Here is a 55,744-nt window from a genome sequence, read left to right as displayed (position 1 = left end):
GCGCCAGGTCGACGACGGCGCCGCCAAGGCGCCGCAGCACCGGGTCATCCTCCCGCCGCGGCTCCTTCTGCAGGCTGTAGAGCTGCACGCCTGGTACGATGAGCTGCGGCAGCACCGCCTCGGCCTGCAATGAGCGCTGGCTGTCGCCCTTGTGCCGGGGATTGCCGGCCCAGACCACGCCGACCTTGAGCGCGGTGACCGCCTCAAGCGCCCGGCGCCACCGGGCAAGCTTCACCGGGTCGGCATGCAGGTAGGGAACGGATGCGGGGATCGTATCGACCGTGGTGCGGAAAATCCTCGGCAGGCTCATCAGCGGCAGCTGCAGATCGAACGGCGGCAGCGTCTCGCCGCGCGCAAGCACGGCGATATCGGGCAGCATCGCCCTTATCAGCGTGGCGACGGCGGGCTGCACCTGCAGCACGACCCGGCCGCCGCCCCTCGCGATCACCATTGGCACGTAGCGGACGAAGTTCAGGACGTCGCCGAGCCCGTACTCGGCGAACAGCAGCAGCGTGCGGCCCGCGAGCGGCTCGCCCTGCCATTCCGGCTCGCTGAACACGGGGTCGCCGTCAACGAGCTTCTTGCACTTGCGGCGCCACTGATACTCCTCGAAGCCGGCCTCGAACTCGCCGTTCATCAACAGGAAGTGCGCATGATTGTAATGTGCCAGCGGCTGCTCGGGATCGAGTGCGATGGCGCGGCGCGAGACCGCGATGGCCTCGTCGATCTCGCCCGCATTGCGCAGCGCGACGGCGAGATTGGCGTGACCCTTGGCGTAGTCGGGGTCGATGGCGACGGCGCGCCGATGCGCCGCAACCGCCGCCTCGACCTGGTTCTGCGCCTCGAAGACAATCCCGAGATTGGTGTGTGCGGGCGCATAGTCGGGTTTGACCGCCAGCGCCAGCTCGCAACAGCCGATCGCCTCGTCATGTTGTCCAAGCTCGAACAGGCAGGCGCCGAGATTGCTGAGGATGACGTGATCGGATGGATCGCGGGCCGAGACCTGACGGTAGAGGCGCACGGCCTCCTCGCGGTGACCGGCCTCGTGCAGCACCAGCGCGAGCAGGCGCGGCGCCGCGTCATTGTCGGGATCTAGCTTGATGGTACGGCGGAAGCAGCGGATCGCGTCCTCCAGCCGGTCCTGACGATAGAGCGCCGCGCCGAGCGCGCAATGCAGCCCGGCATGATCGGGTTCCGCGTCGAGCCCGCGCCGATACGCCGTCACGGCGGCGTCGAACCTCTTCTGATCGAACAGCGCATTGCCGAGATTGAGCCAGACGCCGCGATAGACCGGATCGCGCGCGATCACCTCGCGATAGGCCGCTTCCGCCTCCACCAGCCGATCCTGACCGGCCAGTGCCACGGCGAGGTTGAATCGTGCCCGGATCATGCCGCCGTCGAGCGCGATCGCGCGGCGGAAGGCCGCCTCGGCCTCGTCAAAGCGCGACGCGTCGCACAGGGCAACGCCGAGCTTGACGTGCAGGCCGGCATCCTGCGGCCGCAACGTCACGCCGCGGCGGAACGCCTCCACGGCGCCGTCGCGCTCACCCTTCACGACCAGCGCATCGCCGAGCGTGGCGAAGGCCGGCCCGTGCTGCGGATCGAGGCGGAACACCCGGTTCAGCAGCACCGCGCCCTCGGCGGCGCGATCGGTGACGAAGGCAATCACGGCGGACAGATGCAGCGCGGCAATGTGGTCGGGATGGGCCTTGAGGATATCGCCGCACAGCGCGTCGGCCTCTCTGGCCCGGCCCGCACCATAGTGCTCGACCGCATCCAGCATCATCCGGTCAACCGCCGTACCGACAACCATACCGCCCCCATCAATTACAACCCCGATGGCGGTTAAACGGGCGGCGGCGCCAATTCCGGCACCGAATTTCGCGCGCGGGCAATTCGAGGCGCCGGAAACCTCGATCACGCGCCGAAGCGCGTGCTGCCCTCCTCGTCCTTGGTCCGTCCGCCGTCGGCGGCTGGAGGCCGGGACTGTTGGCCCAACGGTCCAGATCGTCGATGATCCGCTGATGGCTCGGCCCGAGCGGAGTTGAGGCACCACGCTCCTGCGAGAGCGTCCGGGGCAGCTTGACCGGTTCTGCCATGCCGCAGTCTCCAGAGCCGGATCGCACGCAGGATCCCCCATCGATCGTCGCCGCTGCGCAGATGCGACAGCGGCAAATGCTCATATGCGGTGGGTCGGCTCGGCCGGGGCGACCGCCGGCGATGGAGCAAACGATAGGCAGCGCATCATGAGGACGGAAGATGACCTTCGTCGCTATTCGATGGGCGAGCAGCATGCTTGCAATTCCGCGGCATGGCGCGGCGACGATTCGAAGGCTCGCTGTGCAATCAATGCATTCGTCGCGCGCCCCACGCGTGATGAAGTCAGCCGCTCCGACCCGATTCGCCAGTCCCACGACGTCGGGGCGGCTGACACCAATAGATGAAGCGATCGAGCCATCTCCATCCGTCATTGCGACCCGTCGGGTCACAATGACAAGGAGAGATTCCGCCCTAGGATTGCCGGCGGCGAATGGTCCGGGCGAGCTCGGCAAAGCTCTCGGCGATGCCGGCGCCGGTCTTCGCGCTCACCGGTCTCACGCTCGACTTCGCAAGCTCGTCGATGCGGCCGGCGCTTCCGGCGGCTTCCGGAAGATCGATCTTGTTCAGCAACGCCTTGTAGGGCCTGCCGGGGAATCTGGTCTCGAACCCGCGGACCAGTTCGACCATGCGCGTCACCGTCTGCGGCCGCGTGACGTCAGCCACGATGATCGCGGCCGACGCACCGGTGACGTAGACCGTGTCGAAGATCTGCGTGCCGAAATCGCCGTCGGTGTCCCACAACACGAGCCGGATCGACTCGCTGCCGTCGGCGGGCGCCACGTCATGGCTCAGGATCTCGACGCCCAGCGTCGACTTGTACTGGCCCTCGAACCGGTTGTAGACGAGCCGGTACAGGATCGACGTCTTGCCGACCCCCATGTCGCCGAGCAGCATGACCTTTGCGGTGAGCATCAGCGAGCCACTTCGGATCGATAGACGGTTTCGAACGACACGCGACGATTGCCGCCGGCCGCCGTGTCGATGCGGTCGGTGATCGGTATGGTCGCCGCGCGCGACACCAGGATCAGCCGCGACGGATCGATGCCGAGCGCCGTCAACCGCCGCGACACCCGCTCGGCGCGCTTGCGCCCGAGCGTCCTGTTGGTGCCCTCGGTCCCGCTCTGGTCCGCGTAGCCAACGATGCGGACACGGAAGTCATTGTTGTCAAGCAATCCGGCGAGCTCGCGGATCTGCTGATCGGCCTGATCGCCGTCGAGGAAGTCGTCCGAATTGTTGGTGAAGAAGATCGCGGTCGAGACGATGAAACGGTCGAGCCGCGCGGCCGGACCATCGGCGACTGATTGCAGCCTGTCGTATTGCTCGCCGAGCTTTGTGGTCTGCTCGCCGAGCTTGCCGACCTCTTCGTTCAGTTTTGCATATTGCTGGTCGGTCGACGCCGATTGTTCCGATATCGCAGCGCGCATCCGGTCGATGCTCGCTTGTAGACGAGCCAGGGTGTCTTGCAGGCTCCTGATTCCGGCTTTCGACGCCGCCACCTCATCCGGCGCGGCCACACGGCCGATCCGGTCGACCACACGGTAGGGCGCCGCGGCCACGCCGAGCGCGTCGAGCAATGGAGCGGTCTCGACCTGGCCCGGCTCAACGCCCGAGACGGAGACGTTCCGGTTGCGGTGGTCGAAATCCAGCCGGATCGGAAACGAGGTGAGCAGCGGTTGCCTGGCGCCGAACTGTTCGAGCGCGGCATGGGTGCGCTGCTCCAGCAGACCGCGCATCACCGACACCACGGCAAACCAGACCAGCGTGGCGGTCGCGACGGCAAGCAGGCTGAACAGGATGACCTTGCCGCGCCGGGCGCCGGTCTTGCGCGGCGCGTCATCGGTTTCGATCGACCTCGAGAGCGTCGCCAGCATCGCGCGATCGCAGGTCGCGCCGCGATCGATGCGCTCGATCGAATCGAAGAATAGCGCGTTGATCCGCCCATTGTCGGCCGGGCGCAGCGGGCCGAGACACTCGGCCGCGAGGATGAAACGCGGCGAGGCGCGCAACGCGATCTCGCGCCCGCCGAAATCGAGCCGTTGCAGATTGCCTTCGCCCGCCAGTGCCTGGACCGAGAATTCGAGGATCGCCGCCACCATCGCACTGAGCAGGTCGGCGCGCTCGTCGCGGGTCTCGTCGCGCCTCCAGTCCGCGACGAGGCGGCCATTGCCGCGTTCGATCAGCAGCAGGCGCTTCAGGCGCGGCGGATTGTCCGCGAGCACGAACTCGCTGATCGGACGTCCCGTGAGGAGCGACTTGATACGCCCCATCCACAGCTCGGCCGATGTCAGCGCATTGATCCGCTGCTCGACGAACCCGATCGTCTCTCGGAAGGAATTCGCCACCGCGGCGCTGACCAGCCGGCCGACAATCGGATAGAGCGCCTCGACCATCATCTCGCGCGAGTTCCGGATCTCGCTGCGGATCGCGGAGACCACGGTCGGTGCAATGGCGTTGGCAAGTTCGCGCGGGCGATTGACTTCGGCACGCTCCAGCGCTGCGACCAGGATGTCGGCCGTAGCTGCCTCCAGCCGTTCGGCGGAACCGACATAGTGCTGAAGCGAGGCAAGGTCGGATTCCAGCGCCTCCAGCCTGTTGGCCTCAGGCTGAAACAGCAGTGTCTTGAGCTGCTCGATTTCGCGGTTCTGGCCGGCCGCAGCTGCCATGCTATTCGCCCGTGCGGCCGGATCCCAGTCCGCTGATGACCACGCCGAGCTGCGTGATGACTCCGCCGATGTCCTTCAGCGAAGCGAGGCGCTTCTGCTCGGTGTCGTGCTCCAGCTCCACGACCTTGGCCTGAAGCGCTGCCAGCTCGCCGGCGAAGTCGCTCTGGAGCTGCTTCAGCGACGCCTGCATCTCCGCGCGCAGGCCCGCCAGATTGCTTTCGATCGATCGCTGCGCTCCACCGAACAGCAGGTCACGGACCTGATCGATCGCGGCTGCGCCATGCGCCGCGTCAACGCCGTTTCCTGCGCTTGCGGAATTTGCCAGTCCATCGGTGCCGTTGGTCTGGCGCTCGGTACCCTTCATGTCGTTCCCTACTCGTATCCGAAGCTACGCAACCCATTGCGAGCAAAACTACAAACGCGCAACCACCTATAGCCAATTTCGGCGGCGCGGCCCAGCGAAAGGCTATCGGTGGCACGAAGACGAGCCCGGCATTGTGCAAGGCGCACAAGTTTGTTTCAGTAAGTTATTGCCTTTATTGCCAGTTCCGTACGGTTCTTGACCTGGCACTTTTCCAGGATTGCGCTGACGTAATTCTTCACCGTACCTTCCGCCAAATGCAGTTGCTCACCGATCTCGGTGTTGCTCTTGCCCTCGACGATCAGCGTGAGAATTTCATTCTCCCGCGCCGTCAGGCCGTCGCGAACCGGCAGCTTCGCTGACACGCGCGGGCCGCGCAGCCGCTTGAACTCGTCGAGGATGCGTGCGGCCACGCCGGGCGACAGGCCCGACTGGCCGTTCATGACCGCGCGAATCGTCGCCGCGATCACGTCGATCCTGGTGTCCTTCAACAGATACGCCTTGGCGCCGGCGCTCACCGCCTCGAAGATCAGGTCATTGGTCTCGAACGTCGTCAGCACGATGATATTGGTCTGCGGCAACTCGCGGAGGATCCGCCGCGTGGCCGCAATGCCGTCGACGCGCGGCATTTGCAGGTCCATCAGGATGATGTCGGGCCGATACCGCCGCGCAAACTCGATCGCCTGCTCGCCATCGGCGGCGCCCGGAACGATCTCGAAATCGTGGTTCTGTTGTGCGAGCAGCGTCGCGATCCCGTCCCGGATCAGTGCCTGATCCTCGGCGATCAGCACCCGCACCTTCTCGTCTCTGCTCACGGATTTTTCCATCGTCCTCTCGCCTGCCGTCCGCCGACGACCGGCAATTCAATCGGCCAGCACGCCTGGCGTGGCCGGCGGCACTGCCACGGGCAGCGAAATCCGGACCAGCGTGCCCTGTCCCGGCGCGCTCTCAACCGAGCAGTTGCCGCCGACGAGTTCAGCAAATTCAGCCATTCCAATCAATCCGAAATGTCCGGGCCTGGAAACCGACGGATCAAACCCGCTACCGTCATCGCGAAGCTCGACCACGAGCTTGCGGCCGACTGGCGCCGCTTCCTCGAGCGCACGGAACGAGACCCGGCGCGCGCCCGCGTGCGCCTGGACGTTGCGCAGCCCCTCGCTGACGATGCGCTGGACGGTCAGGGCACAATCGCGCAGTCCGTTGCGCGCCCGCTCCTCGATCTCGATAGAGACCTTGACGCCGCTGCGTTCGGCGAAGTCGTTCAGCAATCCCTCGACATCGGGATCGATCTCCAGATCGTCGGGCATGCGCAGCCGGCCGATCGCATCGCGCGCCCGCGAAAGGCCGCTGACTGCTGCGTCCTCCGCGGTTGCAAGGCTGTCCGCAAGGCGCGTCGGGTCGGTCGACAGATAATGCCGGATCAGCCGGATCTGCGTCAGCAGCGCCACGATCGAATGCACCAGCGTGTCGTGCAGGTCGCGCGCCAGGCGCAAGCGGGCCCGCGCCAGCGAGGCAAAGCGCACCTCCGCACTCGCCGCCTCGAGCTGCTGCTCCATCAGGCTCCGCGCCCGGCGCTCGCTTCTCAGCAGCAGTTCGACCTGGCCTGCCGCGAAATCCGGCATCGCGATCACGAAGTAGTGCGAGCGCTCGCGATTCCAGCGCACCACTGATGTCACCGGCTGCGTCAATCCCGGCGATGCGCCGCGCACGCCGGCAAGCGCGATCTTGTCGCGCCGTCCTTCCGCAAGCGCCTGGAATTCGGCTTCCATCCCGACCAGCAGCACGCATTGGCAGCAATCGACGCCGATCGCGGGAAGCCATTCGACCAGCCGTCCGATCTTCCGCACCATCGTTCTGTCGGCGCCGATGATGGCGAGACCGATGACCTCGGCCTCCGCGGCCGAAAGCAGATCCGCACTCGGGTCGATCATGCGTTGCCCAAACCAACTCCTAAAGTGCGATCGCGCTTTAGATTCTCATTTGAGCATGATCCTATCGAAAACCGCTGCACTCGTTTTCGGATCACGCTCCGGCGAGCGCCCTACTCTGGCGTAGGCCTGCGCCGCCCGCAAACGAATATGACTTTCGTCACGATCGGTCCTGACCTTCGTCAGATGCCGCCGCGGCGCGAGATGCGCTTCTGATGTCATGGACCAGCGAGATCGTGCGGGCCGCGGAGTGCCACGTCGCGTCGCACATGGCGATGCCGGGGACGGCGCCTCGGCGAGGCCGCATCAATGACCGGAGCTTGAGCCGAACAATGGGGGGCGCGCCACGAACATCGTCGCGCATGGAGCCGAGCACTCTGGCTGACGCGGCAAAACCCTTGAAACGCTTCCGCCTGAGCGGCACGCAGCGCCTGGCGCTATATGCCGCTTTCGCCGGCCGCCTGCAGCTCTACCCGCGCGGATATGCTGCGAGCAAGACGGGGCCGTTCCATTCACGGCGCGCCGTGCTCGGCCTGGCGCGCGCCGGCCTGATGAGCATCAGCGCGACTGCGCGCTATGCGGCCGCGACGAAGCGGGCGCGCGAGCTCTATTCAGATGCCGCGGCCGCTGCCGCGAGGGTGAGCACTGCCGCCCTTTCCGACGGACGCGGCGGTGACGGGGTCAGGGCCGATTAGAACGGAAAGGCAAATCCCCGAACCGGATACCGGCTGTAGAAGTCGACGCCCGTGGCCGGCCCCGAGCGGTAGTAACCATTGTAATAGCCGACGCGACCGGGCCGCGAGGTCGGACATGCGAGGTCGTCGTGGCCGGCCAGCAACGGGCGGCGCTCGTGATACCGCGTGTGCCAGCAGTTGCAGTTCTGATCGCAGACCAGCCGGATCTGCTGAACCGGGGGTCGCCATTGGCTCGCCGGCTCCGTGGGGCTGCCGGAGACCACGAGGGTGACGTGGGCGAGGCCGATAATCAGATTTGTCATGATCGCTCCGTGACAGTTGGGTTATCGCGTGACCTGCCAAGACACCGGCCAGCTATCACGCAGGCGATCGCAGTCGATCCGGAACGCCTGGCCACGGCGAAGCGTGACCTGCCACGGCACGTTCTTGAGGAAGGTCGACTCGACCACCTGGCCGTGCGGATCGGTGATCCGCACGGTCGCCTTGAGCAGCCAGGAGCCAATCGGGGCATAGGGAAGTTCCTCGGACCGGACAACTTCGGCCCGGCAGCGCGCCGGCGCCCTCGCCTGCGCCGCACCGCTCGCAACCACCCCGACCAGCCCGAGCAGGGCCGCCGAAACCTTTTCCCACCTCATCGCGCATTCCCCTTCCAGGACGTCATCGGACCGTCGCCGTACAAACTTGTGCAAATGCTTACTTTCTCGCCAAATCATGCTATATTGAGCCCAGATGATTGATGGATGGCACGGGCCATGCGGTTCTTCGGTCTCTTACTAAGGACGCTTTTTCTGCTCGTCGTGGTGGTAACAACGGCCAGAGTGGCCATGCCGCAGAATGAGAGCTTTGCGACTTTATACGATACCCCCTCCGACCTGGTCCGCATCCTCCTCGGCGCCGCCGTCTGCTTCTTCGTTGCCATCCAGATATTCCAATATTCGCGGAATCCCGCCGATATGCGCAAGTGGGTCCCGATCGGTCTGACCATCCTGCCGCTCGCCGTGATTTGCGCCATGGTCATCTGGTAGTTCGCGACCCTCGCTGGTTGCCGCGACGTTATCGCATCATCGCTGCACCGGTTTCTCCATCAACACGTTCACGTCGGTAGATCCGCGTCCGATTGTGGGCGCAGATTCCATTGCGTCGTGGCGCGAATCGACGCCGCTTCGGCAGACGCAGATAGACAGGTAATCTACAAAGTTTATCTTTACAGTTTATCTGTATATCTGCTATCCCTCTCGCCATGAGCAATCCGTCGGAATCCCGGCAGGCGGCGCGCACGTCGGCGCTGGCCGAAGAACTGCGTCTGTTGATCGGCAAGCTTAAGCGCCGACTGCGCGCGCAGGGCAATCATGGCGACCTGCCGCCGTCCCAGGCCTCCGTGCTGCTGCGGCTGGAAAAGGAAGGCCCCGCCACGGTGTCGAGCCTCGCGCGATCCGAAGGGATGCGCCCGCAGTCGATGAGTTCGGCGATCGCAGCGCTCGAGGCCGCGGGCCTTGTTCGCGGCGCGCCCGATCCGGACGACAGGCGGCAAACCATCATGTCGCTCACGGACACCTGCCGCGAATGGGTCCGCGCCGGCCGCGCCGCGCGGCAGGACTGGCTGTCGCGCACCATCACGGCACGCCTGTCGCCGCAGGAGCAAGAGGAACTGGCCGCCGCCGTCAGGCTGCTGAAACGGCTCACCGACGATTGATGCAGGCCGAAAGGCCTCCATCGGGATACGGCGGCCGGAAGAAGGAACACGGTCATGGCCCTCACGACACTGGATCCGATCACCGCGCTGATCATTGTCGACCTGCAGAAGGGCATTGTCGGCTTGCCCGTTGTCCATCCGATCGGCGATGTCGTAAACCGCTCATGTGCCCTCGCGGCTAGCTTCCGGCGGCGCCGCCTGCCGGTCGTGCTGGTCAATGTCGCCGGCGGCGCACCGGGCCGCACCGAGCAGCCGCCGCGCGTCAGGGCCTTTCCTGATGGCTGGACTGATCTGATCCCGGAGCTGGGTCGACAGGCCGACGACCTCGTGGTGACAAAGCGAACTTGGGGCGCCTTTGCGAGCACCGATCTCGAAAGCCGGCTGAAGGCGCGTGGGGTCACGCAGGTCGTGATCTCAGGCGTCGCGACCGGCACAGGTGTCGAATCGACCGCGCGGCAGGCCTATGAGGCCGGCTTCAACGTCACGCTCGCCATCGATGCGATGACCGACGCGCGGCCGGAGGCGCACGACTACAGCCTTGCCAACGTCTTCCCGCGGCTCGGCGAAACCGGTTCGACGCAGTCGATCATCGATCTCCTTGAAGGGACGTAACGCCATGAACTGGCTTGATCTCATCGCCTACTTCTTCGGCGGCGCCTTCCTCACCAACGCGATACCCCATGTCGTCGCCGGCATGATGGGCGAACCGTTCCAGAGCCCGTTTGCAAAGCCGCCGGGCGAGGGCCTGTCGTCCTCGACGGTCAACATCCTGTGGGGTTTCTTCAATCTCTTCGTCGGATATCTCCTGGTCTGCCGCGTCGGCGAATTCGGCCTGCGCACCACAAGCCATGTCGCAGCACTCGGAATTGGCGGCCTCATGCTCGGCGTCCTGCTTGCGCGGCGGTTCGGCCGGTTTCACGGCGGCAACGAACCCGAGCGGTCATGAGACGCACCTTTCGATCGCTGCGGAGTTTCAATTACCGGGTCTGGGCCGCGGGTGCTCTGGTGTCCAACATCGGCACCTGGATGCAGCGCGCCGCCCAGGACTGGCTCGTTCTCACCCAGCTCACCGATCACTCGGCGTCCGCGGTCGGCATCGTGATGGCGCTGCAATTCGGGCCGCAGCTACTTCTGATGCCGTGGTCCGGTCTTGCCGCCGATCGCTTCAACCAGCGCCGGCTCCTGATGGTGACGCAAGCGACCATGGGATCGCTGTCGCTGATCCTGGGACTCCTGACGGTCACTGGACTGGTGCAGCTCTGGCACGTCTACGTGTTCGCCTTCCTGTTCGGCTGTAGCGCCGCGCTCGACGCGCCCGTCCGCCAGACCTTCGTGGCCGAGCTGGTCGGCGATGCAGATTTGTCGAACGCGATCGCGCTGAACTCGACCTCGTTCAATGCCGCGCGCATGATCGGGCCGGCGGTAGCCGGCTTCGTCATCACCTCCGTCGGCACCGGTTGGGCATTCCTGTTCAACGGCGTGTCCTTCATGGCGGTGCTGACGTCGCTGTCCTTCCTGCGCAAATCCGAGCTGCGGCCGAATGCGCGTGCCCGCCGTACCAAGGGTGGCATCACGCAGGGATTTCGTTATGTCTGGTCCCGCTATGACCTCAGGGCCACCTTGGTCATGCTATTCCTGATCGGAACCTTCGGGCTGAACTTCCCGATCTTCATCTCAACCATGGCCGTCGGCGTCTTCCACACCGATGCGCGCGGCTTTGGCCTGCTGTCGTCGATGATGGCGGTCGGGACGATGTCGGGCGCGCTGATGGCCGCGCACCGCGAGCGGCCGCGCTTCGCCGCCCTGATGCTGGGCGCCGCAGTTTTTGGCGTCGGCTGCACGCTGGCCGCGCTGGCGCCGAGCTATTGGCTGTTCGGTGCCGCGCTCATCGTGATCGGCGTCGCCTCCCTAACCGTCCTGAACACCTCGAACGCGCTGATGCAACTGTCGACCGAGCCCGCGATGCGCGGGCGCGTGATGGCGCTCCGGCTGGGCGTTGCGCTCGGCGGCACGCCGATCGGCGCACCGATCGTCGGCTGGGTCGCCGATCATCTCGGCCCGCGCTGGGCACTGGGCGTCGGCGCTGCCGCAGGCTTTGCTGCGGCGATCGTCGCCATCATCGCGCTGTGGCAACGAAACGTCGATGCCGGGCATCGCGGCCTGCCGCGCGCGGCGGAGTGATCACACTACTGCTTCGGACCCATGGTTCCGGTTATCTTGAGCCGCGCCGACCTCACCCAGCCCGAGACGTCATTGCCCGTCCTTGGATTGACATACATCACCGACGACCAGCCATCGTCGGTTTGCGCATAAGCGACGAGCTCATCCTTCGGAATCACGAAGACACCTGCGATCGGGCAACGCAGGTTCGGCGCCGAATAGAATTGCAGCCGTCCGGTGCCCGTCACCACATTGGCGAGCGGAGGTGAGAAGATCGGCACGCTGTCGGTACCGGTCTGCGGCTCCCGGCAGCCTGACGGTGTCTCCGCACGGACGGACGCGCCGAGCAGGCCCAGCGCAGTGGCGCTGCAGATGATGGCGGTGAGCACGGTTCTCTCCGGCATTGTTTTCAACTCCCTTGATCCACCCTGGCGTGATCAATGCCTCACATTGACGGATATGTCGTCGAATGGGGGCAAGAGGTTCGGGGGGATGCGGTGGTGCCTGCACGTGGTCGCATGATAGGGCCGACCGCGAAGCAAATCGCGCTTCATGATGAAAACCCAGGGCAGATGGCGTCGCTGCCGCAGGCAGACTGCCGCGGTCAGCCAACCTCTATGTTCATCTCCGCAATCAACCGCTCGCGACCCGCCAAGGAGCTTAGCGCCTTGTCGCCCAATTCCCGGGCGACAAGGTTGAGCAGCGCTTCACAGAAGACGACGTAGGCGCCCATGCTGTTCGAATAGAAGCTGCTGGCGTGGGGAATGAAAAAAGCATGCTCGGCAGGAGGAACGAGCGGTGATGACCGGGAATCCGTAATCGCGATAACCGTCTGGCCGTTCGAAGCCGCGACCCGGCCCACCTCCGCAACACTGCGAGTGTAGGGCGCGCAGCTGGCGACGATGACGGCGTCGCCCGGGTCGAGTTGTGACAATGCCTCGGCGACGCCAAGGCGCGGCGCGTCCAGAAGCGCGACGTCGGAGCGCACCATTCCCAGGCAGTAGGTGAGAAAGCTCGCCAGCGAATGAAATTGGCGAACGCCATGAACACGAACACGGCGGGCGCTCGCCAGCAGCCTGGCAGCCCCTTGCAGTGAGGCTCCGTCCAACTGTCCGAGAAATCCGTCGACATTCGCTGCCGTTTCCCGCGCGAGCTGCTCGAAGACCTTGACTTCGGCATTGCCGACGGACGGCGCGGCCATAAGCCGACCGGCTTGGCGGCTATAAAAATAGTGCTGATCGTTAGCGATGGCCTTGCGGAAGACCGCCTGGAAATCGCTGAAGCCTTCAAAGCCGAGACGTTTCGCCAGTCTGGTCAGCGTCGACGGATTGATCCCGAACTGGTCGGCAAGCTCCGAGATCGACCGAACCGCCGATTGTTCCGGCGCTTCCACCAGCTTTGCGAAGACATCGTGCGCCTTTGAGCCGAGCGAAAAGCCTGCCTCGTCGCGGCTGATCGAGAGCACGAGTGCCCTGAGATCCTCGATGGTGCGCGGCGGCTTCGCGACCGCTTCCTCTGGCATCGCCCTGATCCTGTTCACGCCGCGAAGGGAACCAGCCCATCCCGCATATCGAAGCGAGCTGCCGCGTGCGGTCTATCGTAGACAGACCACTCGACCTTGTCAGCCCCGACCCGGAAGACGGCGCTTGCGAGGGTGTTCTCGACGTCGCCATCGGCCGGGTCGGTGCGATAGATCGGCAACTCCACGTCGGCCGCGTCCCACAATATGCCGAGCGCGCGGCCTTGTGGCTCCGACCGGGGCATTTGGCCGAGCAGCATCTCGCCGCGCCGTTGTCGCACGCCGGACGAGCCTGTGACGATCTGCGACATGCGCCCGGTGTCGGCATGTATCAGGTGATTCGAATGGACACGCGCCGCCTGGATCCGATCGACCGACAAGGCCTGGGCCGTGAACTCGACGCTGAGAAGCCGTTCGTCCCCAGCTTGCGCCAGAGTCAGGTGAAATGCGCCGGCGCGCGGCCCGGATTTGAGCACGGCTAGTGCCCCGTCGAGGTCCGGTGCGTCGAGTATCGCGCGGGCGAGTACCATGCGCGGTGTGCCGGCGCCGCCGGTCAGCGGCCTGATATTGTTGACGGTCTGGACCACGCCCTTGGATGTCGCCGCAAATGTGTGTCCCGGCAGCGAGCCCGGGTACACAAAGGCGGTGAACGGTGTGCCTCCCTCGGACACAATATGGGCAAGGGCGCAGTGGCCGGCAAAGTCGGGGTCGCCATCCTCGTTGTGGCCGATCACATGCGGAGAGCCAGGCAATTGCACGGTCGTGCAGCCATCCGGGGCCATTGCCCAGATATCGCCACGGCAATTCCACAGGAAGACGTCTTCGAAAGGCAGTGCGAGCCCGATGGCGAGGCCCTGCAGCTCAGCCCAGTATCTTGGACACCGCTCGCGGACGATGGTCGCCATCACGCCGATCAAAGGATCGTCACGGCGCGTGGTCAGTTCGCGCCACGCAGCGGAAGTGCGGAAATGGTCCTGCAGGGCTTCGCGGCCGAAGCGCCCAAGGGTAGCTCCGACATCATATGGTGAACCTGCAACATCGATGAAGGAAAGCCGGCGGCCGGCGTCATGCGACATGCTGCAGAAACTCTTTCAAGCGAGGGTTTTGCGGGTTTGCAAGCAGCTCCCGTGGCTCGCCGTCAGCTGCGATCTTGCCTCCTTCCATGAATATCAGCCTGGTGCCGACCTTGCGGGCAAAGGCCATCTCGTGGGTGACCACGATCATGGTCATACCTTCCTCGGCAAGCGCCTGCATGACGCGGAGCACTTCATGCCTGAGTTCCGGATCGAGTGCGGACGTGGGCTCGTCGAACAGCATCAGCTTCGGCTTGACGGCAAGCGCGCGGGCGATCGCGACGCGCTGCTGCTGGCCGCCGGAGAGCTCGCTCGGATAGTGATGAGCGCGCTCGGCAAGGCCGACCTTGGCGAGCATGTCCAGCGCCTGCTTTCGCGCACCCTGCCGCGACTCGCCGCGCACGCGGCGCGGGCCAAAGGCGACGTTTTCGAGCGCCGTCATTTGCGGAAACAGGTTGAACTGCTGGAAGACCATGCCGGCTTCCTGGCGGATCATGCGGACCATGCGGCCGCCGGCCTTGACGCTGATGCCATCGACGACGAGATCACCGCCATTGATCTCCTCCAGCGCGTTGATGCAACGGAGCAGCGTCGACTTGCCGGAACCGGAGGGGCCGATCAGCACGACCTTCTCGCCGGGCGCTATCGACAGGTCGACCTGGTCGAGAATCGTGACTTGGCCGAACCGCTTGGTAACTTTGTTGAACTCAACGATGCTCACAGTATGCGCATCCTCTTCTCGGTCATCCTGAGGACAAGTGTAAGCGCGCCGGTCATGATCAGGTAGAACATCGCCACGGCAGACCAGATTTCGACCGCGCGAAAGTTGGCCGCCATGATTTCCTGGCCTTGCCGTGTGAGTTCGCCGACACCAATGACGATGAAAAGCGACGTATCCTTCAGGCTGACGATGAACTGGTTGCCGAGCGCCGGAATCATGCGCCGGAAAGCGAGCGGGCCGATGATGTAGAGAAGCACCTTCCAGAATGGCAGGCCGAGCGCCAGGCCGGCCTCCCGCAGTCCTCGATGGACGGAGAGAAACGAGCCGCGCACGATCTCGGCGATATAGGCTCCGGCGTTGATGATGATGGCCATGATCGCCGCCGCGAGCGGGTTGATGCGGACATTCGCGAGGATCGGCAACGCGAAATAGATGAACATCACCTGCACGATGATCGGCGTGCCGCGTATGATCTCGACGTAGGCGAAGGCCATGGCGTTGAGGACGGCATTGCCGTAGGCGCGCGCCAGGCCGGCAGCGCAGCCGATCACCAGTCCGCCGGCGAGCCCGGCCAGCGCGATCAGCACGGTGAGGCGGGCCCCCTTCAAGAGCTCAGGCAGGGCTTGCCAGATAACCGACCAGTCAAAATCCATGAGAGCTTTCCTTCAAGGAAAGCGCGCCGGCCATGCCGGCGCGCCGGCAAGACCCGGATCAGCTCTTCGGCGGCTCGGCACCGAACCATTTCTTGTAGATGGTGCCGTAGGTACCGTCGCCCTTCAGCTTGATGAGCGAGGCGTTGACCTTGGCGATGAGCTCGCTGCCCTTCGGGAAAGCGATGCCATATTGCTGGGCCATCATCTGCGGACCGACGGTCTTCACTTTCCCCTGACCGTTGGTCTTGATGTAGTAGAGGACGTTGGGCGTGTCGTGCATTGCGGCGTCCGCGCGTCCGGTTGCGACCTCGAGGTAGGCGTTGTCGCTGTTGGGGAAGAGGCGCAGCTCCGTCCCCTTGAAGTGCGCCTTGGCGTAGTCGGTTGCCGACGTGCCGGTTTTCACGGCAAGCGTCTTGCCGACAAGATCTTCCGGACCGTTGATCGTGCTGTTGACCGGCACCATCAGCAGGAATCCGCTGTCGTAATAGCCGTCCGAAAAGTCGATGACCTTCTTGCGCTCTTCCTTGATGGTAATGCCGGCCAGCCCGACGTCGACCTGCCTAGTCTGGAGCGCCGGGATTATGCCGTTGAAGTCCATCGGCTGCAGCGTGTAGGTCACGCCAATATCCTTGGCGATGGCGGCCCACAGGTCGATGTCGAAGCCGACATACTTGTCGCCCTCCTTGAACTCGAACGGAACGAAGGCTGTGTCGGTTGCGACGATCAGGTCGCCGGCACGAGCAGCTTGGCCGATGACGAGGGTTGCGGCGAGGGCCGCGGCGGCGGTCAGGCTTGCAACTGTGAACTTCATTTCGGCGCTTCCCCTCTTTCTTGGAGTTGCCACGAACCCTAACACCCTCGCAACAGCTTTGCAAATATTAAATGCATATGGTTTGTTAATGCATGTTATATTTGCTTAGCTTGGGGATGCGCTGTCGGGACTTTGGCGCGGCCTGAAATCACAAGTCTCTATACTATTGAAATAACGATGTAATTTTCCGATGAAGGCTACGGATAAGCCCCCGCGCCGACCTCGAAGTTTTATCCGGCGCCGATGTGAAATCAGGCCGTCTCCTGATAGATTTGGTGCAAATCAGTCAGCTTCGCGGGTCCAGCCCCTCCTGGAGACAAGTGGAGCGTGGGAGGATGACGCATGGGTCATTTCGTCAGCGATCCCGCGACCATCCGCGCACGCGCCATGGAAACGCTGTTCGAACGCCTGGAGGATCTCTGCGAAGGCGCCATCGCGATCGATCGCGACGGCCACGTGGTCTACGTCAACGAAAAATATCTTCACTCGCTTCGCCTTGGTCACATCTCCGATGCGATCGGGCGCCCGATCGAGGAGATCATTCCCAACAGCCTGATGCGCCGCGTCGCCGAGACCGGCGAGCCGATCCTGCTCGACATCATGGAGCTCGGCGGCGAACAGCTCGTGGTCACGCGCATGCCGATCGAGGACGAGAACAGGAACGTCATCGGAGCGATCGGCTTCGTGCTGTCGGACCGCGTCGACAGTCTGAAGCCGCTGATCGCGCGGATGGGCCAGCTCGAGAGCGACCTCAGGCTCGCGAAGCGGCAATTGTCGCAGCCACGGAGCGCGCGGTTCACCTTCGACGATTATGTCGGAAACACCGAGCGCATCGCGCGAGCCAAGGAACTCGCCGGCCGCGCGGCCCGACAAAGCGTGACGGTGCTGCTGGCCGGGGAAACGGGAACCGGCAAGGAGTTGCTGGCGCAGGCGATCCACAACGCTTCCGGGCGCGCCGACAGGCCCTTCGTCAGCGTCAACGTCGCCGCCATCCCGGATACGCTGGTCGAGTCCGAGTTCTTCGGGACGGTGCCGGGCGCCTATACCGGCGCCGACCGCAAAGGCCGCGACGGCAAGTTCAGGAGCGCCGATGGCGGCACGCTGTTCCTCGATGAAATCGGTGAAATGCCCCTGCAGTTGCAGAGCAAGTTGCTGCGCGTGTTGCAGGAGCGGGAATTCGAGCCGGTTGGGTCCGACAAGGTCACGAAAGTCGACGTTCGCGTCATTGCCGCAACCAATGTCGACCTGCAGAAGCGGGTCAGCGAGGGCACATTCCGGGCCGATCTTTTCTACCGGCTCAACGTGCTCACGATCGCGCTGCCGCCGTTGCGCGATTGCGCCGGCGATCTCCCAGACATCTGCGCGAGGCTGCTGGATGACATCGTCCGCTCCGGCGACTACCCCAGCGCGAAGATCACGCCGTCGGGTCTTGCCGCGCTCGCCTGCTACGATTGGCCCGGAAACGTCCGGGAGCTGCGCAACGTGCTGGAGCGGGCGCTGATCCTCAGCGACTCGGGCCGTCTCGCCGGCGACGATTTCGCCCGCATCCTGCCTGGCGCCGAGGGGAAGGTTGCCGGACCTCCGGTGGTGACGGGTGCCGTCGTCCCCTATGCCCAGGCCGAGGCCGCTTTCGAGAAACGCACTCTCGAAGGCGCGCTCGAGGCCGCCAACGGGCAGATCTCGGAAGCCGCGCGAATGCTGCGCATCTCGCGGGCGACCTTCTACAAGAAGCTCGCCAAGTTCGGGCTGGCCGTGTCGGATTCCTCGCCTGTCTGACGATCGAGACTGAAACTGTCTCGAATCTCGGAAAGTTGACACGGCGCTCGCAGCCGTCACCTCCCGCTTGCCGGCCGAACTGCCTGCATTTCAAGCATTTTGCGTTATCGCAAGGCAACTGGCGCGGAGCTTGCTCTGCTCGCCGGACGACGCATCCCGAATGCGCAAGATGCATCCGAAAACAACAACTGCCGGGAGAGAAACAGATGAGCTTTCTGGTCGCGCTGGCCGCGCTCGTTTTCCTGATGTTCGTTGCCTATCGCGGCTTCAGCGTCATCCTGTTTGCGCCGGTTGCAGCGCTCGGGGCGGTGCTGTTGACCGATCCCGGCGCGGTGCCGGCCGCCTTCACCGGCCTGTTCATGGACAAGATGGTCGGCTTCGCGAAGCTGTATTTTCCGGTGTTCCTGCTCGGCGCGGTATTCGGCAAGGTGATCGAGCTCTCCGGCTTCTCCAAATCGATCGTGGCAGCGGTGATCGGCCTCGTCGGCAGCCAGCGCGCGATGCTGGCGATCGTGCTGGTCTGCGCGGTGCTCACCTATGGCGGCGTCTCGCTGTTCGTCGTGGTGTTCGCCGCCTATCCCTTCGCGGCCGAAATGTTCCGGGCCGGCAACATCCCGAAGCGGCTGATTCCCGGCACGATCGCGCTCGGCGCCTTCTCCTTCACCATGGACTCGCTACCCTTCAGTCCGCAGATCCAGAACATCATTCCCACCACCTATTTCAAGACCACCAACGGCGCGGCGCCGATCCTCGGCACGACGGGAGCGATCTTCATCTTCGTGCTCGGCATGCTCTATCTCGAATGGCGCCGACGTCAGGCGGCGGTTGCGGGCGAGGGCTATGGCGAGGGTCACAGCAACGAGCCGCCGCCGGTTGACACCAAGGAACTGGCCCCCGCCTTCGTCGCCTTTCTGCCGCTGATCGTGGTGTTCCTGGTCAACCTGCTGCTCGGCGGTTTTCCCGGCGTGTTCGGCGGCCTGATCGAGCGTGCCTACGGCACGAGCTACGACCTGACGCTTGCGCTCGACCATTCGATTGCCACGCCGATCGCCGGCATCAAGGCGATCTGGGCGGTAGAGGGCGCACTGATCGCGGGCATTCTCACGGTGTTCGTGTTCGCGTTTCCAAAGCTGAAGAGGACCTTTGCCGAGGGCAGCAAGGCGGCGGTCGCCGGCGCGCTGTTGGCGGCGATGAACACCGCATCCGAATATGGCTTCGGCGGCGTGATCGCGGCGCTCCCGGGCTTCATCGTCATCAAGGATGCGCTGAAGGCCATCCCGAATCCGCTCGTCAACGAAGCCATCACCGTCACCTCGCTCGCCGGCATCACCGGCTCGGCTTCGGGCGGCATGTCGATTGCGCTCGCCGCCATGGCGAAGGATTTCATCGCCATGGCCGAGGCGGCACATATCCCTCCCGAGGTGCTGCACCGCGTCGCATCGATGGCGAGCGGCGGCATGGACACATTGCCGCACAACGGTGCCGTCATCACCCTGCTCGCGGTGACCGGGCTGACGCACAAGCAGTCCTACAAGGACATCTTTGCCGTGACCTGCCTGAAGACGCTGGCGGTGTTCTTCGTGATCGCGGTCTACTACGCCACCGGGCTGGTTTGAAAACGGGAGGAATGCCATGAGTCAGCATCCGGCCCTGTCCTATCTGCGCACGGTCGAGAAGGGCAAGATCGTCACAGCCGCTGAGGCGGTGCGCCTGATCCACGACGGCGACACGGTGGCAACCGGCGGCTTTGTCGGCATCGGTTTCGCCGAGGAGATCGCGCTCGCGCTGGAGGAACTCTACCTCGCCAACGAAACGGATGCCCCCTACGCACAGGGCAAGCCGCGCAACCTCACGCTGGTCTATGCGGCCGGACAGGGAGACGGCAAGCACCGCGGCCTCAACCATTTCGCGCATGAGGGCTTGGTCAGGCGCGTGATCGGCGGCCATTGGGGGCTTGCGCCGAAATTGCAGCAGCTGGCGATCGCAAACCAGATCGAGGCCTATAACCTGCCGCAGGGCGTCATCACCCATCTGTTCCGCGACATCGCCGCGCGCCGTCCGGGCCACATCTCGCGCGTCGGCATCGGCACCTTCGTCGATCCACGCCAGGGCGGCGGCAAGCTGAATGCCCGGACTGTCGAGGACCTGGTCGAGCTGGTCACGCTCGGCGGCGAGGAATGCCTGTTCTACAAGACCTTCCCGATCGACGTCGGGATCATTCGTGCCACCACCGGCGACGCAGACGGCAACCTCACCATGGAAAAGGAAGCGTTGACGCTCGAGGCGCTGGCGATCGCCATGGCGGCGCATAATTCCGGCGGCATGGTCATCGCCCAGGTCGAGCGCGTCGCGGAAAGCGGCAGCCTAAATCCGCGCCTGGTGAAAATCCCCGGCGTCCTGGTCGACTGCGTCGTGGTGGCGAAGCCGGAAAACCACTGGCAGACCTTCGGCACCCATTACAATCCGGCCTATAGCGGCGAGATCAGGGTGCGCGCCGGCTCGCTGCCGCCGATGCCGATGAGCGAGCGCAAGATCATCGCGCGCCGGGCAGCGTTCGAGCTCAAGGCCAACAGCGTCGTCAATCTCGGCATCGGCATGCCCGAAGGCATCGCCTCCGTCGCCAACGAGGAGCGGGTGATCGACCTGATCACCTTGACGGCCGAGCCGGGCGTGATCGGCGGCGTGCCGGCCAGCGGGATCGATTTCGGAGCCGCCGTCAACACGCAGGCGGTGATCGACCAGCCCTATCAGTTCGATTTCTATGACGGCGGCGGCCTCGACGCGGCATTTCTGGGTCTCGCCCAGGTCGACCGCACCGGCAATCTTAACGTCAGCAAGTTCGGTCCCAAGCTCGCCGGCGCCGGCGGCTTCATCAACATCAGCCAGAACGCCAAGAAGGTGGTCTTCGTCGGCACGTTTGGCGCGGGACGCCAGCGCATCGGCGTCGCCGACGGCAGACTGGTCATCGCCGAGGAAGCGAAAGCCCGCAAATTCGTCGAGACCGTAGAGCATGTGACCTTCAGCGGCGCCTTCGCCGCCGAACGCGGGCAGATCGTGCACTACGTCACCGAGCGCTGCGTGCTTGCGCTGACGGACGCCGGCCTAGAGCTGATCGAGGTCGCGCCCGGCATCGATATCGAACGCGACATCCTCGCCTTGATGGATTTCAAGCCGCTGATCCCGCGCGATCCGCCTCCCATGGACGCGCGGATTTTCGCCGACGGACCGATGGACCTGCGCAGCGACCTGTTGCGCATTCCGCTCGACCGTCGCTTCACGCTGGACGAGCAGCAGAACCTGTTCTTCGTCAACTTCGAGCGCTTCGCGTTGCGCAACAGGAACGACATCGATGCGATCGCGCGCGCCGTCGAAGCAAGGCTCGGCCGCCTCGATCGTCGCGTCTATGCGATCGTCAACTACGACAATTTCTCGATTCTTCCCGAGTTGCTCGACGAATATTCGGCAATGGTGCAAGGCTTGACCGACCGCTTCTATTCCGGCGTGTCGCGCTACACCACGTCGGGCTTCCTCCGCATCAAGCTCGGCGAAGCGCTCGAAAGGCGCGGCGTCGCCGCGCATATCTTTGAAAGCGCAGACGAGGCGCGGTCGGACTGGCGCAACGTCGAGGCCGGCACGGCCCCGGTTCGAGGGGGAACGGCATAGACCATGCGTCGGCCTTCGCGCGGGGCAGACCGGTCGCATCGCTGCTGTCTGCGGAACGCGCGATTTCGCGGAGGCGTATGCTGCAGAGTGTGATGGTCAGCCGCGATGCTATGTCCGGTGGCCGTCGGACGCCATCTCCACGTTGCCGCTCGCTTGATAGGCCACGCAGGGCGGCCGCTATTCGACCTCGCCTCCAAACACGCCATACGGCGCAGTCAGGGAACTGTAGGATGGGCTCTTGATGATGTTGTGCAAATTCCTGCGGCGAGCTCCCATGTTGCCGCCGTCATAGAGCGGGAAGCACATTGCATCGTTCATGAGCTCTGCGAGCGGATGCATGTCGGTGTAGCTGTCGACCCCGACCAGCCGCATGGCGTCGTAGACGACATCGACGCAGGTTTCCGAACAGAATATCTTCGTCATCACGGCGAGTTCGTGTTCCCTGCCCTTTGAAAGGTCGTACTGCTGACAGGCCTTCCAGGTCATATATCGGCATGCCTCGATCTTCATCTTCATGTCGGCGAGCATGTAGCCCACCGTCGAATATTCGATGATGGGATGGGGTCCGGAGCGCGCGTCGTTTCTGGCGAAATCCACCGCATGATCGAATGCGGCGCGCATCACCCCGACACACGCAGCGCCGATCAGCGCGGCGGTCCAGGCAAAGTTCGTCGACACGATTTCGATCCCGTCGCCCGGCTTGCCGATGATGTTGCCGGCGGGAACGCGGACATTCTCGAATTTCATCCGCGGTGAGATCGTCGCACGATGTCCGGCGGTATCCAGAATCCCGGTCACCTTCAGGCCGGGCGCGTTGCCCGGCACCATGATCACCGCGAGGGATTCCTGCGCATTCCTGTTCGGGTCGGTCCGGCAGACCACCGCATAGAGATGGCAATTCTTGCCGTCCCAGCCGGTGCCGTTCGTGGTGTAGTGCTTTTCGCCGTTGATCACCCACTCATCGCCTTCGCGGCGTGCAAACGTCTTCACGCCGAAGCGCGGATCGGGCGCATCGAAGTTGGCGCCACCGGTCACCTCGGTGAAGGCCAGTGCGCCCAGCAGCGATCCGTTCTCGATGAAATCGGGAAGCAGACGCTGCTTTTGCTCGTCGGTCCCGAACATAATAACCGGCTTGACGCAGAGACCGGTGCCGAGCATCGCGCTGGGGACATTGACATCGACGACGCACAATTCCTCGGCCGCGATTGCGAAATCGAGCGTCGAGACGTCCGTTCCGCCCACTTCCTTCGGAAACAGTCCCTTGACGAAACCGGCGTCGACACCCTGTTTGTGGAAGGGCCGTATGGCATAGAAGCGCTCATCCGGTTTGGCGTAGTTGCGGATCGTCGCCCGAACGTCCTTGAGGACTCCGTTTGCGAACGCGCGCGCACCGTCGCGAAGCGCAACTTGACCTTCGCTGAGCCTGAAATCGATTGCCATGACGGCCTCTCCCCGCAGAATGACGACAACCTCACTGTAAGGTCGCGCGGCACCCCGCTCTTGGCGAGGAGTGACAGAATAGTTGGCCTGGAACGTACTGTTCGGCGGGTGAGACGCCGAACGCTACGCCGGTCGTTGCCGAGCCCGGTACTCCCGGGGAGCAAGGCCAAAGCGCTGACGGAAGCTCCGGTTGAAATGGGAAATGTCACCAAAGCCCCAGCGGAAGGCGACATCGGAGATCCGCATGTGGGCTGATGCATCAAGGTCTCTCGCGCACCGGAGCAGCCTGCGCTCAAGCACGGCTTGTCCAAACGTTTTGTCCATTTCCTCAAAGACCCGATGCACGTACCGAATGGAAATTCCGAAATGCGCGGCAACGTTCGATGCCGACAGAAGCGGGTCAGCAAGGTTCGTTTCGATGAACGTCAAAATGGCGGCGTGCAGTCCTCGACGCGACGAGCCGCGCTGCCCCATTTTCGTCTCTTCCGTGGCGCCGAGCGACAGCGCCGCCAGATTGACCAGATCGCCGGCAAGCGGCTCCATTGCCTCCGGCGGCAGGTCGCCCAGTCGCGTGGCAATGGACCTCAGGAAGGCGATCGTTATCTCACCCAACGCATGATGACCGGAGACGCATACACCTGTCGAACAGTCGGGCGCCTGCAGCAACGGCCGCAATATGTGCCGCGGAATTCGGAATGAAAAGACGTGCCAGTCGTCCAGGAAATCCAGATGGTATGGCCGGGTTGAATCGACGATGGCGAATTGATTCGGGCCGACAATGGTTTCCCGGCCTTCCGTGTCGTAGCGACATCGGCCGGCCAATTGCAGATTGAGAAAATAAACCTCTCGCGGTGATTTCCTTATTTCCGCATCGCCCCTGATGACATGGTGTGCTCTTGATTGAACCGTCGTCACGTTGATCGACGAAAGCGGGTGAGCCGTGACACGGCTGGGAAAGCGGTCGAAGTTACTCTCTCGCGGCCTTTCAGGTCTCAGCGTGACGAACGCCTCGCAGAGGACCTCGCGCCAATAGGCGAACTGTTCACGGTCGGGCAGATCTTCGGTGTTCCAGATCTTCATCAGATCCACCTCCCGTAGACCAAGTCGGCCGACGCTATCCTCCGGTCGCCGACATGTGGCGCGAAAGCGCCGGCAGGGCGCCGCTTCGGTCGATCACGAAATCATGTCCCCGCGGCTTGCCACGGATCGCACGATCGATCGTATGCATCAGGTCTGCATCGTCCTGCGATCGACGCATCACGGCCCTGAGGTCGACCGCATCCTCTTGCCCTAGACAGGTGTGGAGAATCCCTGACGCCGTGATCCGGACCCGATTGCAATCCTCGCAGAAATTATGCGTGAGCGGCGTAATGAAGCCGATCACGCCCCCAGTCTCGGCGACGCGCACATAACGGGCCGGACCTCCCGTCCGAAGTGGAAGATCGCTCAGCGACCACCGGCTTTCGATGAGTTCGCGTAGCCGATCCAGTGGAAAATACTGATCGACACGATCCACGCCGACATCGCCGAGCGGCATGGTCTCGATGAATGTCAACGTCATCTCCCGATCGTGGGCGAAATGAATCAAGCCGTCGATCTCCGCGTCGGTGCTGCCGCGCAAAGCCACGGCATTGATCTTCACCGCAAGCCCGGCCGAGCGGGCGGCATCGATCCCCTCGAGCACATTCGCAAGCGCGCCGCCGCGGGTCAGCGCCCGATAACGATCGGGATCGAGCGTATCGAGCGAGACATTGACGCGTCTTACGCCGTAGCTTGCCAGCTCGCGTGCGAAGTTCGCAAGGCGAGTGCCGTTGGTCGTGAGCGTCAGTTCGCGCAATCGCCCTGCACCAAGCTCGGTCCCCAGAGCGGCGAACAGCTTCATGACATCCTTGCGCACCAGGGGCTCGCCGCCGGTGATGCGAAGCTTGGTGACACCTCGGCGGATGAATGCGAGCGCAAGCCGATTGAGCTCCTCCAACGACAGCAGATCCCTCCTTGGCATGAACGCCATGTGCTCCGACATGCAGTAGACGCAGCGCAGGTCGCAGCGATCCGTAACCGAGAGGCGCAAATATCTGACGTACCGGCCAAACAGGTCGATCAATCCGCAAGAGCCGCCCTGTAAGCCGAGATACGAGCTGGCCTGGCCTTCATCGCTCAACATGCAACGCCTCCACCGGCTGCCGCAAACATCTCCTCCACGGCGACGAGTTTCTCTCGCGGCTTACCTATCGCGCCGCCGCGCGCAACCTCTTCCGCGTCGATGCGTCCCCAGGCCGGATAATCGACATAACGCCGGATCGATGTTGCTGCGAACAGGTGATCAGGATGACTCGGTGGCGCATCGAAGTGCGGCAGATCGGCCAGGACGTTCGCCACGGTTTCAACGCTACAGGCGCGGTTGGTGCCGATTGTCCCTTGCGGGCCGCGCTTGCCCCAGCCGCACACATACAGGCCGGGTAGCACGCTGCCGCCGCTGGTAAGCCGGCCGCCGATATTTGCGTGAACCCCCCTCGCTTCGTCGTAGGGAATGCCGCTGATCGGCGCTGCGCGGCGACCGATGCTGGAGAATACCAGGCCACAATCGAGAGCAACGTATCCCCGGCCCGCCGACCGTACCTGTTCCTGGGACGGACTGAACAACATTCGCCGGACGCGGCCGTCTCCTTCGATGCCAAACGGAGTGAGTCCGAACAGGAATACGCAGCGCCGCTGCTTCGCCACGGGGCGTGTCGAGAATTCGCGGAGCACCTTAAGAGCAGCTTCCGCCTCGCTATCCGCACCAGGGCTTGCAGCGAGTTCCGGACGGTCGCCGAACTCAACCACCGGATCGCAATCGGCGAGCTCCGCAAACTCCTGGAGCTCCTTTGCGGCAAAGCGCGTCCGACCGGGTCCGCCCCGTCCGACCAGGTAAATCTCGCGAACGCGACTGGCCGCCAATGCTTCCAGTGCATGCGCGGCGATATCGGTGTGACGCAGCTCCTCCGGAGTCTTCGCGAGGATTCTCGCGACGTCCAGCGCGACGTTGCCGTGTCCGATGATGACAGCATGCTCCGCAGCAAGGTCGAACCGGAGATGCCTGAAATCAGGGTGACCATTGTACCAGGCGACAAAATCGCCGGCTTGATGACTGCCCGGAAGTCGTTCGCCGGGCACATCCACCGGCCGGCCGACAGCAGCTCCGGTGGCCAGGATGACCGCATGGTAGCAGGATCGCAGCGCGGCCACCGAGACGTCCCGGTCGATCTCGACAGCGCCGAAGAACCGGAAGCCCGGCAGCTCCGCGATGCGGTCGAAGACACGGGTCACCTGCTTGAGCTTCGGATGGTCCGGTGCAACGCCAAAGCGGACCAAGCCATACGGCACCGGCAAGCGCTCGTACATGTCGACGTCGACGGATTGCCCCGACCGCAGCAAAGCTTCCGCGGCATAGAAGCCGCTCGGTCCTCCACCTACGATCGCGATTCGATAGCGACCTGCCGCGAGCCGGGGCGTGGACGCCGCCGCAATCATCGCAGGATCATCGCTTTGCGCTCGTCGGCACCCGGGAGCGGCGGAAGCTTCCCCATGGCGACGGGCGTCTCGGCAGCCCTGCGACGATTGATTTCAATCCACTCCACCTTGTCCGGCGGCAGCTTGTGCGCGGCCTTGATCGCCCCGACGGGACAGACCGGCACGCAGCCGCCGCAATCGATGCAATTGGTCGGATCGATGTACGTCATCGTATCATCGATGTGGAAACATTCGACGGGACAGACGCTGACGCACTCGGTATAGCGGCAGCCGCTGCAGAGATCCGTCACGACATAGGGCATTGTCTCTCCTCTCGTTGGAGCCAACACACGGCCGTTCGCGAGCCGGGATATTCGATCAGGCGGTCGCGACCTGAACCAGGACGTCGGAGAATGTCGGCGCGCGACCGAGATCAGCGTAGGCAGGCGACGTCACCGCATGGACCGTTGCACCCTTGCGGTTCGACCGGTGCCAATAACGGGCCGGCGCGACCACCACTCCCGGCATGACGTCGGGCGACAGTGTTGCGAATGCCTCGAACGAGCCACGCTCATTGAAGACGAGGATCGGCGTACCGGCCGCAATGCCACGCGATGCGGCGTCCGCGGGATGCAGAATGACCATTTGCTGTTCGCCGGCCAGAACCTGCTGAGCAGGCAGATTGCCGTAGTTCGAATTCAGGAACGCGTGGCTCTTTGGAGAAATCAGGCTCAGCGGATAGCGTTCAGCCTTCGCCGGAGCCGTCGCCGGATTCTCGTTCGGTGCGATATAGTGCGGCAAAGGATCGACGGGATCGCCCGCCTGGTCGGCGCCATAGCCCTGCCGAAACAGCGGCACGACGAAGTTGCCGCCTTCAGCAATGCTCGACTTGAACTCGCATTTCCCTGAAGGCGTTGGAAAATTGCCCTCCCGATGCGGCGCCCAGTCGTCCGGATGCTGCAACGATAGCCTGGCAAATCCCGTCTTCTTCACCTGATCCAGGGTGATCCCTTCCAATGCGGGATTGGCCCAGTCCATCGACGCCTCGATCATCTCGTCGTCGGACCGGAAGAAGAAGGGATCATCGATATCCATGGCGGCGGCGAGGCGCCGGAACAGTTCCGTGTTCGGCACCGCCTCGCCGAGCGGCGCAATGGCTGGATTGTTGTAGGACAGATAGAGGTGCCCCCAGGAGAACATGATGTCCTTCTGCTCGAGCTGGGTCGTCGCGGGCAGGACGATATCGGCATATTTCGCGGTGTCGGTCAGGAAGTGCTCGCTGACAACCGTGAACAGGTCCTCGCGCGCGAGTCCTCGCTCGAGCTTGTCCTGCTCGGTGACCATCGCCATCGGATTGGCGTTGTAGACGAAGAGAGACCTGATTGGCGGGCCATCGGGCAGGTCGCCCGTCAACGCCGCGCCGAGGCGCCAGGTGTTGATCACACGCATTTTGGCTGGCTGCAGGTCAGGGCGCATCAAGGTCGGCCAATTGACCGGAAATGCCCAGATCGGGAGCTGCAGGAGACCGCCCCCGACATGTTTCCACGCACCGATCAACGCGGGGAGACAGGCAATGGCGCGAACCGTCTGCCCGCCCCCGGCATGGCGCTCGACAGCGACGCCGATGCGAACCACCGCCGGCGGCGTCGTCGCATATTCGCGCGCGAGCTTGACGATATCCTCGACCGAAATGCCTGTCTCGCGCGAGGCGAACTCCGGCGTACAGGATTCGGCACGCGCCGCGAGCTCGTCGAATCCGATCGTGTACTTGTCGATGTAGTCGCGATCGATCAGGTTTTCCTTGATGACAACGTGGATCATGGCCAGCGCCAGCGCGCAATCGGTCCCCGGGCGGATTTGGAGATGCCAGTCGGCCAAGGCCGCCGTGCGCGTTCGCACCGGATCGATCACGATGAGCTTCGCGCCGTTCTTCTTCGCCTTCTCGATAAACGGCCAGTGATGCGAGTTGGTGCTCAGCGTATTGCAGGCCCAGAGAATGATGTACTTGGAATGAACGAAGCTCTCCGGATCAACACCCGGCGTGTGCCCAATCGTCATCATATAGGCTGTGCACGAAGCAGAATCGCAGAAGGTGCGCTCGGACACCGACGCGCCGAGCTTGTTGAACAGCGGATCGCCCACATTGAGGCCGTTGATGATGCCCTGCGTACCCAGATAGCTGTAGGGCAGGATCGCTTCGGCACCGCTCTCGGCAATGATCGCCTTCCAGCGCGCCGCGATCTCCCCGATGGCTTCATCCCACGAGATGCGGCTGAAGCTGCCGCTTCCTTTCGGACCGACGCGCTTCAACGGATGGAGCACGCGCCGATCGCTATAGACCCGCTCTTCATAGTTGTTCACCTTCACACAAAGCCTGCCCCTGGTGAAGGGGTGATCGGGGTTGCCGCGAACGGCGATGGCTCTTCCGTCCTCGACGGTCGTGAGAATCGAACACGTATCGGGACAGTCGTGCGGGCATGCGCCGACAACGGTGGTTTGGGCCATATGCACTCTCCTCGGTGTCTTACGGACAACCTCGGTGCATACTGCCAAGCATCCCGGTGGTTGGAATTATCCAGAACTGCGGAACGTTGTTCCTGGTCTGCGAACATCAGCAGGCTTGACGGTTCACCCGTCCCTCCTGATACTTGGCATGGGTGTTGCTTGACCTGACTGGCGTCTCAGGCGTGAGCCGTCGCTTTCTTGCAATCGAGAGGAGGGCGTCATGGGCCAGGTCCTCGGACACTCGGTCGACAAGTACGTCACCGGAAAAATGCTTCAGACCTCGCGCGAACGCCGCTGGTCGAGCCTCCTGGTCGAACGCTGGACCCACGCGGCCGGTGAGCTGCCTTCGCTAACGCCGCGCGATACCGAGGTTGCCATCCTGCTGAACGGGCATAGTCTGGTTGACCGTATCGGCAGCGGCATGCGTCAGGTGACGCATGGCCAGCCTGGGACCGTATGGCTATGCCCTTCCGGCATCACTGAAGAATTCATCAACGTTGCCGAGCCGCTTCAGGACGTTCTGCACATCTTCCTCCCCGGCCAACCGTTCGAGGAGACGATGCTGCGCGACCTCGATATTGATCCCAAGTGGGTGGAGTTGCGCTACGAAGCCATCGCGCAGGACGCATTCATCAACCAGATCGCTGGTCAGATCCTTCACGAGTTGAATCACGAAAGCTCGTCCGGACGCCTTCTGACGGAGGCGCTCGGAATCGCTCTTTCAGCACACCTCGTCCACAAATATTCGGCTGCCGACATTCGCCGGCATGCAACGCGAAGCACGGAAAAGCCGCTGGACGCGCGTCGGCTGGCGCGAGTGGTGGAATTCGTCCGCAAAAACCTCGATGCCGAACTCACCGTGACCCAAATGGCGTCGGTCGCCTGCATGAGCGCCGCCCACTTCGCTCGCAGTTTCCGGCTCGCCACCGGATCCCCGCCCCACGAGTTTGTCAGCCTTCAACGCCTCGCCCTCGCGAAAATGCGCCTGCTCAGCGAAGACAATCAGATTGCCGAGATCGCACTGGCCGCGGGTTTCTCGTCGCAAGCGAACTTCACCAGAGCCTTTCGGAAGGCTGTGGGCGTTACGCCGGCGCAGTTTCGAGCCCAGAACGGACGTGCCGCCTCCTAGACCGGCCGCACATTGGGCCGCTCTGGAAATCAATGACATATGAATAAGTTAGATGGCGCGCCCGGAACGATTCGAACGTCCGACCCTCAGATTCGTAGTCTGATGCTCTATCCAGCTGAGCTACGGGCGCATCTTCGCGGCAGGGCTCGAAGCCCGGACTGCATCCGAGAAGGCCCGGGCACGTCGCGAAAGAGCGCTCTAGCTACAGGCTCCGGGTGAGGTTGGCAAGGTCCGGGATGCGGGTTCTGACCGGCGATTTGGCTGGGAAAAGTGAAAACTGTGCCCGAAGCGGCCGATTTTCGGTCATTCCGCAGCGAGGGTGGGCGCGAAGGCGGAATCTCGAGCAAAAACAGGGATTCCGGGGTTAACGGGTGTGCCGCCCAAAATGACGCGACCGGGCTTATGCCCGCGCCCGCTCATTGCGGATCGACAGCAGTTCCACCGGGCGATCAGGGATCGAGATCCGGAATGTGGCGCCGATGGTACCCTCGACCAGGTGGATATTGCCGCCGTGGGCGCGGATCAGCTCGGCGGCGATGGCAAGTCCAAGCCCGCTGCCGCCGGGGCGGCCGGAGGTCTGGAAAGCCTCGAACAAATGCTCGCGCGCCTTGGACGGCACGCCAGGGCCGGTGTCGGAGACCTCGATGATCGCAACCGTACCCTCGCGGCGGCCGGTGATGCGGATCTGCATGGTCGCGACATCAGGATGCGTCTCCAGCGCCTGCACGGCGTTGCGCACGAGGTTGAGCAGCACACGGAACAGCTGATCCGGGTCGGCATCGATGGTGAGTCCGCGCTCGATGGCACTGATCCAGGTGATGCTGGCGTCGGTGGCGAGCCCTGCTGATTCGCGCACCTCGACGACCGCAGGCTCGACCAGCATCACTCGGCGGTCGGGCGCCGCCTCCTGCGCACGGCCGTAGGACAGCGTCGACTGGCAGAAGGCGATGGCCCGCTCGAGCGACCGCAGCAGCTTCGGCGCAAAGCGCTGCACCCGCGGATCAGGCACGCTGGCAAGCTGGTCCGACAGTAGCTGCGAGGAGGCCAGCAGATTGCGCAAATCATGATTGATCTTGGAGACGGCAAGCCCCAGCGCGGCGAGCCGGCTCTTCTGATGCAGCATCGAGACCAGATCGCGCTGCATGTCCGACAGCTCGCGTTCGGCGAGGCCGATCTCGTCGCCGCGCTGGCTGGGCACGATGATTCGCGCGGAACTTTCCGGATTTTCGTGGAAGCCGATCAGGCTCGCGGTCAGCCGCCGCATCGGGCGCACGAACAGATAATGCAGCGCGAGATAGACCAGGCAGGCGGTCAGGCAGGCGATCAGGAGCGCGACCACCAGCACGTTGCGCGAGAAGCGGTACATCGATTGCCGCAGCGGCTTTTCGTCGATCACGACTTCGATGAACTGGGCCTGGCCCGGCGCGGGGCCGACCACGCGGATGGTCTGGTCGCCATGCTCCAGCATGATCTCGAAGGCATCGACGATGGCCGACCACACCGTCATGGTCCGCATGTCGACGTCATGGTCGATCGACGCCGGCAGGTCGGCGCTGGCGAGCAGGCGGCGCTGCTGCCCGAGCTTGATGGCGACGGCGCGGGCGCCGATGCTGGTCAGGATCTGCCGCGCCAGCGAATCCGGCACCATGCCCGACGGTGCGGCATCCAGCACCAGCGCCGCCGTGTTGGCGGCGGCGAGCCTGTCGTTCAGCCGGTTCATGCGGAAGTTGGCGATCGCCGGCACGTAGATCAGGAGCCCGGCGATCATCACCAGCGGGATGGTCAGCAGCAAAAGCTTACCCGACAGCCCGAGCCGAAGGGACGGCTTGGGCCGCAGCTTCAGCGCGGTCGCCTGATCGTCAGTCACAGCCACAAGATAAGGCCTTGTTTGGCTTCAGGGGCGGGAAGATGCGGCCCGGCCCCCAAGCCGGTCAAATTACGGATCGCTAATGTCGGAGGGTTCCCGCCGGCTATCGGCAGGGGTCCTCCCTCATCGTCAAAAACCCCGCGAAAACAGATATATTCGCCACAATTACGACGTTTCAAAGAAGCCTCGTTGCGGCACCCCGCGACATTGACGAAAACAGGGCGCTCCCTTATAAGCCGCGCCAATTGTCCGCGATGGCCCGGTTCTTGTCCCGGGGGCGGCTCATTTGGGCCGTGAACGGCCCGTTTTGGGCAGCCAGCATCACCGGACTTCATCTCAATACAACGGCAAATTGCCCGGTCAGCGGAGAATCACCCGTGAAGCGGACTTATCAACCCAGCAAACTCGTGCGCAAGCGCCGCCACGGCTTCCGCGCCCGTCTCGCCACGGCCGGTGGCCGCAAGGTCCTCGCCGCGCGTCGTGCGCGTGGCCGCAAGCGCCTCAGCGCCTGAGCCCGGACGTCTCCTCTTAAGGAGATTCCCTGATGGATCGGCTAAGGCAGCGGGCGGACTTCCTCGCCGTTGCCAATGGTGCGCGGGCGAATAGCGCCGCCTTTGTGCTGCAGGGACGCCGCCGCGACGACGATGGCCCGATCCGCATCGGCTTCACCGTTACCAAGAAAAACGGCACCGCGACCGAGCGCAACCGCATCCGCCGCCGCCTTCGCGAACTGGTGAAACGTGTCGACGTCATTACGATGCGACCGCACCATGATTATGTGCTAGTGGGCCGCCGTGACGCGCTGACCCGTGACTTTGCGACCATGCTTGACGACCTGCGGTCGGCGCTGCGCCGCCTCGACCGGCCTGCGCCGGAGGGGCGCAACAAGGCGCCCCTCGAGGCGCGTAATCCGAACGGAATGACGAGACCTTAAGAGATGTCCGACAACCGCAACACGATCCTTGCCGTCATTCTGTCCGGCCTCGTGCTGATCGCCTGGCAATATTTCTACAACGTGCCGCAGATGGAGAAGCAGCGCGAGGCGCAGCGGCAGAGCGAGTTGCAGAAGCCGACCGCGCAGGCCACTCCGGGCCAGACCTCCGCGACACCGGCGACACCCTCGCCGTCCGCGAGCCCCACGCCGGGCGCCGCCCAGCCTTCCACTTCCACTTCCACTTCCACTTCCACTTCTGCTCCCGTCATCAGCCGCGAGGCCGCGCTCGCCGCCGGCCCTCGCGTCAAGATCGACACCCCGCGCGTGACCGGCAGCATTTCGCTGAAGGGCGCGCGCATCGACGACATCGCGCTGGTCCAGTTCCGCGAAACGGTCGATCCGAATTCGCCGCCAATCGTGCTGTTCTCGCCGTCGCAGACCGCAGCGCCCTACTACGCCGAGTTCGGCTGGGTGCCGGCATCCGGCAGCAAGACGCGCATCCCCGACCAGAACACCGAATGGCAGCAGGAGGGCTCCGGCAGCCTGACGCCGACCACCCCGGTGACGCTGAAATACGACAATGGCGAGGGCCTCACCTTCCGCCGCACCATTTCTATCGACGAGCGCTATCTGTTCACGATCAAGGACGAGGTCAGTAATCTCAGCACCTCGCCGGTCACCCTGTATCCATACGCGCTGATCTCGCGGCACGGCACGCCGCAAGTCTCCGGCTACTACATCCTGCATGAAGGCCTGATCGGCTATCTCGGCGAGCAGGGCCTGCAGGAATATGCCTACAAGAAGATCGACGAAGCCAAGGATAAGACGTTCGACGTCACCGATGGCTGGATGGGCATGACCGACAAATACTGGGCGTCGGCGCTGCTGCCGGACACCACGGCCAAGCTGCATGTGCGCTATTCGTCGAGCGCGGAAGGCTCGAGCCACAACTACCAAACCGACTATCTGGAGGAGCCGAAGACGCTCCCGATCGGCGGCACCATCAGCGCCAACGCGCGGCTGTTCGCCGGCGCCAAGGAAGCCAGCGTGGTCGGCATCAACTTCCCGCTGGTCGGCTTCGGCGGCTACACCAAGCAGCTCGGCCTCAACCATTTCGACCTCTTGATCGACTGGGGCTGGTTCTACTTCATCACCAAGCCGATGTTCCTGGCGCTCGACTGGTTCTACCGCCTGTTCGGCAATTTCGGCGTCTCGATCCTGCTCGTGACCGTGATCGTGAAGCTGCTGTTCTTCCCGCTCGCCAACAAGTCCTACGCCTCGATGGCCAAGATGAAGTCGGTGCAGCCGCAGCTGCAGGCGCTGAAGGAGCGCTATCCCGACGACCGGGTGAAGCAGCAGCAGGAGATGATGGAGATCTACAAGAAGGAGAAGATCAACCCGATCGCCGGTTGTCTTCCCGTCGCGCTGCAGATCCCGGTGTTCTTCTCGCTCTACAAGGTGCTGTTCGTCACCATCGAAATGCGGCATGCGCCGTTCTTCGGCTGGATCAAGGACCTCTCGGCGCCCGATCCGACCAACCTGTTCACGCTGTTCGGCCTGTTGCACTACGATCCGACCCAGCTTCCGGTGTTCGGCCACTATCTGGCGCTCGGCATCTGGCCGATCATCATGGGCATCACGATGTGGTTCCAGATGAAGCTGAACCCGACGCCGCCGGATCCGACGCAGCAGATCATCTTCACCTGGATGCCGCTGATCTTCACCTTCATGCTGGCAGGCTTCCCGGCGGGCCTCGTGATCTACTGGGCCTGGAACAACACGCTGTCGGTGCTGCAGCAGAGCTTCATCATGCGCCGCAACGGCGTGAAGGTGGAATTGTTCGACAACATAAAAGCGACGTTCGCCAGGAAGGCGACGTAGCCAGGTCGTCATTCCGGGATGGTGCATCAGCACCAGACCCGGGATCTCGAGATTCCGGGTTCGACGCTTCGCGCCGCTCCGGAATGACACTGACGCAAAGAGCCTCCGCACATGACCACCGACCCCGATGCGGAGCTGATCGAGCAAGGCCGAAAGCTGTTTGCCGGCGACTGGCGTTTCATCTGGGCCTCGCCCTCGATCGAGACCCTGCCGCCGATGGCCGGTCTCGAGGTCGCCTTTGCCGGCCGCTCCAATGTCGGCAAGTCGAGCCTGATCAACGCGCTGACCGGCCGCAGCAACCTCGCACGCACCTCGCACACGCCCGGCCGCACCCAGGAGCTGATCTTCTTCGAGGGGCCGGAGAAGGCGGGCTTCCGCCTCGTCGACATGCCCGGCTACGGCTACGCCTCGGCGCCAAAGGCCAAGGTGGCATCGTGGACGACGCTGATCCACAAATTCTTGCTCGGGCGCGCCACGCTGGCGCGGGTCTATGTGCTGATCGACGCCCGCCACGGTATCAAGGACGTCGATCTCGACGTGCTGAAGACGCTGGATAAATCCGCGGTCAGCTATCAGGTCGTGCTGACCAAGGCCGATCAGGTCAAGGCCGGCGCGCTCAAGACCGTGATCGCCGAGACGTCAGAGGCGCTCGCCAGGCATCCCGCCGCATTTCCCGAGGTGCTGGTGACGTCGTCGCGCACCGGTGACGGCATGCCGGAGCTGCGCGCCGCGATGGTACGCCTGATCGCGGAGCGGCGCTGATGGCCAGGCTTCCAGGCCTCCTGATCGGCCTCGCCTCCATCATGGGCGCCTGCGGCGTGATGCTGGCCGCTGCCGCAGCCCACCTCGCCGACGCCTCGCGGCTGGGCGCCGCCTCCTCGATGCTGCTGTTTCACGCCACCGCCGTGCTCGCGATCGTTGCAGTCACAGACCGCGCCATCATCCACGCGAGGATCGGAACCATTGCCGCGATCGGCTTCGTCATCGCGGCGTCATTGTTCGCAGGCGATCTCACGATACGCCAATATGCCGGTCACGGCTTGTTTGCGATGGCGGCTCCAACGGGAGGAACGCTGTTGATCCTGAGCTGGGTGGTGTTGGCCGTCGCAGCGATGTGGCCACAGCACTGATTCATAGCCCCGATGGAGCGCAGCGAAATCCGCGGATCTTGCCAGGGTGCAGCCCCCGATTGCGCTTCGCTCCATCCGGCCGCGAATATCGACGAACACCTCTCCCACTTTGCGCCGCGCCCGGCAATCGGATAGAACCCGTCCGCCCCTCCGCTGACGATGAGACACGCCCAATGACCGACCAGCAGATCAGCCCGCTCGATCAGGCCCGCATCCTGTCCGAGGCGCTGCCGCACATGCAGGAATATGACGAGGAAACCATCGTCATCAAATATGGCGGCCATGCCATGGGCGCCGAGGACACCGCAAAAGCCTTCGCGCGCGACATCGTGCTGCTCGAGCAGACCGCGATCAATCCGGTCGTCGTGCACGGCGGCGGGCCGCAGATCGCGACAATGCTGAAGCGCCTCGGCATCCAGTCGGAATTCGCGGCGGGCCTGCGCATCACCGACGCCGCGACCATCGAGATCGTCGAGATGGTGCTGGCGGGCTCGGTCAACAAGCAGATCGTCGGCTACATCAACGAGGCCGGCGGCAAGGCCGTGGGCCTCTCCGGAAAGGACGGCAACATGGTGAAGGCGTCGAAGACGACGCGCACCATGATCGATCCGGATTCCCATATCGAGAAGGCCGTCGATCTCGGCTTCGTCGGCGACCCCGAGAAGGTCGACCTCACCCTGCTGAACCAGCTGATCGGCTATGAGCTGATCCCCGTGCTGGCGCCGCTCGCGACCTCGAAGGACGGCCAGACCCTGAACGTCAACGCCGACACCTTTGCCGGCGCGATCGCAGGTGCACTGAAGGCCAAGCGCCTGTTGCTGCTGACCGACGTGCCCGGCGTGCTCGACAAGTCCAAGACGCTGATCCCCGACCTGTCGATCAAGGACGCGCGCAGGCTGATCGCCGATGGCACCATTTCCGGCGGCATGATCCCGAAGGTCGAGACCTGCATCTACGCGCTCGAACAGGGCGTGCAGGGCGTCGTGATCATCGACGGCAAGATGCAGCACGCGGTGCTGCTCGAGCTCTTCACCAACCAGGGCACCGGCACGCTGATCCATAAGTAATGCGAAATGCGGCAGCGCGAATGGAGGCCGTGATCGCGGGACGCACCACGACGCCCCGCTGGTCGCCGCTTGCACGGCTCGCAATGTCGGTGCCGGCGGCAGTCATCTCGTTCCTGGTCTCGTCGGTGCCGGCACACGCCGACCTGAAACTCTGCAACCGGATGAGCTATGTGGTCGAGGCCGCGATCGGCATAGACGACAAGGCGGCCACCGCAACGCGGGGCTGGTTCCGGATCGATCCAGCCACCTGCCGGGTCGTGGTACAGGGCGCGCTGACCGCCGACCGCTTGCTCCTGAATGCGCGCGCGCTGGGCGTCTACGGCGCCACGCCGCTGCCGCAGAACGGCACCGATACGCTCTGCGTCGCACAGGACAATTTCGTGATCGCGGCTGCGCGGCAGTGCCGCGCCGGCCAGACGCCCGCACAATTCACCCAGATCACGCCGACGCAGGGCGACGACGGCAACCTCGTCGCCTACCTCGCCGAGGATTCTGAATATGACGACGAGCAGGCGCGGCTCGCCGCAATCCAGCGCCTGCTGGTGATCGCAGGCTATGACGCGGCGCCGATCGACGGCGTCGACGGTCCGAAGACGCAGAGCGCGCTGTCGGCGTTTCTCAAGAGCCGCGGGCTCGCGAGCGACATCGTACAGTCGCCGAACTTCTTCGCCACCATGATCGATGCCGTGCAGAAGCCGTCATCCTCGGGGTTGACCTGGTGCAACGACACGCCGCACAAGGTGATGGCCGCGGTCGCGACGGACGATGGCAAGGTCGTCACCAGCCGCGGCTGGTACCGCATCGATCCGGGCAAGTGCCTGCATCCTGACGTGACGGGAACGCCGAAGCAGATCTATTCCTTTGCCGAAGCCGTCGACGGCGACAACCGCACCATCCGCATCAAGGACAAGCCGCTGAGCTGGGGCGGCACGAAGGAGCTGTGCACGCGCGAGAGCAAATTCGAGGTCAACGAGCAGGGCGACTGCACCAGCCGCGGCCTCGCCGCGACCGGCTTCGTCCCGGTCGACATGACGAGCGGCGGCAAGACGCTGCGCTTTGCGATGCCGTGACTTCTATTTCGTCGTCCCAGGCGAAGGCCGGGACCCATAACCACCGGACGGCGTATTGTTCACCGCCGATTACCACGAAAAGAAAGGCAACGCGCGCCTCCCTCGCCAACGACCGCCGCGGCGTATGGATCGCGGCTTTCGTCGGAACGACGCGTTGAAAATCCTATGAAAACTCCCCGCAGCTTCGACCACGTCGATACCTGGGTGTTCGACCTCGACAACACGCTGTACCCGCATCACGTCAATCTGTGGCAGCAGGTCGATGCACGGATCGGCGAGTTCGTCGGCAGCTGGCTGAAGGTGACGCCGGAGGAGGCGCGGCGGATCCAGAAGGACTACTATCTGCGCTACGGCACCACGATGCGCGGCATGATGACCGAGCATGGCGTGCGCGCCGACGACTATCTCGCCTATGTGCACAAGATCGACCATTCGCCGCTGCAGCCAAATCCGGCGATGGGCGCTGCGATCGCCAAACTGCCGGGACGCAAGCTGATCCTGACCAACGGCTCGGTCGACCATGTCGATGCGGTGCTCGGCCGGCTCGGCATCAGCGACCATTTCGACGGCGTGTTCGACATCATCGCCGCCGATCTGGAGCCGAAGCCGGCCCCGCAGACCTACCAGAAGTTCCTGAGACTGCACGACGTCGACCCGACGCGATCGGCGATGTTCGAGGACCTCGCGCGCAATCTGGTCGTGCCGCATCAGCTTGGCATGACCACCGTGCTGGTCGTGCCCGACGGCAGCCGCGAGGTGGTGCGCGAGACCTGGGAGCTGGAAGGCCGCGACGCCGAGCATGTCGACCATGTGACGGACGATCTGACCGGGTTCTTGCAGGGGTTGAGCGGGAAATCGTAACCCGGGATGCAGCGAAGCGAAATCCGGGGTCTCTCGCCGGTTAAGGCCCCGGATTACGCTTCGCTTCATCCGGGCTACACGGCGGACTTTGCCTTGACTCCGCAGCCCCAAATTCCGAAAAAGCCGCTCAATTCCCGTCATAATCCCGATACGCCCAAGGATATCCCGATGTCGCTGTCCACCCTCGAATCCACCGTCAATGCCGCGTTCGACGCCCGCGAGGGCATCTCGACCACGACCAAGGGCGAGGTCCGCGAGGCGGTCGATCACGCGCTCGAACTGCTCGACAAGGGCGAGGCCCGCGTTGCCGAGCGCGGGGCCGGCGGCAAGTGGAAGGTCAATCAGTGGCTGAAGAAGGCGGTGCTGCTCTCGTTCCGCCTCAACGACATGAGCCAGATCCCGGGCGGCCCCGGCAAGGCCTCCTGGTGGGACAAGGTGCCCTCCAAGTTCGACGGCTGGGGCGAGAACCGCTTTCGCGATGCCGGCTTCCGCGCGGTGCCGGGTGCGATCGTCCGCCGCTCGGCCTTCATCGCCCGCAACGTCGTGCTGATGCCTTCCTTCGTCAATCTCGGCGCCTATGTCGATGAAGCGACCATGATCGACACCTGGTCGACGGTCGGCTCCTGCGCCCAGATCGGCAAGCGCGTGCACATCTCCGGCGGCGTCGGCATCGGCGGCGTGCTCGAGCCGCTGCAGGCCGAGCCCGTGATCGTCGAGGACGACTGCTTCATCGGCGCCCGCAGCGAGGTCGCCGAGGGCGTGATCGTGCGCAAGGGCGCGGTACTGGCAATGGGCGTGTTCCTGGGCGCTTCCACCAAGATCGTCGACCGCGAGACCGGCGAGATCTTCGTCGGGGAAGTGCCCGAATATGCCGTGGTGGTGCCTGGCACGATGCCGGCCAAGCCGTTGAAGAATGGACAGCCCGGCCCGGCTGTCGCCTGCGCCGTGATCGTCAAGCGCGTCGACGAGCGCACCCGCGCCAAGACCAGCATCAACGAGCTGCTGCGGGACTGATCGAACCCGCAACCGCTCCAAAACGACCAAATTCCGGGTGGCACGGGTCTCCCGGAGGTCGTGCATGGACTGGACGTGGTACCTGTTCGGCTTCAAGGGCCGCATCAACCGCGCCAAATACTGGCTCTCGGCGCTGGTTCTGTTCGGCTGGATGCTGCTGACGGGATGGATCGCCTATTTCAGCTTGCTGCTGGTGGCAAATGGCAACCTGCCGGCTCCCGCCACGATCCATTTCGGCACCGGCGCGATTTTCGATCTGTTCGATCCTGCGACGTTCCGCATGCCGACGCGGGCGGACATCATCCCGATCTTTGTCCAGATCATCGCAACGCCGATGCTGATCTGGATATTCCTCGCCACCTCGATCAAACGGCTGCACGATCGCGACAAGAGCGGATGGTGGATGGTGCCGTTCTTTCTCTATCCGAGCCTCTACAGCCATTTCCAGGACCGGCTTCCCGATTCCTATGCGCTGCTGCCCTGCGCGCTTGCCGCGGTGGTGCTGCCGACCTGGGCCTTCATCGAGCTGGGCTTTCTCAAGGGCAGCCGCGCGAGCAACCTGTTCGGGCCCAACCCGCTCGGCAAGCATCAAATGCGACCGCGCGGCAACCGCGACAACGCGCCGCGTTCTGCGCAGGGCTGGGATCAGCAAAGCGAGATCGAAATCGTGCCGCACAAGGCTGGCCCACCTGCGGTGTGACGTGATAAGCGGACGGCATGACTGATGCCGTTTCGATCACCCGCGATCTGGTCCGCTGCCCGTCGGTAACGCCCGCGGATGCCGGCGCGCTCGGCGTTCTCGAGCATCTGCTGAAGGGTGCCGGCTTCGACGTGCATCGCGTGACCTTCTCCGAGCCCGGCACGGCCGACATCGACAATCTCTATGCCCGGATCGGCAGCCAGGCGCCGCACATCACCTTTGCCGGCCATACCGACGTCGTGCCACCCGGCGACGAGGCCGCCTGGACAATCGGCGCCTTCTCGGGCGAGGTGAAGGACGGCTATCTCTATGGCCGAGGCGCGGTCGACATGAAGGGCGGCATCGCCTGCAGCGTCGCTGCGGTGCTGCAATATCTGAAGGACCATGGCGGCAGGCCGCAAGACAACGGCAAGGGATCGATCTCCTTTCTGATCACCGGCGACGAGGAAGACGTCTCGATCAACGGCACCATCAAGCTCTTGAAATGGTGCACCGAGCGCGGTGAAAAATTCGACCATTGCGTGCTCGGCGAGCCTTCGAACGTCGAGGTGCTCGGCGACATGATCAAGATCGGCCGGCGCGGCTCGCAATCCGGCACGCTCGTCGTCGACGGCGTGCAGGGCCATGTCGCCTATCCGCACCGCGCCTCCAATCCGGTTCCGGACATTTCGCGGCTGATCGTGGCCCTGAGCGACGAGCCGCTCGATCACGGCAGCGCGCAATTCCAGGCATCGAACCTCGAGTTCACCTCGGTCGACGTCGGCAATGCTGCCGGCAACGTGATCCCGGGCCAGGCGCGCGCGAAATTCAACATCCGCTACAACGACAACCACACGCAGCAGAGCTTGCGCGAGCTGGTCGACGCGCGGCTCGAAAAAGCCTGCGGGAACCGCGTCCGCGCCCATATCGACTGGCTGCCGTCGAACTCCAACGTGTTCGTCACCAAGCCCGGACCGTTCACCGACCTTGCCGTCGCGGCGATCGAGGAGGTCACCGGCCGCAAGCCGGAGCTCTCCACCTCGGGCGGCACCTCGGACGCGCGCTTCATCTCGAGCTACTGCCCGGTGATCGAATTCGGCCTGGTCGGCCAGACCATGCACCAGATCGACGAGCGCACCCCGGTATCCGATCTCGAGAAGCTGACGCGGGTCTATCGCGGCGTGCTGGACAGATATTTTGCGTAATTCGGCCGCCCGGCTCGACAAAACTCGAAAACAACCCCATGCACAGTAGGGGTTGGGGCCTCTAGTCTAGTAATCCACCCGCATCAGATAGAGCCCGTCCGGCGGCGCGACCGGGCCGCAGGCGGCGCGGTTGCGGGCGGCGAGTGCAGCGGCAAGATCATCGGCGCTCCAGCGTCCCTCGCCGACCCACACCAGCGATCCCACCATCGAACGCACCTGGCTGTGCAGGAACGAGCGCGCCGAGGTGACGATGTTCACGGCGTCGCCGTCGCGCGTGACATCGAGCTGGTCGAGCGTCTTCTCCGGCGATTTGGCCTGGCACTCGGTGTCGCGGAAGGTGGTGAAATCATGCTTGCCGAGCAGCCGCTGCGCGGCGGCGTGCATCGCATCAGCATCGAGCGCACGCGGCACGCGCCAGACGCGTCCGATATCGAGCGCGAGGTTCGCGCGGGTGTTGACGATGCGATAGAGATAGTGCCGCTTGATCGCCGAGAACCGTGCCTCGAAATCATCGGCCACGATATCGGCCGCGTGCACGGCAATGGGATGCGGGCGCAGATGCGCGTTCAGCCCATCACGCAGGCGTCCTCGCGGAAACGTCTTTGCGATGTCACAATGCGCAACCTGGCCGCGCGCATGCACGCCCGCGTCGGTACGTCCCGCGCCATGGACGCGGACATCCTCGCCGCAGATCGCCTTCACCGCAGCTTCCAGCGCGCCCTGCACGGTCGGCGCCGTGTCCTGGATCTGCCAGCCCGAGAACGGCGTGCCGTCATATTCGATGGTGAGCTTGTAGCGGGGCATCAGCCAAGCCGGACGGGCGGCGTCAGCGGCGCGCCGCGGAGGAAGTCGGATGCCTTCATCGGCGCCTTGCCGGCGCGCTGCAGTTCGAGAATGCGGATTGCGCCGTCGCCGCAGGCAATCGCAAGATTGCCGTCGAGCACGTCGCCCGGTGCTCCCGTTCCCCGAGCCAGCTCGCAGCGCAGAATCTTCAGGCGCGCCGGCTCACCTTCGCCCGGCAGCTCGCACCAGGCGCCTGGAAACGGCGACAGGCCGTGAATGTGCCGCAGCACCGCATGCGCAGGCTTGCCCCAATCAATCCGCGCCTCGGCCTTCTCGATCTTGGCGGCGTAGGTGACGCCGTCCTCGCTCTGCTTCTTGAGCTGCAGGCCGCCGCGTTCCAGCCCGCCCATCGCGCGCACCATCAGATCCGCACCGAGCGGCGCCAGCGCGTCATGCAGGTCGGACGCCGTCATGCTGTCGGAGATCGGAAGCCGCTCGGCCATCGCGACGTCGCCGGTGTCCAGCCCGACATCCATCTTCATCACCATCACGCCGCTCTCGGCATCGCCTGCCATGATGGCGCGGTTGATCGGCGCGGCGCCGCGCCAGCGCGGCAGCAACGAGGCGTGCAGGTTGAAGCAACCGTACCTGGGCGCATCGAGAATGGCCTGCGGCAGGATCATGCCATAGGCGACGACGACCGCCGCATCCGCATCGAGGGCGCGGAATTCTTCCTGTGCCTCCGGCGTCTTCAGGGTCTTCGGCGTCAGCACGGGAATGCCGAGCCGCCGCGCCTCGTTCTCCACCGGCGTCGGCTGCAACTGCAGGCCGCGGCGCCCGCCCGGCTTCGGCGCGCGGGTGTAGACGGCGGCGACCTCATGGCCGTGGGCTGCGAGTTCCAGCAGGGTCGGCACCGCGAAATCGGGCGTGCCCATGAAGATCAGGCGGAGAGGCATGCGATTGTCTCGGCAGAATTTCTCTCGCGCGCGGGAAGCGCGGCGCGGCTTACTCTTCCGCGCGCTTGGCGGCCTTGGTGAACTTCTTGAGTACCCGGTCGCGCTTCAGCTTTGACAGATAGTCAACGAAGAGCACGCCGTTGAGGTGGTCGATTTCATGCTGGATGCAGGTCGCGTAAAGCCCCTCCGCGTCCTCCTCATGCATCTTGCCATCGAGGTCGAGATAGCGCACGCGCACCCGCGCCGGACGCTCGACCTCCTCATAATACTCGGGAATCGAGAGGCAGCCCTCCTCGTAAACGGAGAGCTCTTCCGAATGAGAGAGAACCTCGGGATTGATGAACACGCGCGGCTGCGGCGTGGTCTCGCCGTTCTCGTCGCGCTTGGCGAGATCCATCGTGATCAGGCGCAGGGGCTGCGCGATCTGGATCGCCGCCAGCCCGATGCCGGGGGCGTCATACATGGTCTCGAACATGTCGTCGGCGAGCTTGCGGATCTCCGGCGTCACCTTCTCGACAGGCTTTGACACCAGCCGCAACTGCTTGTCCGGCAGGATGATGATCTCTCTGATGGCCATGCGCGCGATTTAAGCTGATGACCTGCAGGGGTCAATGCGCTCCGGAACCGGTTAAGGCAGCCTTAACCACGTTTCTTCAGACTACGTTAACCACGAAAACTAACGGCTCATTCACCACAATTGTTCCCTCTTCGTTCGCCTTCACGGGCGAATCGGCTACAACGGCCGGCATGAACGACATCCTCCTGATCATCGGCGACCTGCCGATCCGTGTCTCCGATGCCCTGATCGGCCTTGCCGGGCTGGCGCTGGTCCTGCTCTTGACAATCGCCGTGGTGATCGCGCGCGCGAGCCGACGCGGGGCGGAACTTGCGATGGCACAAACCATCCGTGACGACGAGCTCGAGGATCGGCTCGCCGACATGCTGCGCGCCCAGAGCGAGTCCTCCGGGCGGGTCGATGCCATGGCACAGGCGCTGGCCGGTCGCCAGGCCGAGATGGCGCGCGCCGTCAACGAGCGGCTCGATTCGGTCACTCACCGGGTCGGCCAGTCGATGGAACAATCGACGCGCAACACGATGGATTCGCTGCGCGTCCTGCACGAGCGACTCGGCATCATCGACCATGCGCACAAGAATCTGAACGAGCTGACGACCCAGGTGACGACCTTGCGCGACGTGCTCGCCAACAAGCAGTCGCGCGGCGCGTTCGGCCAGGCGCGGATGGAAGCGATCGTCCAGGACGGCATGCCGAAGGGCTCCTACGAGTTTCAGCACACGCTCACCACGGGCAAGCGGCCGGATTGCGTGGTGTTCCTGCCCGACCAGCGCCCGCTATGCATCGACGCCAAGTTTCCGCTCGAAGCGATGACCGCGCTGCACGATGCGCGCAGCGACGAGGAGCGCCGGTTCGCCAGCCAGCGGCTGCGGGCCGATGTCCTGAAACACGTCAGCGACATCGCGGAAAAATATCTGATCCCCGGCGAGACGCAGGATACTGCACTGATGTTCGTGCCGTCGGAATCGGTTTATGCGGAGATCCATGACGGGTTCGACGACGTGATCCAGAAGGCGTATCGCGCCCGCGTCGTGCTGGTGTCGCCGTCGCTGCTGATGCTCGCGATACAGGTGATGCAGCAGATCCTGAAGGATGCCCGCATCCGTGACGCCGCCGACCAGATCCGCAACGAGGTGATGCATCTCGGCGACGACCTCGGACGCCTGCGCGAGCGCGTGCTCAAGCTGCAAAACCATTTCGGCCAGGTGAACGAGGACGTCAGGCAGATCCTGATCTCCGCCGACAAGATCGAAAAGCGCGCCGGCCGCATCGAGGAGCTCGATTTCAGCAAATCCGAGACCCCGATCGAAGTCCCCCGCTTCGTCAAGAGCGCGACACCGGAACTGTTCCCTGCCCCGCGCAAGCTGCAGGCGGGGGAGTAGTGTTTGGCGGCGCCCCTTAATTGGTGTCATCGCCCGGCTTGACCGGGCGACAGCCTTTTGCGGCCGAATCTGCTACCAACTGCCTATGACCGCACCTGACGCGACATCAGACGGGTCTGCCAAACCGGCCCCAACGCCATCAGCCATCTCCTGGCGCGACAGCCTGGCGGTGTACCTGCAGCCGCGCGTGCTGATCGTGCTGCTGCTGGGCTTCTCCTCGGGCCTGCCGCTGGCGCTGTCGGGCTCGACCTTGCAGATCTGGATGCGGGAGTCCGGGGTCGACCTCGGCGCGATCGGATTGCTCGCGCTGGTCGGCACGCCCTATACGCTGAAGTTCCTCTGGGCACCGCTGGTCGACGCGCTGCATGTGCCGCTGTTCACGCACATCTTCGGACGCCGCCGCGGCTGGCTGCTGTTCTCGCAGCTTCTCCTGATCGCCGCGATCCTGGTGCTGGCGATGGCCGATCCGGCGCGCTCGCCCGCCTTCGCCGCCCTTGCCGCGCTGCTGGTTGCGACGACGTCGTCGACGCAGGACATCGTGGTCGACGCCTTCCGCGTCGAGAGCCTGCCCGAAAGCGAGCAGGCCGCCGGCATGGCGTCCTATGTCGCGGCCTATCGGATCGGCATGCTGGTCTCGACTGCCGGCGCGCTGTTCATCGTCAGCGGCTTCGAATCCGCCGGGCTTGCACGCCCGTCGGCCTGGATGTGGGGCTATGTGGTGATGGCGGCGCTGATCCTGATCGGCACCATCACTGCGCTTGCCGCGACCGAGCCGGCGCAATCGAGCGGCGCCGAGGCAGCCACGCAGGCGCAGACTGCGCTCCAGCGCGTGCTGCACGCAGCCCTCGGCGCGTTCTCCGAATTCCTAAGCCGCAAGGATGCGTTCGCAGCGCTTGCCTTTGTCGTGCTGTTCAAGTTCACCGACGCGTTTTCCGGCACCATGACCGCGCCCTTCGTGATCGACATCGGCTTTTCCAAGGTCGACTACGCGGCGATCGTCAAGGGCGTCGGCCTTGCCGCGACCCTGATCGGCGGCTTTGCCGGCGGCTTCGTCGCACGGCGCTACTCGCTTGCGTCAAGCCTCTGGATCGGCGGCGTATTGCAGGCTATCGCCAACCTCTCGTTCTCCTGGCTCGCCCATGTCGGCATCAACCAGTGGGCGCTGGCGCTCGCCATCACGGCCGAGAACTTCACCAGCGCCATCGGCACCGTGATCTTCGTTGCCTACCTCTCGGCGCTGTGCCGCAACCCGCTGCACACCGCGACCCAATATGCGCTGCTGACCGCGCTCGCCGCGGTCGGCCGCACCTATCTGTCGTCAGGCGCGGGCTATGTGGCGAAGGCCGTGGGCTGGCAGGTGTTCTTCGTGATCTGTGTGCTGGTCGCGATCCCGAGCCTGATCCTGCTGACCTGGCTGCAACGGCGCGGGCATTTTGACGAACTGGGGCCGGTGCGGGTTTAGGCAAGCCCCCAGCAACCCCTACTTCGCAACCACGCTCCACTTCGTAACGATGGCTTCGCTCATCTGGCCGGCGTCCTGGGCACAGGCGATTTCGTCGACCTTCACCGAGATTTCCTTGCCGGCAAGGCTTCGAAGCTGTGCAGCCTGGGCCTCGCTGGTCGGAACCAGCTGGAAGGTTTCCGGGCCGGTCTCGAGATTGCAGAGGCCGTTCGGCGGCGGCAGGCGACGCGGCTCGCTGGTGATCTGATAGGTCGCCACGCGCTTGCCGCCCTTCTTGACGTCGCGCACGCGCAGGGTGCTGAGCTCCCCCGAGAGCACGTCACCGGCATTGATCAGCTTGCCCGGTTTGGAGGGCGCTTCGGTCGGCTGCGCGATCGCAGATGAAGCGGCGAGCGCGGCAAGGCCCAAAATCGCGAAGCCGAAGCGTACGCCGAATCGGTGTGAGGTCATGTTGCGTGATTCCGTATCTGATTCGCGAGCTGCGTGGATGACCGCCCCGGCCGCGTCATCCTTCCCTATCATGTTGTTTCGGCACGATCTTTTTTTGAACAGCGGTGACCGCCTTGCGATCCCGCCTCACGGGTCGTGCGCTAGAACAGCGTCCGCTGCCGCATCGCAGCCGATAGCGTACCTTCATCGAGATAATCAAGCTCGCCGCCGACGGGCACGCCATGCGCCAGCCGCGTTACCCGCACATTGGCCTCCGACAAGAGGTCGGTGATGTAATGCGCCGTGGTCTGGCCGTCGACCGTGGCGTTCAGCGCCAGGATGATCTCGCTGACTTCGCTCGCATGCGCGCGCGCCACCAGTTGATCGATGGTGAGGTCCTGCGGGCCGACACCGTCGAGCGGCGACAGCGTCGCACCCAGCACGTGATAGCGGCCATTGGTCGCATTGGCGCGTTCCAGCGCCCAGAGGTCGGCGACGTCTGCGACCACGACGATGATCGATGGATCGCGCCGCGGGTCGGTGCACACGGTGCAAGGGTTTTGCGTATCGATATTGCCGCAGGTCTTGCAGACCTGGATCTTGTCGATCGCGACCTGCAACGCCGAGGTCAACGGCGTCATCAGTGCCTCGCGCTTCTTGATCAGGTGCAGCGCCGCACGCCGCGCCGAGCGCGGGCCGAGACCCGGCAGCCGCGCCAGCAGCTGGATCAGGCGTTCGATCTCGGGGCCGGCAACGCTTGCAGCCATTTAGGTCAGACCAAGTCCCGGCGGCAGGCCGAGGCCGCCGGTCAGCGCCGCCATCTTCTCCTGCATCGCGGCCTCTGCCTTGCGGCGGGCGTCGCCATGCGCGGTGACGAGCAGATCCTCGAGCACCTCGCGCTCCTCCGGCTTCATCAGCGACGGATCGATCGTGATGCCTTTCACTTCCATCTTCGCGGTCATCCGCACCGCGACCAGGCCGCCGCCGGAAATGCCCTCGACCTCGACGTTGCCGAGTTCTTCCTGCATCGCCTGCATCTTGGATTGCAGCTGTGCCGCCTGTTTCATCATGCCAAGGAAATCAGCCATGGGTGTATCCTGTCATCAGATCAATCGTCGTCGCTATCGGGAGTTTCAATGGGGTCTTCGCCGGTGGCATCGGCTTCCGGCGGCTCGGCGGCCAGGCGGCGCACCTCGACCACCCGCGTGCCGGGAAACCGGGCCAGCACCTCCCGCACGCGCGGGTCGGACTCGGCAGCGCGTTGATGCTGGTTGCGCGCCAGTTCGTTCTGCGCGCGTACCGTCGGCTGGCCGGCCTCGTTGGAGATCACAACGGTCCAGCGCCGCCCGGTCCAGAGCTCGAGCTTGCGCGAGAGATCGGTGACGAGGCCGCGCGAGGCCTTCGGCTCGAGCGCGATCTCGAGCTGGCCGTCCTCGATGCGGACCAGCCGCACGTCGGTTTCCAGTGCGCCCTTGGTCATCAGGTCGCGCTTCTCGCCGGCGAGCGCGATGAGTTGCTGAAAGCTCGAGATCCGCAGCAACGGCGCGGCATCGGCCGCCGGCGAGGCCATCTGCGGACGCGCGGCGAGATCGGCGCGCGGCCCACCCTGCGGGGCACGAAGCGGCGCCGACGGCATCGTCGACATCGTCGATACCGGTGCGCTACGCGACGGCGATGAAGCGCCCGACGTCGCGGGCGCGGCGCCGCCGCCGTTCTGCTCGATCATCCGGATCACCTCGTCCGGCGTCGGCAGGTCGGCGACATAGGCGATCCGCACCAGCACCATCTCGGCGGCGGCCGCGGGCCGTGTCGCGATCTGCACCTCGGTGATGCCCTTGAACAGCATCTGCCACATCCGCGACAGCACGCGAAACGACAGCTTCGCCGCGAATTCGCGCGCGCGCACGCGCTCGGTCTCGCCGAACGCGACATTCTCCGCGGTCGCCGGGACCGCCTTCACGCGGGTGACGAAATTGACGAACTCGGCCAGGTCAGACAGCACCACGACCGGATCGGCACCGACGTCATATTGTGCGCGGAACTCGGCAAAGGCGCTGGCGATGTCGCCGCGCGCGAGCGAATCAAAGAGGTCGATGACGCGGGTGCGGTCGGCAAGGCCGAGCATCTGCCTGACCGCATCGGCCTTCACGTGACCCGCGGCGTGCGCAATCGCCTGGTCGAACAGCGACAGCGAATCGCGCACCGAGCCTTCGGCGGCCCGCGCGATGATGCCGAGCGCCTCCGGCTCGACCTCGACGCCCTCCTTCGCAGCGATATTGCCGAGGTGATTCATCAGCACGTCGGCCTCCACGCGGCGCAGGTCGAAGCGCTGGCAGCGCGACAGGACCGTGATCGGAACCTTGCGGATCTCGGTGGTGGCGAACACGAACTTGGCGTGCTCCGGCGGCTCCTCCAGCGTCTTCAGGAACGCGTTGAAGGCCGCGGTCGACAGCATGTGGACTTCGTCGATGATGTAGACCTTGTAGCGGGCGCTGGTCGGCGCATAGCGCACGCTGTCATTGATCTGGCGGACATCGTCGACGCCGGTGTGGGACGCCGCGTCCATCTCCAGCACATCCATGTGCCGGCTCTCCATGATCGCCTGGCAGTGCACGCCGAGGTCGGGCATGTGGATGGTCGGCCCCTTCACCGAGCCGTCCGGCTTCTCGTAGTTGAGGGCACGGGCAAGGATGCGGGCGGTGGTGGTCTTGCCGACCCCGCGCACGCCGGTCAGGATCCAGGCCTGCGGAATCCGTCCGGTCTCGAACGCATTCGAGACGGTCCGCACCATGGCCTCCTGGCCGATCAGGTCCTCGAAACTGGCGGGACGGTATTTGCGGGCGAGGACGCGATAGGGCTTGGCCGCTTCCGACGCGCTGCCAAGGTCGAAACCACCCTGGCTTGCGGCGTCGGGCTTATCGGAGGGGGCGCCAGCATCGTTCATGCGTCGATCCGCAACTTGATCTCTCCAGAGCGTTTTCCGCTCCGATGGAATCGGAGCGGAGCTCTGGATTCCTGTTTTGACGCGTTTTCTTTACGCGAACCGGTAGCCACTTCGCTCAAAAACGCTCCAGGCAGCCGGCGTGCGGATAGGAGCAAAAATCGAGCGCCGAACGCGGAGACCGCCGTTCCAGCGCGATTCGCTCGGAAAAACAGGTAGGAGACTGACGAGCGACCCGATCCGGACCTCGTTAGGGCTGCTTCCTTCCGGACCTGACCCGGTTGGCGAGTGGCTCGTCCACCGCCAATCTCCCGGCCTCTATTTGGGGCCAAAAGGCCCGGAAAGCAAGCGGCCTGACCGTGCTTTGTGGGACTTGTAAGGGAACAGGGAAAGGCATTACTTCCCCCTCATGCCTGCCTCCAACTGGTCGCTGCATTCGCAGCTCAAGAAAGACACCATCGACATCGGCGACCTGCCGCTGTGCAAGGTGCTGGTCATCAAGGACGCGCATTATCCCTGGCTGCTGCTGGTGCCGCGGCGCGACGGCGCCGTCGAGATCATCGACCTGGACGAAGTCGAGCAGGCGCAGCTGATGACGGAAACCTCCCGCGTGGCGCGCGCGCTGAAGGAGATCACCAGGTGTGACAAGCTGAACATCGCGGCGCTTGGCAATCTGGTCCCGCAGCTTCATGTCCACGTCATCGCCCGCCGCACGAGCGACGCTGCATGGCCGCGTCCCGTTTGGGGCGTGATGCCGCCGCTGGCGCACGACGCGGAGGAAGTGCAGAATTTCATCAACGCGCTGCGCCGCAAGATCTGGTTGGGTTGAATTTCAATGTCCGCATTCGACAAGTTTCCTCTCGGCCAGCCGGCCTTCGTCACCCACGTGCTCGACCGTGCCGCGCACCTGCGCACCAATGATGAGAAGCTGTTCACGCTCGAGGGCCATCGCGAGGCGCGCGCCTATGTCGTCTATCGCGACTCGCTGGTGGTGAAGCAGGAGGATGGCGTCGCCCGCGCGCTGCTTTCGCTCGAGGAGGCCCGCGGCTTCGGCGCCAATCCCGGCACGATCTTCCTGGGCCTGCGCGATGGCGCCCCGATCTTCGGCATGGGCATCGCGCCGCAGGCCGCGGAAAAGCTGGTCGGCCGCAGCGACGTCACGGTGACCGAATTGCGCGGCATGGCGATGCAGGGCGTGGTGCCGCCGGAGCAGCTGTCGGCGATCGCGATGGCGAAGTCGATGGTGACCTGGCATCAGCGCCACGGCTTCTGCCCGAACTGCGGCAGCCGCACCGCGATGAAGGACGGCGGCTGGAAGCGCGAATGCCCGGGCTGCAAGGCCGAGCATTTTCCGCGCACCGATCCGGTCGTGATCATGCTGGTCACCCACGGCGACAAGGTGCTGCTGGGCCGGCAGAAGCAGTTCCTGCCCGGCATGTATTCCTGCCTCGCGGGCTTCGTCGAAGCCGCCGAGACCATCGAGGACGCGGTCCGGCGGGAGATCTTCGAGGAGGCGGGCATCCGCTGCACCGACGTGAACTACTACATGACGCAACCCTGGCCGTATCCGTCGTCACTGATGATCGGGTGCACCGCGCGCGCCACCAATGAGGACATCGTGGTCGACCGCAGCGAGCTCGAGGATGCCCGCTGGTTCGACCGCGCGGAGGCGACCTTGATGCACAAGCGGCAGCATCCGGATGGCCTGGCCGGCCCGCACCCCTTCGCGATCGCCCATCATCTGCTCGGACGATGGGTGCATCATGGAGACCCCACGGGCAAATAACGGAACCGGACTTGATCCTGCCGATTAAATCTGGACACAGGTTCTGATCGATCAAGGAACCAGCATGACGGATTCCCGCATGAACTTTCAGACCGGCGCCCCCAAGATTGCCCCCCGCATCCTCTGCATCGGCCTGCCGGTGCGCGACCTCACCTTCCGCGTCAATGTGCCGGCGCGCGGCTCCAAGACGCATGCGACGCATTTCGCCGAGATCTGCGGCGGCAACGCGCTGAACGCGGCGATCGGCATTGTCCGGCTGGGCGGCCGCGCCTCGATGTGCGGGCCGATGGGCGATTCCCGGGAAACATCGAGCCGCTACATGTTCGACAAGCTCGCGGAAGAGGGCATCGAGACCAACCACCTGATCCACATGCCGAACCTGGTGACGCCGATCTCGGCGATCATGATCGATGACACCGGTGAGCGCACCATCGTCACCTTCCGCGATCCGGAGCTCTGGAAGGTGAAGCTGCCGCCGACCGACCTGTTGCTGGAGGATTGCGCGGCGATCCTGACCGAGAGCCGCTGCGCACCGTTCTGCACCGAATTGTGCGCCGAGGCCGTCCGGCGCGGCATTCCCGTGGTCGTCGACGTCGACCGCGCGATGTCGATGAGCGAGGGGCTGTTGACCGCCTCGTCCCACCTGGTCTTTTCCAGCGAGCCGCTGCAGGAGACCGCCGACGTCACCGACGATGCCCAGGCGCTGAGGAAGCTTGCCAAGATCACCCCGTCGTTCCTGGCCGGGACACGCGGGCCGATGGGCACGATCTGGCTCAATCCACAGGGCGGGCTGGAGGAGACCCCGGCCTTCCCGGTCCATACCGTGGACACGCTCGGCGCCGGCGACGTCTTCCATGGCGCGTTTGCGCTCGCGCTGACCGAGGGCCAGGAACTGCGGCAGGCGCTGCGCTTCGCCTCGGCCGCCGCGGCGCTGAAATGCACCCGCTACGGGGGTGCCTATGCTGCGCCGCAACGTGCTGAAGTTGAAGAGTTTTTGGACCAGCACGCCGCGGCGCCGCCGGCCTAGGCCGGCCAATGGCCCCTTGTCAGAGAAGATTTTTCTATATATGAGAGGTATCAACCTCTCATATGGAACTTTCTTCTATGACTGATGTCGCCATCCAGCTTCACGACAACAACCGCCGGCTCGACGCCATCGACCGCAAGATCCTGACGGTGCTCCAGGAAGACGCCTCCCTGTCGGTTGCCGAGATCGGTGACCGGGTCGGGCTGTCGTCGACGCCATGCTGGAAGCGCATCCAGCGACTGGAAGCGGACGGCGTGATCCTGCGCCGGGTGGCGCTGGTCGACCAGAACAAGATCGGGCTCGGGATATCCGTGTTCGTCTCGGTCGAGAGTGCCGACCATTCGGAAGCCTGGCTGCGCAAATTCGCCGACGCCGTCAGCGCCATGCCCGAGGTGATGGAGTTCTACCGGATGGCCGGCGATGTCGACTACATGCTGCGCGTCGTGGTCGCCGACATGCAGGCCTATGACGTGTTCTACAAGAAGCTGATCTCCGCAGTGCCGCTGAAGAACGTCACCTCGCGCTTCGCGATGGAGAAGATCAAGTCGGTGACGGCGCTGCCGGTGCCGGCGGCGTAAGGCCCGCAAGTGAAATAGTCCCAACTGTCTTCGCCCGGCATCGACCGGGCGGTCCAGTATTGCGGAGACCGCCGCAAAGACCCGATGGCTGCGGCGTACCGGATACCCTGCATGCGCGGGGTATGACAGCGGCGACGCGGCAGCCCGCCGCTCAGATCTTCTGGTTGTACTCGCCGACCTCGGGATGCGTGCGCAGCACGGAATCCATTGCCTCGAACATGTCGCGCATGCGCTGCTCGCTGACCGGGCTTTCGACCACGACCACGAGCTCGGGCTTGTTCGAGGACGCCCGCACCAGGCCCCAGCTGCCGTCCTCGACCGTGACCCGCACGCCGTTGACGGTGACGAGATCACGGATCTTCTGCCCTGCGACCTTGCCGTCCTTCTGCTGAAGCTGCTCGAAGTGCTTCACCACCGCATCGACCACGCCGTATTTCACCTCGTCCGCACAGTGCGGCGACATGGTCGGGGACGACCAGGTCTTGGGCAGCGCGTTCTTCAGGTCGGCCATCGACTTTCCGGGCGCACGGTCGAGCATCTCGCAGATCGCGATCGCCGAGACCAGGCCGTCGTCATAGCCGCGGCCGGACGGCTTGTTGAAGAAGAAGTGACCGGACTTCTCGAAGCCTGCCAGCGCGGCCAATTCGTTGGTGCGGCGCTTCATGTAGGAATGGCCGGTCTTCCAGTAGACAGTCTTCGCGCCCTGCTTTTGCAGCACGGGATCGGTCATGAACAATCCGGTCGACTTCACGTCGACGACGAACTGCGCGTCCTTGTGGATCGCCGACATGTCGCGCGCCAGCATCACGCCGACCTTGTCGGCGAAGATCTCCTCGCCGGTGTTGTCGACCACGCCGCAGCGGTCGCCGTCGCCGTCGAAGCCGAGGCCAACATCGGCCTTGTGCGCCAGCACCGCATCGCGGATCGCGTGCAGCATCTCCATGTCTTCGGGATTCGGATTATACTTCGGGAAGGTATGATCGAGCTCGGTGTCGAGCGGGATCACCTCGCAACCGATCGCCTCCAGCACCTGCGGTGCGAACGCGCCTGCGGTGCCGTTGCCGCACGCGGCCACGACCTTGAGCTTGCGCTTCAGCTTCGGCCGATTGGTGAGGTCGGCGATATAGCGCGCCGGATAGTTTTCGTGGAACTGGTAGGATCCGCCCGCCTTGTTCATGAACTCGGCGTTGAGCACGATCTGCTTCAGCCGCGTCATCTCGTCGGGGCCGAATGTGAGCGGACGGTTGGCGCCCATCTTCACGCCGGTCCAGCCATTGTCGTTGTGCGAGGCGGTGACCATCGCGACGCACGGCACGTCGAGATCGAACTGCGCAAAGTATGACATCGGGGTGACCGCAAGCCCGATGTCGTGCACCTTGCAGCCCGCCGCCATCAGGCCCGAGATCAGTGCATATTTGATCGAAGCCGAATAGCCGCGGAAATCGTGCCCGGTGACGATCTCCTGCCTGACGCCGAGCTCCGCGATCAGCGCGCCGAGCCCCATGCCCAGCGCCTGCACGCCCATCAGGTTGATTTCCTTATTGAACAGCCAGCGCGCGTCGTATTCGCGAAACCCGGTCGGCTTCACCATCGGCTCGGATTCGAAGGCATACGTATTCGGGACCAGCGCGGCTTTCGGCTTGGGGAACATAGATCGGCCTTATCGTCGGGTGCGGAAGGGTATCGCCGCAGCCTTAGCGAATGCAGGGCTTGGGCGAAAGATGAGAGTCAGGGCT

General features: G+C 64.3%; 56 protein-coding genes, 1 tRNA gene and 1 other RNA gene (1 of these 58 running past the window's edge). 27 read left to right on the top strand and 31 right to left on the bottom strand.

Translation table 11 applies throughout. The annotated features are described in order from the left end of the window. The 6 genes from JQ586_RS09325 to JQ586_RS09300 all read right to left on the bottom strand — a co-directional run. Window positions 1-1,813, bottom strand: the 5' portion of a protein-coding gene (locus tag JQ586_RS09325; protein ID WP_212394231.1) for a tetratricopeptide repeat protein. Its footprint begins 308 nt before the window's first position; 1,813 of the gene's 2,121 nt are visible here — the first part of the coding sequence; its start codon is at window positions 1,811-1,813; the stop codon falls past the left edge of the window. Window positions 1,814-2,511: 698 nt separating this feature from the next. Then, complete coding sequence (locus JQ586_RS09320; RefSeq protein WP_212394230.1) at window positions 2,512-3,012, bottom strand: Rab family GTPase; 501 nt, start codon at window positions 3,010-3,012, stop codon at window positions 2,512-2,514. After that, on the bottom strand, window positions 3,012-4,763 hold the full coding sequence (locus JQ586_RS09315) for an OmpA family protein (protein ID WP_212394229.1): 1,752 nt from the start codon (window positions 4,761-4,763) through the stop codon (window positions 3,012-3,014). Before JQ586_RS09315 ends, JQ586_RS09320 begins: the two co-directional genes overlap by 1 nt. 1 nt (window position 4,764) lies before the next feature. Then, the gene (locus JQ586_RS09310; RefSeq protein WP_212394228.1) at window positions 4,765-5,127 is read right to left on the bottom strand and encodes a hypothetical protein; all 363 of its coding nucleotides are present in this window, start codon (window positions 5,125-5,127) and stop codon (window positions 4,765-4,767) included. A 155-nt stretch (window positions 5,128-5,282) separates the two neighbouring features. Then, the gene (locus JQ586_RS09305; protein ID WP_212394227.1) at window positions 5,283-5,939 is read right to left on the bottom strand and encodes a response regulator transcription factor; all 657 of its coding nucleotides are present in this window, start codon (window positions 5,937-5,939) and stop codon (window positions 5,283-5,285) included. A 48-nt stretch (window positions 5,940-5,987) separates the two neighbouring features. Beyond that, window positions 5,988-7,055, bottom strand: a complete 1,068-nt coding sequence (locus JQ586_RS09300) for a sensor histidine kinase (RefSeq protein ID WP_212394226.1) — start codon at window positions 7,053-7,055, stop codon at window positions 5,988-5,990. 359 nt (window positions 7,056-7,414) lie between these two features. Between JQ586_RS09300 and JQ586_RS09295 the strand changes: the two genes are divergently transcribed. After that, window positions 7,415-7,747 carry a hypothetical protein gene (locus JQ586_RS09295; protein ID WP_212394225.1) on the top strand — a complete coding sequence of 111 codons (333 nt, stop codon included), beginning with the start codon at window positions 7,415-7,417 and terminating at the stop codon, window positions 7,745-7,747. Here the strand turns inward: JQ586_RS09295 and JQ586_RS09290 are convergent. Together JQ586_RS09290 and JQ586_RS09285 are read right to left on the bottom strand one after the other, a co-directional pair. Continuing rightward, window positions 7,744-8,049: a hypothetical protein gene (locus JQ586_RS09290; protein ID WP_212394224.1), complete on the bottom strand. Its 306-nt coding sequence runs from the start codon at window positions 8,047-8,049 to the stop codon at window positions 7,744-7,746. The genes JQ586_RS09295 and JQ586_RS09290 overlap by 4 nt on opposite strands. Before the next feature lie 21 nt (window positions 8,050-8,070). Continuing rightward, window positions 8,071-8,382, bottom strand: coding sequence for a hypothetical protein (locus JQ586_RS09285; RefSeq protein ID WP_212394223.1), 312 nt, complete (start codon window positions 8,380-8,382; stop codon window positions 8,071-8,073). Window positions 8,383-8,487: 105 nt separating this feature from the next. On the opposite strand from JQ586_RS09285, the gene JQ586_RS09280 reads away from it, so the two are divergent. The 5 genes from JQ586_RS09280 to JQ586_RS09260 all read left to right on the top strand — a co-directional run bounded on the left by JQ586_RS09280 (window position 8,488) and on the right by JQ586_RS09260 (window position 11,621). Next, on the top strand, window positions 8,488-8,772 hold the full coding sequence (locus JQ586_RS09280) for a hypothetical protein (protein WP_212394222.1): 285 nt from the start codon (window positions 8,488-8,490) through the stop codon (window positions 8,770-8,772). 215 nt (window positions 8,773-8,987) lie between these two features. After that, window positions 8,988-9,440: a MarR family winged helix-turn-helix transcriptional regulator gene (locus tag JQ586_RS09275; protein WP_212394221.1), complete on the top strand. Its 453-nt coding sequence runs from the start codon at window positions 8,988-8,990 to the stop codon at window positions 9,438-9,440. Window positions 9,441-9,494: 54 nt separating this feature from the next. Continuing rightward, on the top strand, window positions 9,495-10,052 hold the full coding sequence (locus JQ586_RS09270) for an isochorismatase family protein (RefSeq protein WP_212394220.1): 558 nt from the start codon (window positions 9,495-9,497) through the stop codon (window positions 10,050-10,052). A 4-nt stretch (window positions 10,053-10,056) separates the two neighbouring features. Continuing rightward, complete coding sequence (locus JQ586_RS09265; protein WP_212394219.1) at window positions 10,057-10,386, top strand: hypothetical protein; 330 nt, start codon at window positions 10,057-10,059, stop codon at window positions 10,384-10,386. Then, complete coding sequence (locus JQ586_RS09260) at window positions 10,383-11,621, top strand: MFS transporter (RefSeq protein WP_212394218.1); 1,239 nt, start codon at window positions 10,383-10,385, stop codon at window positions 11,619-11,621. The genes JQ586_RS09265 and JQ586_RS09260 overlap by 4 nt, the downstream gene beginning before the upstream one ends. Before the next feature lie 5 nt (window positions 11,622-11,626). Here JQ586_RS09260 and JQ586_RS09255 read toward each other — a convergent pair whose 3' ends face one another. From JQ586_RS09255 to glnH, 6 genes are all read right to left on the bottom strand, one after another. Further along, entirely contained in the window at window positions 11,627-12,004 is a 378-nt protein-coding gene (locus JQ586_RS09255; RefSeq protein WP_212394217.1) for a hypothetical protein, read from the bottom strand. A gap of 200 nt (window positions 12,005-12,204) precedes the next feature. Continuing rightward, the gene (locus JQ586_RS09250) at window positions 12,205-13,122 is read right to left on the bottom strand and encodes a MurR/RpiR family transcriptional regulator (protein ID WP_212394216.1); all 918 of its coding nucleotides are present in this window, start codon (window positions 13,120-13,122) and stop codon (window positions 12,205-12,207) included. 14 nt (window positions 13,123-13,136) lie between these two features. Further along, window positions 13,137-14,195, bottom strand: coding sequence for a C45 family peptidase (locus JQ586_RS09245; protein ID WP_212394215.1), 1,059 nt, complete (start codon window positions 14,193-14,195; stop codon window positions 13,137-13,139). Beyond that, a complete protein-coding gene (glnQ, locus tag JQ586_RS09240) occupies window positions 14,185-14,907 on the bottom strand; it encodes a glutamine ABC transporter ATP-binding protein GlnQ (RefSeq protein ID WP_212394347.1) in 723 nt (240 codons plus the stop codon). Before glnQ ends, JQ586_RS09245 begins: the two co-directional genes overlap by 11 nt. A 2-nt stretch (window positions 14,908-14,909) precedes the next feature. After that, window positions 14,910-15,566: a glutamine ABC transporter permease GlnP gene (glnP, locus tag JQ586_RS09235; RefSeq protein ID WP_212394214.1), complete on the bottom strand. Its 657-nt coding sequence runs from the start codon at window positions 15,564-15,566 to the stop codon at window positions 14,910-14,912. A gap of 58 nt (window positions 15,567-15,624) precedes the next feature. Next, window positions 15,625-16,377: a glutamine ABC transporter substrate-binding protein GlnH gene (gene glnH, locus JQ586_RS09230; RefSeq protein ID WP_212394213.1), complete on the bottom strand. Its 753-nt coding sequence runs from the start codon at window positions 16,375-16,377 to the stop codon at window positions 15,625-15,627. Between the two features lie 342 nt (window positions 16,378-16,719). Between glnH and JQ586_RS09225 the strand changes: the two genes are divergently transcribed. From JQ586_RS09225 to JQ586_RS09215, 3 genes are all read left to right on the top strand, one after another. Further along, window positions 16,720-18,153 carry a sigma-54-dependent Fis family transcriptional regulator gene (locus JQ586_RS09225; RefSeq protein WP_212394212.1) on the top strand — a complete coding sequence of 478 codons (1,434 nt, stop codon included), beginning with the start codon at window positions 16,720-16,722 and terminating at the stop codon, window positions 18,151-18,153. Window positions 18,154-18,359: 206 nt separating this feature from the next. Next, window positions 18,360-19,769: a GntP family permease gene (locus tag JQ586_RS09220; protein ID WP_212394211.1), complete on the top strand. Its 1,410-nt coding sequence runs from the start codon at window positions 18,360-18,362 to the stop codon at window positions 19,767-19,769. Between the two features lie 16 nt (window positions 19,770-19,785). Beyond that, window positions 19,786-21,816, top strand: coding sequence for an acyl CoA:acetate/3-ketoacid CoA transferase (locus tag JQ586_RS09215; RefSeq protein ID WP_212394210.1), 2,031 nt, complete (start codon window positions 19,786-19,788; stop codon window positions 21,814-21,816). Window positions 21,817-21,993: 177 nt separating this feature from the next. Here the strand turns inward: JQ586_RS09215 and JQ586_RS09210 are convergent, their stop codons facing one another. From JQ586_RS09210 to JQ586_RS09185, 6 genes are all read right to left on the bottom strand, one after another. Then, the gene (locus JQ586_RS09210; RefSeq protein ID WP_212394209.1) at window positions 21,994-23,256 is read right to left on the bottom strand and encodes an acyl-CoA dehydrogenase family protein; all 1,263 of its coding nucleotides are present in this window, start codon (window positions 23,254-23,256) and stop codon (window positions 21,994-21,996) included. 123 nt (window positions 23,257-23,379) lie between these two features. After that, on the bottom strand, window positions 23,380-24,336 hold the full coding sequence (locus JQ586_RS09205) for a helix-turn-helix domain-containing protein (RefSeq protein ID WP_212394208.1): 957 nt from the start codon (window positions 24,334-24,336) through the stop codon (window positions 23,380-23,382). Between the two features lie 34 nt (window positions 24,337-24,370). After that, complete coding sequence (moaA, locus tag JQ586_RS09200; protein ID WP_212394207.1) at window positions 24,371-25,420, bottom strand: GTP 3',8-cyclase MoaA; 1,050 nt, start codon at window positions 25,418-25,420, stop codon at window positions 24,371-24,373. Beyond that, window positions 25,414-26,769: an FAD-dependent oxidoreductase gene (locus JQ586_RS09195; protein ID WP_212394206.1), complete on the bottom strand. Its 1,356-nt coding sequence runs from the start codon at window positions 26,767-26,769 to the stop codon at window positions 25,414-25,416. The genes moaA and JQ586_RS09195 overlap by 7 nt, the downstream gene beginning before the upstream one ends. Beyond that, window positions 26,766-27,071 carry a ferredoxin family protein gene (locus JQ586_RS09190; RefSeq protein ID WP_212394205.1) on the bottom strand — a complete coding sequence of 102 codons (306 nt, stop codon included), beginning with the start codon at window positions 27,069-27,071 and terminating at the stop codon, window positions 26,766-26,768. The genes JQ586_RS09195 and JQ586_RS09190 overlap by 4 nt, the downstream gene beginning before the upstream one ends. A 55-nt stretch (window positions 27,072-27,126) precedes the next feature. Further along, on the bottom strand, window positions 27,127-29,253 hold the full coding sequence (locus JQ586_RS09185; protein WP_212394204.1) for a molybdopterin-dependent oxidoreductase: 2,127 nt from the start codon (window positions 29,251-29,253) through the stop codon (window positions 27,127-27,129). A 220-nt stretch (window positions 29,254-29,473) separates the two neighbouring features. Between JQ586_RS09185 and JQ586_RS09180 the strand changes: the two genes are divergently transcribed. Beyond that, on the top strand, window positions 29,474-30,382 hold the full coding sequence (locus tag JQ586_RS09180; protein ID WP_249147432.1) for a helix-turn-helix domain-containing protein: 909 nt from the start codon (window positions 29,474-29,476) through the stop codon (window positions 30,380-30,382). Between the two features lie 53 nt (window positions 30,383-30,435). Here JQ586_RS09180 and JQ586_RS09175 read toward each other — a convergent pair. Then, window positions 30,436-30,512, bottom strand: a tRNA-Arg gene (locus JQ586_RS09175). 270 nt (window positions 30,513-30,782) lie between these two features. Beyond that, a complete protein-coding gene (locus JQ586_RS09170) occupies window positions 30,783-32,255 on the bottom strand; it encodes an ATP-binding protein (protein WP_212394203.1) in 1,473 nt (490 codons plus the stop codon). A gap of 371 nt (window positions 32,256-32,626) precedes the next feature. Between JQ586_RS09170 and rpmH the strand changes: the two genes are divergently transcribed. The 11 genes from rpmH (at window position 32,627) to dapE (ending at window position 42,090) form a co-directional block, all read left to right on the top strand. Continuing rightward, window positions 32,627-32,761 carry a 50S ribosomal protein L34 gene (rpmH, locus tag JQ586_RS09165; RefSeq protein ID WP_008542748.1) on the top strand — a complete coding sequence of 45 codons (135 nt, stop codon included), beginning with the start codon at window positions 32,627-32,629 and terminating at the stop codon, window positions 32,759-32,761. A 32-nt stretch (window positions 32,762-32,793) separates the two neighbouring features. Further along, entirely contained in the window at window positions 32,794-33,183 is a 390-nt protein-coding gene (rnpA, locus tag JQ586_RS09160) for a ribonuclease P protein component (protein ID WP_212394202.1), read from the top strand. Between the two features lie 3 nt (window positions 33,184-33,186). Continuing rightward, entirely contained in the window at window positions 33,187-35,064 is a 1,878-nt protein-coding gene (yidC, locus tag JQ586_RS09155; RefSeq protein ID WP_212394201.1) for a membrane protein insertase YidC, read from the top strand. 111 nt (window positions 35,065-35,175) lie between these two features. Then, the gene (gene yihA, locus JQ586_RS09150) at window positions 35,176-35,826 is read left to right on the top strand and encodes a ribosome biogenesis GTP-binding protein YihA/YsxC (protein WP_212394200.1); all 651 of its coding nucleotides are present in this window, start codon (window positions 35,176-35,178) and stop codon (window positions 35,824-35,826) included. Continuing rightward, entirely contained in the window at window positions 35,826-36,194 is a 369-nt protein-coding gene (locus JQ586_RS09145; RefSeq protein ID WP_212394199.1) for a DUF423 domain-containing protein, read from the top strand. The genes yihA and JQ586_RS09145 overlap by 1 nt, the downstream gene beginning before the upstream one ends. A gap of 173 nt (window positions 36,195-36,367) precedes the next feature. Further along, on the top strand, window positions 36,368-37,261 hold the full coding sequence (gene argB, locus JQ586_RS09140) for an acetylglutamate kinase (protein WP_212394198.1): 894 nt from the start codon (window positions 36,368-36,370) through the stop codon (window positions 37,259-37,261). Between the two features lie 83 nt (window positions 37,262-37,344). After that, window positions 37,345-38,331: a DUF1036 domain-containing protein gene (locus tag JQ586_RS09135; protein ID WP_212394345.1), complete on the top strand. Its 987-nt coding sequence runs from the start codon at window positions 37,345-37,347 to the stop codon at window positions 38,329-38,331. A gap of 165 nt (window positions 38,332-38,496) precedes the next feature. Then, window positions 38,497-39,192, top strand: coding sequence for a pyrimidine 5'-nucleotidase (locus JQ586_RS09130; protein ID WP_212394197.1), 696 nt, complete (start codon window positions 38,497-38,499; stop codon window positions 39,190-39,192). Window positions 39,193-39,360: 168 nt separating this feature from the next. Continuing rightward, window positions 39,361-40,206, top strand: a complete 846-nt coding sequence (gene dapD, locus JQ586_RS09125) for a 2,3,4,5-tetrahydropyridine-2,6-dicarboxylate N-succinyltransferase (RefSeq protein ID WP_212394196.1) — start codon at window positions 39,361-39,363, stop codon at window positions 40,204-40,206. Between the two features lie 64 nt (window positions 40,207-40,270). Then, window positions 40,271-40,906, top strand: coding sequence for a DUF805 domain-containing protein (locus tag JQ586_RS09120; protein ID WP_212394195.1), 636 nt, complete (start codon window positions 40,271-40,273; stop codon window positions 40,904-40,906). A gap of 17 nt (window positions 40,907-40,923) precedes the next feature. Next, complete coding sequence (dapE, locus tag JQ586_RS09115) at window positions 40,924-42,090, top strand: succinyl-diaminopimelate desuccinylase (RefSeq protein WP_212394194.1); 1,167 nt, start codon at window positions 40,924-40,926, stop codon at window positions 42,088-42,090. 66 nt (window positions 42,091-42,156) lie between these two features. On the opposite strand, the gene truA is transcribed toward dapE, so the two are convergent. Genes truA through def form a run of 3 tightly spaced genes read right to left on the bottom strand, consistent with a single transcriptional unit; the run spans window position 42,157 to window position 44,406 of the window. After that, window positions 42,157-42,894: a tRNA pseudouridine(38-40) synthase TruA gene (truA, locus tag JQ586_RS09110; RefSeq protein WP_212394193.1), complete on the bottom strand. Its 738-nt coding sequence runs from the start codon at window positions 42,892-42,894 to the stop codon at window positions 42,157-42,159. Then, window positions 42,894-43,829: a methionyl-tRNA formyltransferase gene (gene fmt / locus JQ586_RS09105; RefSeq protein ID WP_212394192.1), complete on the bottom strand. Its 936-nt coding sequence runs from the start codon at window positions 43,827-43,829 to the stop codon at window positions 42,894-42,896. Before fmt ends, truA begins: the two co-directional genes overlap by 1 nt. A gap of 49 nt (window positions 43,830-43,878) precedes the next feature. After that, window positions 43,879-44,406: a peptide deformylase gene (gene def / locus JQ586_RS09100; RefSeq protein ID WP_212394191.1), complete on the bottom strand. Its 528-nt coding sequence runs from the start codon at window positions 44,404-44,406 to the stop codon at window positions 43,879-43,881. A 170-nt stretch (window positions 44,407-44,576) separates the two neighbouring features. Here def and JQ586_RS09095 point away from each other — a divergent pair, with 170 nt between their 5' ends. Beyond that, window positions 44,577-45,785 carry a DNA recombination protein RmuC gene (locus JQ586_RS09095; RefSeq protein WP_212394190.1) on the top strand — a complete coding sequence of 403 codons (1,209 nt, stop codon included), beginning with the start codon at window positions 44,577-44,579 and terminating at the stop codon, window positions 45,783-45,785. A gap of 85 nt (window positions 45,786-45,870) precedes the next feature. Beyond that, window positions 45,871-47,247: an AmpG family muropeptide MFS transporter gene (locus JQ586_RS09090; protein ID WP_212394189.1), complete on the top strand. Its 1,377-nt coding sequence runs from the start codon at window positions 45,871-45,873 to the stop codon at window positions 47,245-47,247. Window positions 47,248-47,265: 18 nt separating this feature from the next. Here JQ586_RS09090 and JQ586_RS09085 read toward each other — a convergent pair whose 3' ends face one another. From JQ586_RS09085 to ffs, 5 genes are all read right to left on the bottom strand, one after another. Continuing rightward, a complete protein-coding gene (locus JQ586_RS09085) occupies window positions 47,266-47,697 on the bottom strand; it encodes a hypothetical protein (protein WP_212394188.1) in 432 nt (143 codons plus the stop codon). Between the two features lie 140 nt (window positions 47,698-47,837). Next, window positions 47,838-48,443, bottom strand: a complete 606-nt coding sequence (recR, locus tag JQ586_RS09080) for a recombination mediator RecR (protein ID WP_212394187.1) — start codon at window positions 48,441-48,443, stop codon at window positions 47,838-47,840. Next, the gene (locus tag JQ586_RS09075; RefSeq protein ID WP_212394186.1) at window positions 48,444-48,764 is read right to left on the bottom strand and encodes a YbaB/EbfC family nucleoid-associated protein; all 321 of its coding nucleotides are present in this window, start codon (window positions 48,762-48,764) and stop codon (window positions 48,444-48,446) included. Between the two features lie 20 nt (window positions 48,765-48,784). Next, a complete protein-coding gene (locus JQ586_RS09070; protein ID WP_212394185.1) occupies window positions 48,785-50,620 on the bottom strand; it encodes a DNA polymerase III subunit gamma/tau in 1,836 nt (611 codons plus the stop codon). 212 nt (window positions 50,621-50,832) lie between these two features. Next, window positions 50,833-50,929, bottom strand: an RNA gene (gene ffs / locus JQ586_RS09065) — signal recognition particle sRNA small type. A 97-nt stretch (window positions 50,930-51,026) separates the two neighbouring features. Between ffs and JQ586_RS09060 the strand changes: the two genes are divergently transcribed. The 4 genes from JQ586_RS09060 to JQ586_RS09045 all read left to right on the top strand — a co-directional run bounded on the left by JQ586_RS09060 (window position 51,027) and on the right by JQ586_RS09045 (window position 54,008). Then, window positions 51,027-51,446: an HIT domain-containing protein gene (locus tag JQ586_RS09060; protein WP_212394184.1), complete on the top strand. Its 420-nt coding sequence runs from the start codon at window positions 51,027-51,029 to the stop codon at window positions 51,444-51,446. 6 nt (window positions 51,447-51,452) lie between these two features. Then, window positions 51,453-52,403 (top strand): NAD(+) diphosphatase, encoded by a 951-nt coding sequence (gene nudC / locus JQ586_RS09055; RefSeq protein ID WP_212394183.1) that lies wholly within the window; start codon window positions 51,453-51,455, stop codon window positions 52,401-52,403. 79 nt (window positions 52,404-52,482) lie between these two features. Beyond that, a complete protein-coding gene (locus JQ586_RS09050; protein WP_212394182.1) occupies window positions 52,483-53,430 on the top strand; it encodes a sugar kinase in 948 nt (315 codons plus the stop codon). Window positions 53,431-53,507: 77 nt separating this feature from the next. Next, complete coding sequence (locus tag JQ586_RS09045) at window positions 53,508-54,008, top strand: Lrp/AsnC family transcriptional regulator (RefSeq protein ID WP_024578797.1); 501 nt, start codon at window positions 53,508-53,510, stop codon at window positions 54,006-54,008. 151 nt (window positions 54,009-54,159) lie between these two features. Here the strand turns inward: JQ586_RS09045 and JQ586_RS09040 are convergent, their stop codons facing one another. Beyond that, entirely contained in the window at window positions 54,160-55,659 is a 1,500-nt protein-coding gene (locus JQ586_RS09040; RefSeq protein ID WP_212394181.1) for a phosphomannomutase/phosphoglucomutase, read from the bottom strand. Between the last annotated feature and the right edge of the window lie 85 nt (window positions 55,660-55,744).

It is taken from the genome of Bradyrhizobium jicamae (assembly GCF_018130215.1).
Lineage (GTDB): Bacteria > Pseudomonadota > Alphaproteobacteria > Rhizobiales > Xanthobacteraceae > Bradyrhizobium > Bradyrhizobium jicamae_A.
This window is presented reverse-complemented; position numbering and strand designations above follow the sequence as displayed.

Bases quoted from the DNA above. Each gene is read 5' to 3' on its own strand.
- JQ586_RS09075 (WP_212394186.1), bottom strand. From the start codon at position 48,764: ATGGCTGATTTCCTTGGCATGATGAAACAGGCGGCACAGCTGCAATCC.
- JQ586_RS09185 (WP_212394204.1), bottom strand. From the start codon at position 29,253: ATGGCCCAAACCACCGTTGTCGGCGCATGCCCGCACGACTGTCCCGAT.
- JQ586_RS09205 (WP_212394208.1), bottom strand. From the start codon at position 24,336: ATGAAGATCTGGAACACCGAAGATCTGCCCGACCGTGAACAGTTCGCC.
- JQ586_RS09090 (WP_212394189.1), top strand. From the start codon at position 45,871: ATGACCGCACCTGACGCGACATCAGACGGGTCTGCCAAACCGGCCCCA.
- JQ586_RS09195 (WP_212394206.1), bottom strand. From the start codon at position 26,769: ATGATTGCGGCGGCGTCCACGCCCCGGCTCGCGGCAGGTCGCTATCGA.
- JQ586_RS09245 (WP_212394215.1), bottom strand. From the start codon at position 14,195: ATGTCGCATGACGCCGGCCGCCGGCTTTCCTTCATCGATGTTGCAGGT.
- JQ586_RS09060 (WP_212394184.1), top strand. From the start codon at position 51,027: ATGCCTGCCTCCAACTGGTCGCTGCATTCGCAGCTCAAGAAAGACACC.
- JQ586_RS09300 (WP_212394226.1), bottom strand. From the start codon at position 7,055: ATGATCGACCCGAGTGCGGATCTGCTTTCGGCCGCGGAGGCCGAGGTC.
- glnH (WP_212394213.1), bottom strand. From the start codon at position 16,377: ATGAAGTTCACAGTTGCAAGCCTGACCGCCGCCGCGGCCCTCGCCGCA.
- rnpA (WP_212394202.1), top strand. From the start codon at position 32,794: ATGGATCGGCTAAGGCAGCGGGCGGACTTCCTCGCCGTTGCCAATGGT.
- JQ586_RS09085 (WP_212394188.1), bottom strand. From the start codon at position 47,697: ATGACCTCACACCGATTCGGCGTACGCTTCGGCTTCGCGATTTTGGGC.
- JQ586_RS09260 (WP_212394218.1), top strand. From the start codon at position 10,383: ATGAGACGCACCTTTCGATCGCTGCGGAGTTTCAATTACCGGGTCTGG.
- glnP (WP_212394214.1), bottom strand. From the start codon at position 15,566: ATGGATTTTGACTGGTCGGTTATCTGGCAAGCCCTGCCTGAGCTCTTG.
- JQ586_RS09045 (WP_024578797.1), top strand. From the start codon at position 53,508: ATGACTGATGTCGCCATCCAGCTTCACGACAACAACCGCCGGCTCGAC.
- JQ586_RS09280 (WP_212394222.1), top strand. From the start codon at position 8,488: ATGGCACGGGCCATGCGGTTCTTCGGTCTCTTACTAAGGACGCTTTTT.
- dapE (WP_212394194.1), top strand. From the start codon at position 40,924: ATGACTGATGCCGTTTCGATCACCCGCGATCTGGTCCGCTGCCCGTCG.
- JQ586_RS09145 (WP_212394199.1), top strand. From the start codon at position 35,826: ATGGCCAGGCTTCCAGGCCTCCTGATCGGCCTCGCCTCCATCATGGGC.
- JQ586_RS09250 (WP_212394216.1), bottom strand. From the start codon at position 13,122: ATGCCAGAGGAAGCGGTCGCGAAGCCGCCGCGCACCATCGAGGATCTC.
- recR (WP_212394187.1), bottom strand. From the start codon at position 48,443: ATGGCTGCAAGCGTTGCCGGCCCCGAGATCGAACGCCTGATCCAGCTG.
- fmt (WP_212394192.1), bottom strand. From the start codon at position 43,829: ATGCCTCTCCGCCTGATCTTCATGGGCACGCCCGATTTCGCGGTGCCG.
- JQ586_RS09180 (WP_249147432.1), top strand. From the start codon at position 29,474: ATGGGCCAGGTCCTCGGACACTCGGTCGACAAGTACGTCACCGGAAAA.
- JQ586_RS09275 (WP_212394221.1), top strand. From the start codon at position 8,988: ATGAGCAATCCGTCGGAATCCCGGCAGGCGGCGCGCACGTCGGCGCTG.
- JQ586_RS09225 (WP_212394212.1), top strand. From the start codon at position 16,720: ATGGGTCATTTCGTCAGCGATCCCGCGACCATCCGCGCACGCGCCATG.
- yidC (WP_212394201.1), top strand. From the start codon at position 33,187: ATGTCCGACAACCGCAACACGATCCTTGCCGTCATTCTGTCCGGCCTC.
- JQ586_RS09050 (WP_212394182.1), top strand. From the start codon at position 52,483: ATGAACTTTCAGACCGGCGCCCCCAAGATTGCCCCCCGCATCCTCTGC.
- nudC (WP_212394183.1), top strand. From the start codon at position 51,453: ATGTCCGCATTCGACAAGTTTCCTCTCGGCCAGCCGGCCTTCGTCACC.
- JQ586_RS09295 (WP_212394225.1), top strand. From the start codon at position 7,415: ATGGAGCCGAGCACTCTGGCTGACGCGGCAAAACCCTTGAAACGCTTC.
- yihA (WP_212394200.1), top strand. From the start codon at position 35,176: ATGACCACCGACCCCGATGCGGAGCTGATCGAGCAAGGCCGAAAGCTG.
- moaA (WP_212394207.1), bottom strand. From the start codon at position 25,420: ATGTTGAGCGATGAAGGCCAGGCCAGCTCGTATCTCGGCTTACAGGGC.
- argB (WP_212394198.1), top strand. From the start codon at position 36,368: ATGACCGACCAGCAGATCAGCCCGCTCGATCAGGCCCGCATCCTGTCC.
- JQ586_RS09040 (WP_212394181.1), bottom strand. From the start codon at position 55,659: ATGTTCCCCAAGCCGAAAGCCGCGCTGGTCCCGAATACGTATGCCTTC.
- JQ586_RS09130 (WP_212394197.1), top strand. From the start codon at position 38,497: ATGAAAACTCCCCGCAGCTTCGACCACGTCGATACCTGGGTGTTCGAC.
- JQ586_RS09310 (WP_212394228.1), bottom strand. From the start codon at position 5,127: ATGAAGGGTACCGAGCGCCAGACCAACGGCACCGATGGACTGGCAAAT.
- JQ586_RS09210 (WP_212394209.1), bottom strand. From the start codon at position 23,256: ATGGCAATCGATTTCAGGCTCAGCGAAGGTCAAGTTGCGCTTCGCGAC.
- JQ586_RS09070 (WP_212394185.1), bottom strand. From the start codon at position 50,620: ATGAACGATGCTGGCGCCCCCTCCGATAAGCCCGACGCCGCAAGCCAG.
- def (WP_212394191.1), bottom strand. From the start codon at position 44,406: ATGGCCATCAGAGAGATCATCATCCTGCCGGACAAGCAGTTGCGGCTG.
- JQ586_RS09285 (WP_212394223.1), bottom strand. From the start codon at position 8,382: ATGAGGTGGGAAAAGGTTTCGGCGGCCCTGCTCGGGCTGGTCGGGGTG.
- JQ586_RS09135 (WP_212394345.1), top strand. From the start codon at position 37,345: ATGTCGGTGCCGGCGGCAGTCATCTCGTTCCTGGTCTCGTCGGTGCCG.
- JQ586_RS09255 (WP_212394217.1), bottom strand. From the start codon at position 12,004: ATGCCGGAGAGAACCGTGCTCACCGCCATCATCTGCAGCGCCACTGCG.
- JQ586_RS09215 (WP_212394210.1), top strand. From the start codon at position 19,786: ATGAGTCAGCATCCGGCCCTGTCCTATCTGCGCACGGTCGAGAAGGGC.
- JQ586_RS09290 (WP_212394224.1), bottom strand. From the start codon at position 8,049: ATGACAAATCTGATTATCGGCCTCGCCCACGTCACCCTCGTGGTCTCC.
- JQ586_RS09265 (WP_212394219.1), top strand. From the start codon at position 10,057: ATGAACTGGCTTGATCTCATCGCCTACTTCTTCGGCGGCGCCTTCCTC.
- dapD (WP_212394196.1), top strand. From the start codon at position 39,361: ATGTCGCTGTCCACCCTCGAATCCACCGTCAATGCCGCGTTCGACGCC.
- JQ586_RS09120 (WP_212394195.1), top strand. From the start codon at position 40,271: ATGGACTGGACGTGGTACCTGTTCGGCTTCAAGGGCCGCATCAACCGC.
- JQ586_RS09315 (WP_212394229.1), bottom strand. From the start codon at position 4,763: ATGGCAGCTGCGGCCGGCCAGAACCGCGAAATCGAGCAGCTCAAGACA.
- JQ586_RS09220 (WP_212394211.1), top strand. From the start codon at position 18,360: ATGAGCTTTCTGGTCGCGCTGGCCGCGCTCGTTTTCCTGATGTTCGTT.
- JQ586_RS09190 (WP_212394205.1), bottom strand. From the start codon at position 27,071: ATGCCCTATGTCGTGACGGATCTCTGCAGCGGCTGCCGCTATACCGAG.
- JQ586_RS09095 (WP_212394190.1), top strand. From the start codon at position 44,577: ATGAACGACATCCTCCTGATCATCGGCGACCTGCCGATCCGTGTCTCC.
- JQ586_RS09320 (WP_212394230.1), bottom strand. From the start codon at position 3,012: ATGCTCACCGCAAAGGTCATGCTGCTCGGCGACATGGGGGTCGGCAAG.
- truA (WP_212394193.1), bottom strand. From the start codon at position 42,894: ATGCCCCGCTACAAGCTCACCATCGAATATGACGGCACGCCGTTCTCG.
- JQ586_RS09270 (WP_212394220.1), top strand. From the start codon at position 9,495: ATGGCCCTCACGACACTGGATCCGATCACCGCGCTGATCATTGTCGAC.